44 protein-coding genes, 3 pseudogenes and 1 riboswitch are annotated in these 44,207 nt (G+C 32.5%); of the genes and pseudogenes, 32 read left to right on the top strand and 15 right to left on the bottom strand.

Going from position 1 to position 44,207, the window contains the following annotated elements; all coding sequences use genetic code 11:
• Window positions 1-238, bottom strand: a pseudogene (locus tag BB045_RS01160) (ISL3 family transposase); the annotation flags it as partial.
• A gap of 226 nt (window positions 239-464) precedes the next feature.
• Here BB045_RS01160 and BB045_RS01155 point away from each other — a divergent pair.
• Window positions 465-1,181, top strand: a complete 717-nt coding sequence (locus BB045_RS01155; protein WP_011276485.1) for a YebC/PmpR family DNA-binding transcriptional regulator — start codon at window positions 465-467, stop codon at window positions 1,179-1,181.
• Complete coding sequence (locus tag BB045_RS01150; protein ID WP_075140408.1) at window positions 1,181-1,669, top strand: cupin domain-containing protein; 489 nt, start codon at window positions 1,181-1,183, stop codon at window positions 1,667-1,669. Before BB045_RS01155 ends, BB045_RS01150 begins: the two co-directional genes overlap by 1 nt.
• Before the next feature lie 422 nt (window positions 1,670-2,091).
• On the opposite strand, the gene BB045_RS01145 is transcribed toward BB045_RS01150, so the two are convergent.
• The gene (locus BB045_RS01145) at window positions 2,092-3,195 is read right to left on the bottom strand and encodes a 5-methyltetrahydropteroyltriglutamate--homocysteine S-methyltransferase (RefSeq protein WP_075140407.1); all 1,104 of its coding nucleotides are present in this window, start codon (window positions 3,193-3,195) and stop codon (window positions 2,092-2,094) included.
• 221 nt (window positions 3,196-3,416) lie between these two features.
• Here BB045_RS01145 and BB045_RS01140 point away from each other — a divergent pair, with 221 nt between their 5' ends.
• The 4 genes from BB045_RS01140 to BB045_RS01125 all read left to right on the top strand — a co-directional run bounded on the left by BB045_RS01140 (window position 3,417) and on the right by BB045_RS01125 (window position 6,778).
• A complete protein-coding gene (locus BB045_RS01140) occupies window positions 3,417-4,028 on the top strand; it encodes a ribonuclease FAU-1 family protein (RefSeq protein ID WP_075140406.1) in 612 nt (203 codons plus the stop codon).
• A gap of 143 nt (window positions 4,029-4,171) precedes the next feature.
• Entirely contained in the window at window positions 4,172-5,026 is an 855-nt protein-coding gene (locus BB045_RS01135; protein WP_011276481.1) for a LysR family transcriptional regulator, read from the top strand.
• A 43-nt stretch (window positions 5,027-5,069) separates the two neighbouring features.
• Window positions 5,070-6,290 (top strand): MFS transporter, encoded by a 1,221-nt coding sequence (locus BB045_RS01130; RefSeq protein WP_070581453.1) that lies wholly within the window; start codon window positions 5,070-5,072, stop codon window positions 6,288-6,290.
• Window positions 6,290-6,778, top strand: a complete 489-nt coding sequence (locus BB045_RS01125) for a DUF456 domain-containing protein (RefSeq protein WP_070581452.1) — start codon at window positions 6,290-6,292, stop codon at window positions 6,776-6,778. The genes BB045_RS01130 and BB045_RS01125 overlap by 1 nt, the downstream gene beginning before the upstream one ends.
• A 152-nt stretch (window positions 6,779-6,930) precedes the next feature.
• On the opposite strand, the gene BB045_RS01120 is transcribed toward BB045_RS01125, so the two are convergent.
• The gene (locus tag BB045_RS01120) at window positions 6,931-7,620 is read right to left on the bottom strand and encodes a DUF1129 family protein (protein ID WP_011276478.1); all 690 of its coding nucleotides are present in this window, start codon (window positions 7,618-7,620) and stop codon (window positions 6,931-6,933) included.
• Window positions 7,621-7,745: 125 nt separating this feature from the next.
• On the opposite strand from BB045_RS01120, the gene BB045_RS01115 reads away from it, so the two are divergent.
• From BB045_RS01115 to BB045_RS01100, 4 genes are all read left to right on the top strand, one after another.
• The gene (locus BB045_RS01115; protein ID WP_070581451.1) at window positions 7,746-8,195 is read left to right on the top strand and encodes a GNAT family N-acetyltransferase; all 450 of its coding nucleotides are present in this window, start codon (window positions 7,746-7,748) and stop codon (window positions 8,193-8,195) included.
• A 65-nt stretch (window positions 8,196-8,260) separates the two neighbouring features.
• Window positions 8,261-8,749 carry an SA0632 family lipoprotein gene (locus tag BB045_RS01110; protein WP_070581450.1) on the top strand — a complete coding sequence of 163 codons (489 nt, stop codon included), beginning with the start codon at window positions 8,261-8,263 and terminating at the stop codon, window positions 8,747-8,749.
• A gap of 180 nt (window positions 8,750-8,929) precedes the next feature.
• Complete coding sequence (locus BB045_RS01105; protein ID WP_070581449.1) at window positions 8,930-9,226, top strand: hypothetical protein; 297 nt, start codon at window positions 8,930-8,932, stop codon at window positions 9,224-9,226.
• 100 nt (window positions 9,227-9,326) lie between these two features.
• Window positions 9,327-9,872 (top strand): GNAT family N-acetyltransferase, encoded by a 546-nt coding sequence (locus tag BB045_RS01100; RefSeq protein ID WP_070581448.1) that lies wholly within the window; start codon window positions 9,327-9,329, stop codon window positions 9,870-9,872.
• 90 nt (window positions 9,873-9,962) lie between these two features.
• Here the strand turns inward: BB045_RS01100 and BB045_RS01095 are convergent, their stop codons facing one another.
• From BB045_RS01095 to BB045_RS01080, 4 genes and pseudogenes are all read right to left on the bottom strand, one after another.
• Window positions 9,963-10,529: an LOG family protein gene (locus BB045_RS01095; RefSeq protein WP_037549149.1), complete on the bottom strand. Its 567-nt coding sequence runs from the start codon at window positions 10,527-10,529 to the stop codon at window positions 9,963-9,965.
• 11 nt (window positions 10,530-10,540) lie between these two features.
• Window positions 10,541-10,987: a YaiI/YqxD family protein gene (locus tag BB045_RS01090; RefSeq protein ID WP_075140405.1), complete on the bottom strand. Its 447-nt coding sequence runs from the start codon at window positions 10,985-10,987 to the stop codon at window positions 10,541-10,543.
• A 6-nt stretch (window positions 10,988-10,993) separates the two neighbouring features.
• Window positions 10,994-11,667: pseudogene (locus BB045_RS01085) on the bottom strand (hypothetical protein).
• 213 nt (window positions 11,668-11,880) lie between these two features.
• Window positions 11,881-12,756 (bottom strand): undecaprenyl-diphosphate phosphatase, encoded by an 876-nt coding sequence (locus tag BB045_RS01080; protein WP_070581446.1) that lies wholly within the window; start codon window positions 12,754-12,756, stop codon window positions 11,881-11,883.
• Between the two features lie 304 nt (window positions 12,757-13,060).
• On the opposite strand from BB045_RS01080, the gene BB045_RS01075 reads away from it, so the two are divergent.
• Window positions 13,061-14,692, top strand: a complete 1,632-nt coding sequence (locus tag BB045_RS01075) for an ABC transporter ATP-binding protein/permease (RefSeq protein ID WP_070581445.1) — start codon at window positions 13,061-13,063, stop codon at window positions 14,690-14,692.
• Window positions 14,689-16,350: an amino acid ABC transporter ATP-binding/permease protein gene (locus BB045_RS01070; RefSeq protein ID WP_070678469.1), complete on the top strand. Its 1,662-nt coding sequence runs from the start codon at window positions 14,689-14,691 to the stop codon at window positions 16,348-16,350. The genes BB045_RS01075 and BB045_RS01070 overlap by 4 nt, the downstream gene beginning before the upstream one ends.
• 148 nt (window positions 16,351-16,498) lie before the next feature.
• On the opposite strand, the gene mgrA is transcribed toward BB045_RS01070, so the two are convergent.
• Window positions 16,499-16,936, bottom strand: a complete 438-nt coding sequence (mgrA, locus tag BB045_RS01065; RefSeq protein ID WP_053024932.1) for a global transcriptional regulator MgrA — start codon at window positions 16,934-16,936, stop codon at window positions 16,499-16,501.
• 223 nt (window positions 16,937-17,159) lie between these two features.
• On the opposite strand from mgrA, the gene BB045_RS01060 reads away from it, so the two are divergent.
• The 4 genes from BB045_RS01060 to BB045_RS01045 all read left to right on the top strand — a co-directional run bounded on the left by BB045_RS01060 (window position 17,160) and on the right by BB045_RS01045 (window position 21,672).
• Window positions 17,160-18,089 carry a CobW family GTP-binding protein gene (locus BB045_RS01060; protein ID WP_070441887.1) on the top strand — a complete coding sequence of 310 codons (930 nt, stop codon included), beginning with the start codon at window positions 17,160-17,162 and terminating at the stop codon, window positions 18,087-18,089.
• A 73-nt stretch (window positions 18,090-18,162) separates the two neighbouring features.
• A complete protein-coding gene (locus tag BB045_RS01055; protein WP_037536459.1) occupies window positions 18,163-18,459 on the top strand; it encodes a hypothetical protein in 297 nt (98 codons plus the stop codon).
• 175 nt (window positions 18,460-18,634) lie between these two features.
• Window positions 18,635-20,200 carry an SLC13 family permease gene (locus BB045_RS01050; protein WP_070581442.1) on the top strand — a complete coding sequence of 522 codons (1,566 nt, stop codon included), beginning with the start codon at window positions 18,635-18,637 and terminating at the stop codon, window positions 20,198-20,200.
• 98 nt (window positions 20,201-20,298) lie between these two features.
• Window positions 20,299-21,672 carry a cryptochrome/photolyase family protein gene (locus BB045_RS01045; RefSeq protein ID WP_070581441.1) on the top strand — a complete coding sequence of 458 codons (1,374 nt, stop codon included), beginning with the start codon at window positions 20,299-20,301 and terminating at the stop codon, window positions 21,670-21,672.
• A 302-nt stretch (window positions 21,673-21,974) separates the two neighbouring features.
• Here the strand turns inward: BB045_RS01045 and BB045_RS01035 are convergent, their stop codons facing one another.
• The 3 genes from BB045_RS01035 to BB045_RS01025 form a co-directional block, all read right to left on the bottom strand.
• Window positions 21,975-22,253 carry a hypothetical protein gene (locus tag BB045_RS01035; RefSeq protein WP_011276462.1) on the bottom strand — a complete coding sequence of 93 codons (279 nt, stop codon included), beginning with the start codon at window positions 22,251-22,253 and terminating at the stop codon, window positions 21,975-21,977.
• Window positions 22,250-22,867 (bottom strand): DUF1361 domain-containing protein, encoded by a 618-nt coding sequence (locus tag BB045_RS01030; RefSeq protein ID WP_070441877.1) that lies wholly within the window; start codon window positions 22,865-22,867, stop codon window positions 22,250-22,252. Before BB045_RS01030 ends, BB045_RS01035 begins: the two co-directional genes overlap by 4 nt.
• A 232-nt stretch (window positions 22,868-23,099) precedes the next feature.
• Window positions 23,100-23,519, bottom strand: a complete 420-nt coding sequence (locus tag BB045_RS01025; protein WP_070581439.1) for a PPC domain-containing DNA-binding protein — start codon at window positions 23,517-23,519, stop codon at window positions 23,100-23,102.
• Window positions 23,520-23,759: 240 nt separating this feature from the next.
• On the opposite strand from BB045_RS01025, the gene norA reads away from it, so the two are divergent.
• The 9 genes and pseudogenes from norA to BB045_RS00980 all read left to right on the top strand — a co-directional run bounded on the left by norA (window position 23,760) and on the right by BB045_RS00980 (window position 34,228).
• Window positions 23,760-24,932: a multidrug efflux MFS transporter NorA gene (gene norA / locus BB045_RS01020; RefSeq protein WP_070441874.1), complete on the top strand. Its 1,173-nt coding sequence runs from the start codon at window positions 23,760-23,762 to the stop codon at window positions 24,930-24,932.
• Window positions 24,933-25,192: 260 nt separating this feature from the next.
• Entirely contained in the window at window positions 25,193-25,678 is a 486-nt protein-coding gene (locus tag BB045_RS01015; RefSeq protein WP_070581438.1) for a hypothetical protein, read from the top strand.
• Between the two features lie 96 nt (window positions 25,679-25,774).
• On the top strand, window positions 25,775-26,254 hold the full coding sequence (gene ybaK / locus BB045_RS01010) for a Cys-tRNA(Pro) deacylase (RefSeq protein WP_037548444.1): 480 nt from the start codon (window positions 25,775-25,777) through the stop codon (window positions 26,252-26,254).
• Between the two features lie 153 nt (window positions 26,255-26,407).
• The gene (locus BB045_RS01005) at window positions 26,408-27,163 is read left to right on the top strand and encodes a DeoR/GlpR family DNA-binding transcription regulator (RefSeq protein ID WP_070441868.1); all 756 of its coding nucleotides are present in this window, start codon (window positions 26,408-26,410) and stop codon (window positions 27,161-27,163) included.
• A gap of 2 nt (window positions 27,164-27,165) precedes the next feature.
• Complete coding sequence (pfkB, locus tag BB045_RS01000; RefSeq protein WP_070441865.1) at window positions 27,166-28,086, top strand: 1-phosphofructokinase; 921 nt, start codon at window positions 27,166-27,168, stop codon at window positions 28,084-28,086.
• Between the two features lie 5 nt (window positions 28,087-28,091).
• A pseudogene (locus tag BB045_RS00995) lies at window positions 28,092-30,064 on the top strand (PTS fructose transporter subunit IIABC).
• Between the two features lie 555 nt (window positions 30,065-30,619).
• The gene (locus tag BB045_RS00990; protein ID WP_070441859.1) at window positions 30,620-31,996 is read left to right on the top strand and encodes a hemolysin family protein; all 1,377 of its coding nucleotides are present in this window, start codon (window positions 30,620-30,622) and stop codon (window positions 31,994-31,996) included.
• Window positions 31,997-32,235: 239 nt separating this feature from the next.
• Window positions 32,236-33,075, top strand: a complete 840-nt coding sequence (locus BB045_RS00985) for an aldo/keto reductase (protein ID WP_075140404.1) — start codon at window positions 32,236-32,238, stop codon at window positions 33,073-33,075.
• Between the two features lie 163 nt (window positions 33,076-33,238).
• Window positions 33,239-34,228 (top strand): glycosyltransferase family 2 protein, encoded by a 990-nt coding sequence (locus tag BB045_RS00980; protein WP_070441853.1) that lies wholly within the window; start codon window positions 33,239-33,241, stop codon window positions 34,226-34,228.
• A gap of 50 nt (window positions 34,229-34,278) precedes the next feature.
• Here the strand turns inward: BB045_RS00980 and BB045_RS00975 are convergent, their stop codons facing one another.
• The 4 genes from BB045_RS00975 to queC all read right to left on the bottom strand — a co-directional run bounded on the left by BB045_RS00975 (window position 34,279) and on the right by queC (window position 36,803).
• A complete protein-coding gene (locus tag BB045_RS00975) occupies window positions 34,279-34,890 on the bottom strand; it encodes a DUF2273 domain-containing protein (RefSeq protein ID WP_070581435.1) in 612 nt (203 codons plus the stop codon).
• A gap of 104 nt (window positions 34,891-34,994) precedes the next feature.
• Window positions 34,995-35,711, bottom strand: a complete 717-nt coding sequence (queE, locus tag BB045_RS00970; RefSeq protein WP_070441847.1) for a 7-carboxy-7-deazaguanine synthase QueE — start codon at window positions 35,709-35,711, stop codon at window positions 34,995-34,997.
• Complete coding sequence (gene queD, locus BB045_RS00965) at window positions 35,711-36,130, bottom strand: 6-carboxytetrahydropterin synthase QueD (protein ID WP_070678475.1); 420 nt, start codon at window positions 36,128-36,130, stop codon at window positions 35,711-35,713. The genes queE and queD overlap by 1 nt, the downstream gene beginning before the upstream one ends.
• 1 nt (window position 36,131) lies before the next feature.
• Window positions 36,132-36,803, bottom strand: coding sequence for a 7-cyano-7-deazaguanine synthase QueC (gene queC / locus BB045_RS00960; RefSeq protein WP_070581432.1), 672 nt, complete (start codon window positions 36,801-36,803; stop codon window positions 36,132-36,134).
• A 159-nt stretch (window positions 36,804-36,962) separates the two neighbouring features.
• A riboswitch (PreQ1 riboswitch) is annotated at window positions 36,963-37,009 on the bottom strand.
• A 155-nt stretch (window positions 37,010-37,164) separates the two neighbouring features.
• On the opposite strand from queC, the gene BB045_RS00955 reads away from it, so the two are divergent.
• The 7 genes from BB045_RS00955 to ltaS all read left to right on the top strand — a co-directional run bounded on the left by BB045_RS00955 (window position 37,165) and on the right by ltaS (window position 43,968).
• Window positions 37,165-37,758: an anthranilate synthase component II gene (locus tag BB045_RS00955; protein WP_070581431.1), complete on the top strand. Its 594-nt coding sequence runs from the start codon at window positions 37,165-37,167 to the stop codon at window positions 37,756-37,758.
• The gene (locus BB045_RS00950; RefSeq protein WP_070581430.1) at window positions 37,742-38,887 is read left to right on the top strand and encodes a chorismate-binding protein; all 1,146 of its coding nucleotides are present in this window, start codon (window positions 37,742-37,744) and stop codon (window positions 38,885-38,887) included. Before BB045_RS00955 ends, BB045_RS00950 begins: the two co-directional genes overlap by 17 nt.
• Window positions 38,888-39,496, top strand: a complete 609-nt coding sequence (locus tag BB045_RS00945; RefSeq protein WP_070839897.1) for an aminotransferase class IV — start codon at window positions 38,888-38,890, stop codon at window positions 39,494-39,496. It abuts the gene before it with no gap.
• Between the two features lie 57 nt (window positions 39,497-39,553).
• Window positions 39,554-39,760: a hypothetical protein gene (locus BB045_RS00940; RefSeq protein WP_037548483.1), complete on the top strand. Its 207-nt coding sequence runs from the start codon at window positions 39,554-39,556 to the stop codon at window positions 39,758-39,760.
• Window positions 39,761-39,784: 24 nt separating this feature from the next.
• On the top strand, window positions 39,785-40,501 hold the full coding sequence (locus BB045_RS00935; RefSeq protein WP_070581428.1) for a 5-oxoprolinase subunit B family protein: 717 nt from the start codon (window positions 39,785-39,787) through the stop codon (window positions 40,499-40,501).
• On the top strand, window positions 40,489-41,493 hold the full coding sequence (locus tag BB045_RS00930; protein ID WP_075140403.1) for a 5-oxoprolinase subunit C family protein: 1,005 nt from the start codon (window positions 40,489-40,491) through the stop codon (window positions 41,491-41,493). The genes BB045_RS00935 and BB045_RS00930 overlap by 13 nt, the downstream gene beginning before the upstream one ends.
• Window positions 41,494-42,030: 537 nt before the next feature.
• On the top strand, window positions 42,031-43,968 hold the full coding sequence (gene ltaS, locus BB045_RS00925; protein WP_037548486.1) for a polyglycerol-phosphate lipoteichoic acid synthase LtaS: 1,938 nt from the start codon (window positions 42,031-42,033) through the stop codon (window positions 43,966-43,968).
• The last annotated feature ends 239 nt before the right edge of the window (window positions 43,969-44,207 follow it).

Genomic DNA, 44,207 nt, shown 5'->3' with positions numbered 1-44,207 from the left:
CATAAGCGGGCATTTCCATAATTTTAAGTAAAGTAATCGTTGAGGTTTTCTTACCATTTTTTACTATAGAGAAATTTTCATTTTTAGTTGAACAATTTTCACAATGTGTAGGTTGATAAGTGAGCTCAGCATAGTAAAATAAGCTCATTCGTCCTTTGTGCTTTTTCTCAATCACTTCATCTGAAAAATTTAGATTTTTATCTTTAATTCTTAATGTATTTAATATAGACTTACACATAGGCGCATTACCTTTCTTTTTTATTTTGTGTGGTAACTAATAATTATAGAGGTAATTGCGCCATTTTTGTATTCAAACATAAAAATTGGACTGATGGTTTTTAGTCATCAGTCCAATTTATTATAGAGCCATTTTTACTTCGTACAATGCGTTTATTTCCTTTTTAGACAATGCTTTATTAATGCTATATAATAAGGATTATTGAGTATGAAAGTGAGATGACATTATGGGACGTAAATGGAATAATATTAAAGAGAAAAAGGCCCAAAAAGATAAAAATACAAGTAGAATATATGCGAAATTTGGTAAAGAAATATATGTAGCAGCCAAATCTGGTGAACCAGATCCTGAATCTAACCAAGCATTAAGATTAGTACTTGAAAGAGCGAAGACGTATTCAGTACCTAATCATATTATTGATAGAGCAATTGACAAAGCTAAAGGTGCAGGTGATGAAAATTATGATCACCTACGTTACGAAGGCTTTGGACCAAGTGGTTCAATGCTTATCGTAGATGCATTAACTAATAATGTAAATCGTACGGCTTCAGATGTGAGAGCTGCTTTCGGTAAAAATGGCGGAAATATGGGTGTATCAGGTTCTGTAGCTTACATGTTTGATCACACGGCTACTTTCGGCATTGAAGGTAAATCAGCTGATGACATTTTAGAGGCATTAATGGAACAAGATGTTGATGTTAGAGATGTAATTGAAGATGGAGATCTTACAATCGTTTATGCTGAACCAGACCAATTTGCTCATGTACAAGATGCATTACGTCAAACAGGTGTAGAAGAATTTAAAGTTGCTGAGTTTGAAATGTTACCTCAAACTGATATTGAATTATCAGAGGATGACCAAGCAACATTTGAGAAATTAATTGATGCACTCGAAGACCTTGAAGATGTTCAAAATGTTTTCCATAATGTGGATTTAAAATAATGAAGAAAAATGCAGATTATTGGATTAAACAACTTGATCTAACACCTCATCCAGAAGGTGGCTATTATAAAGAAACAATTCGAGAAACAATAAATGAGGCACAACGTGCACCATTCAGTAGTATATACTTCTTGTTAAATACTGGTGATATTTCTCATTTTCATCGTATCGATGCGGATGAAGTATGGTATTATCAGGCAGGTGAATCTTTGACCATTCATATGATTACACCTCAGGGGAACTATCAATCAGTACAATTAGGTGCTTCAATTGAAAATGGCGATGTATTGCAGTATTTAGTGCCTAAAGGTACTATTTTTGCATCGAGTTTAATAGACAGAGAAGGCTATAGTTTGGTTGGATGTATGTGCCAACCAGCATTTGATTTTAATCATTTTGAATTATTCACACAAGATGAGTTGTACAGTATGTATCCTCAACACGAGGCAATTATTAAACAATATGCCTTATTAAACATAGACCAATAGACTTAAAGGAGTGGGACAGAAATAATATTTCCCAAAATTTATTTCGTTGTATTACCAACTTGCTTAACTTGTAGAATTTCTTAATGAAATTCTTGTTGCTGGGGCCCCGAACCCCAACTTGCGTAGCTTGTAGAATTTCTTTAAGAAATTCTCTTTGTTGGGGCCCCGAACCCCAACTTGCGTAGCTTGTAGAATTTCTTTAAGAAATTCTCTTTGTTGGGGCCCCGAACCCCAACTTGCTTAACTTGTAGAATTTCTTAAAGAAATTCTCTTTGTTGGGGCCCGCCCACCAGGCAAGGTTGACTAGAATTAAAAAAAGCTTGTTACAAGCGCATTTTTAAATCAGTAAACTTCTGCCAATATATATTTATAGCCTGAGTCATTGAATTATGCTCAGGCTCTTTGTAGAATTCAATAAGGTGCTAATTAGCGCTGCCTAATAACTCATTAGATAGCTCTACAACATATTTTAATTTAGTCCATTGTTCTTCTTCTGTGAGCTGATTACCTTCTTCAGTTGAAGCGAATCCACATTGAGGGCTCAAACATATTTGATCTAGAGAGATGTATTGTTGTGCCTCTTTAATACGTTGTTTAATTAATTCTTTATCTTCAAGTTCGGGTGTCTTAGAAGTAATTAAACCTAGTACGGCATAAGCATCCTTATCAAAATAGCGTAAAGGCTCAAAGTCGCCAGAACGCTCATCATCATATTCTAAGAAAAATCCATGCAGGTGCTCTTTAAATAAATACGGAGCAATCGCTTCGTAACCACCTGAAATTGCCCATGCTGATTGATAGTTACCACGACAAATGTGTGTAGTTAAAATTAAATCCTTTGGAAGACCTTCGACAGCATCATTTACTACCTTATATGCTAATTTACGAGCTTGAACTTTTTCTTCATCTGTACGTTGACGTCCTCGAACTTTATGTGTACCGTCAGTCAGACCAGCCCAATATACATCGTCTATTTGTATGTACCTTGCACCTAAATCATAAAAATGTTGCAATGATTGGCGATAAGCTTCAGAAATATCATGAGCAAAGTCTTCAATATTTGGATAAATATCTTCATTCAATATGTTAGGGTGGAATAATTGGTTTGGACTCGGAATTGATACTTTTGCGGTAGCACGTCCATTAACTCTGTCATATAAGAATTTGAAATGGTCAAAATGGGGGTGATTAGGATTATATCTAACTTTATCAACTACTCTTACATTATGGGCACGCGTTTCTAGCCCTTCAAATTCTAGCCCGTGATCAGGAGTGTAACCTTCGACACCATCTAGATTTTCTAAGAAATCAAAGTGCCACCAACTTCTTCGAAATTCACCATCAGTAATACTATGTAAACCTATTTCTAATTGCTTCTCTATAATACGGTCGATTTCCTCATCTTCTATTTGTTTTAGCTCTGCACCACTGATTTCATTTTGATTATATTTAGCGCGAGCGTCCTTTAATCTTTGAGGTCGTAACAAACTTCCAACATGGTCTGCTTTAAAAGGTCTGTAAGTCAATAGCAGTTCCTCCTTTATCAATTTATTTAGAATTTTCAGATAATATAAATATAAACTATCAAATACGAGTATTTTTGTCAATTTTCCCTAAAAATTAATTAGTTGTAGTAAAATAAAATTGAAAATTTTTATATGTTTATGTGCGTAATTCAATTAAAAACGACCAAAGATGACATCAATTAGTTAGTTTAATATAATAATGACAAGGAGTTGGTGGCTTTATGAAAATTAAATATATAGATAAACGTCACTGGCGTCGCCTATTAGAACGTGATTACATAGAAGTTAAGGTAAATAATAATAGATTTAAGGGTATTATTGGCTTGGTCACGATGAAGAGGGTTCGTGAACCTTTAGAGGTGACGGTAGTAGGCCAGAATATAATTGTTGCTGATGACAATTATCAATGGTTGCAGATTTTGCCGGAAAAGAAACGATATAGTATTACTGCAATGTTTGATGATAAAGGAAATCCATTGGAGTATTACTTCGATATCAATATTAAGAATATTACTCAAAAGGGCAATGCTAGAACACTCGATTTATTCTTGGATGTGCTTGTGTTACCATCAACTGGAGAATATGAGCTCGTTGATGAAAATGATTTGAAATTAGCATTAAAAAATGAACAAATCACTAAAAAGCAATATCATGAAGCTTATATGATTGCGCATCAATTGATGATTGAAATCAATGAAAATTTTGATGATGTTAATAATCGAATTTTGTATTGCTATAACAAGATGGTTGGTAAGTTGAAAAAACCAAATTATAATAAGACGTATAAAAAACATATTCAACATCATAAGCCACATGTAAACAAAGGGAAATGATGGAACTCTAAGCCTTTAATATTAGGAGCGAAGCGGAACGATAAGTAAATGTGAAGCATTGTTTATATAGTTTTCGTTTCGGTCTTAAACTTTTTTTGTTGCTCATAGCCATGTTCATGAATAAACATTAGTAGGGGGAAGCTATGAAAATAGAAGACTATCGATTATTAATTACATTAGATGAAACCAAGACGTTACGTAAAGCAGCAGAAATATTATATATTTCTCAACCAGCTGTAACACAACGACTTAAAGCAATAGAGCATTCATTTGGTGTAGACATATTTATCCGTACAAAGAAACAATTAATCACTACCACTGAGGGTGCTATGATTATTGAGCACGCTCGTGACATGTTAAAACGAGAGCGTGTATTTTTTGATAAAATGCAAGCCCATATTGGAGAAGTGAATGGTACCATTTCAATTGGCTGCTCATCATTGATTGGTCAAACGTTATTACCAGAAGTATTAAGTTTATATAATTCACAATTTCCAAATGTTGAGATACAAGTTCAAGTAGGTTCTACGGAACAAATTAAAGCAAATCATAGAGACTATCATGTGATGATAACTCGAGGAAATAAAGTAATGAACTTGACTAATACACACCTCTTTGACGATGATCATTATTTTATCTACCCAAAAGAAAGAAAGAGCGAGGTTTCTAAATTACCTTTCATAGAGTTTCAAGCTGATCCTATCTATATTAATCAAATTAAAGAATGGTATAATGAGAATCTTGGACAAGACTATCACGCAACAATAACAGTGGATCAAGTTGCTACATGCAAAGAAATGTTAGTAAGTGGTGTAGGGGTTACGATTCTTCCGGAAATCATGATGAAAAATATAGATAAAAATATGTTCGAATTTGAAAAGGTAAACATCGACAATCAACCACTTATTCGCTCAACATTTATGAGTTATGACAGTAGCATGTTACAACTCCCTCAAGTTGAGTCATTTGTTACTTTGATGCTTAACTTTATTCGCTAATCATTAGGATAACGTGTAATTAAATAAGAATAGAGGTAGAAAAATGTTTGCAGCATTGTTGCATATAAAAAACTACAAATTATTCGTTGTGAATATGATGCTATTAGGTATGGGGATTGCCATCACAGTACCTTACTTCGTCTTATTCGCGACTAAAGAGCTAGGGATGACAACTAACCAATTCGGTATTCTACTTGCCCTAGCAGCAGTAAGTCAATTTACAGTCAATGCTATTGTCGCTCGCTTTTCAGATACGCATAGCATTAATAGAAAAGTACTCATCATTAGTGCACTAATGATGGGGGCTATTAGTTTCTCGATTTATTTTTATATTCATAATATTTGGTTGTTTATTATTGTATACGCTATTTTTCAAGGGTTATTCGCTCCAGCAATGCCACAATTATATGCATCTGCACGTGAATCCATTAACGTTTCATCTTCAAGAAATAATGCCAAATTTGCCAATACTGTTTTACGCTCTATGTTTTCTTTTGGTTTCTTATTTGGTCCGTTAATCGGAGCGTATTTAATTCAATTTATGGGATATGCTGGACTTTTTGGTGGCACCGTCTTTATTTTATTATTCACACTTGTTTTACAAATCTTCTTCTATAAAGATTTAAATTTATCAGCAAAAGAGCAAGTTGGTGGTACAGCCAATATTGAGAAGACTGCGCCTAATATGCTTAAAGATAAAACACTATTTATTCCATTTATAGCATTTATTTTATTACATATAGGTCAATGGATGTACACAATGAATATGCCGCTATTTGTCACAGATTATCTTAAGGAGCAAGAAGGATATGTAGGAACGCTAGCAAGTTTATGTGCCGGCTTAGAAGTTCCCTTTATGGTTATATTAGGTATGTTATCTGCTAAGTTAGCTACTCGAACGTTGTTAATCATAGGTGGAGTTAGTGGTGGTGCCTTCTATTTTAGTATTGGTGTTTTTGAAAATATCTATGCTATGATGATTGGACAAATCTTCTTAGCACTATTTTTAGCTATCTTACTCGGATTAGGTATTAGCTATTTCCAAGATATTTTACCTGATTTCCCAGGTTATGCTTCAACATTATTTGCGAATGCAATGGTAATTGGACAGTTGTTAGGAAATTTATTAGGTGGTGCAATGAGCCATTGGGTTGGATTGGAGAATGTTTTCTTCGTTTCAGCAACATCTATTTTCATAGGAATGATATTGATATTCTTTACGAAAGATCAAAAATATACGGAAGAGGATGTGAAAGTTAAGTAATGGAAGTTGTTTTATGGATATTAATACTATTATCATTTGTTTTAGCATTTGTAGGTTTAATTAAACCTATTATTCCATCTGTACTTGTGCTATGGGTAGGATTCTTAATTTATCAATTTGGATTCTCTCAATATGGGTTATCATGGATATTTTATGTAGCTATGATTTTGTTCACTGTATTTATTTTAGTATCTGACTTTTTAATGAATAAATACTTTGTAAATCGCTTTGGCGGTTCTAAACTGGGTGAGTATGCTGCGTTAATAGGTGTGATTGTTGGGTGCTTCGTCCTTCCACCATTCGGTATTATCATCGTACCTTTTATAGCAGTGCTCATTGTAGAATTAGTGCAAGATTTTGATTTTGGAAAAGCATTTAAAGCAAGCATTGGATCTGTAGTAGCATTTTTAGCGAGTTCAGTTGCACAAGCGTTAATTATGTTCATTATGGTCATTTGGTTCTTTATAGATGTGTTTTTAGTAGGATAATTAAAAAAAGGTTAAGTCATTCATATCAAAGTGGCTTTGAGTTTTCAATTCGTCTTTTGAGAACATCATTGCGCACGTACGATATAGATGCTTAACCTTTTTAATTTTTATAAAATGCTACTTTACAAGTCTTAGTTCATCGTGACAACGTATTATAAGATAGTATTTGAATCTTTGTTAACAAAATGATGTTGTATATAAAAAGCAATCGGCGTAATGATGGCTGAAATTATAATAAATGACCAATTACTAATAAGAATGTAAGGACCAAAAGCTAAAAATGATTGCGGAATAAAAAAGACATAAAATAGAGCGACTAACAGTAAAGCGATAATAGTGTAATTAAATAACCACACCCAATGTGAATTATTGAAACTTTGAAGTTGAACCGTCTTAAATATGACTAATATAAACATAAAAATAATAAATAAACCTGCTATGACACTAATCGGAAATGTATACAAGTAAACTTCATTATTATCTCCACCAATAAAAAAGCCAATAAAGCCTTTAAAGAAACAAAAAATACCAATTAAAAAAATAAAATTCCTGAAAATATACTTAAATATATTTTGAAACGTTTCATTAGGCAATGATTTAATTTCTTTTTTAGCATGTGCTTTTGGATTATGTTCGAAAAACTCTAATGCTAAAGTACCTTCATTCTCAGCTTCTAATAATCTTTTTAATATACGACTTAGCATTACCTCACTGTCATGCGGATTGACGCGTAAATCAGCGCGGATGTATGTCATATAATTTTCAAAGATTTCTCTATCTGTATTATTTAGGCGCAATGATTTTACATTATTTTCACGTGCTAATTTCGCAGTGGATTTCATTGACTAAGCTCCTTAACGTCTAAACTTATTTTATTTTTAAAAATAATAGATTATTATATGTTAAATATGGATAATCATACCATAGATAAATATAGAATATAATGTATAACATAAAGGAAGTCATTATGCGAAAACTAACTGTTAAAGATATGGAATGGATTGAATTCATCGCAAAGATACAAGAATATTATATTGAAAAGCGAGAAATACATTACAATGCGACACATCTATCAATTGGATTACGTCAAGATATGATTATTCAACGATTAAAGCACAGTAATGATATAATTTTAATTGAATTGAGCGAAGACATACGGCGCTTAATTTCGTTTATTTGGGGGCATTTTGAGGCAGTTCAAGAAAAAGTAATCACTGAGATGATATACACTGACCCTCATTTTCAAGGACTGGGTCATGCTAAGCGTCTAAAGATTGCTTTAGAAAATTGGGCGATTGAAATGGGTGCTAAATCAATTGAAGGTATGGTTGATGCTACAAATGATGCAATGATTGAGTTCAATAAAGCGAATGGTTATGCGATAAGTCATGTAAAAATGCGTAAAGACCTAAGGTAAACAAATGAATAGGTTCTTAATTCATGTTAAAATAATATTACTCATTCGTAATAAAGGAGAAAAGCATGAAAAAATGGTTGATACTTCTACTTTCTGCGACACTTATGTTGTCTGCTTGCGGTAAAAGTGATGAAAGAGCATCATTGGAGAAAGATGTTAAAGAACTTCAAAAAGAAAATGATGATTTGAAAAATCAAAAGAAAGACTTAGAAAAGCAAAAAGAGAAACTTAACGACCAACGTGAAAAGCTTCAAAAAGAAGTGGATGATTCAGTTGCGACAGAATCAGCTAAAGATGATTCGGAAAGTGATGAAAGTGATAGTAGTGACTCAAATCAATCATCAGATAGTGATACATACAAACAGTCTAAGAGCCAAAGTACCACTGAAAATAGCACGTCAAGTAACGAAACGAATACTTCTAAGACAAATGGTGGTAGTGATTCACAGCAATCTAATCCATCTAGTAATACTCAAGAGGGTCAATCAAATAGCGGTGAAAATGCTACAAGTGAACAAAGTAGCTCAGACGATACATCATCAAGTAGCCGTTAATAAAATTACTTAAATAATGAAGGCAATTTAGCCGGCCTCATACGTCAAGTTTGACATGTACGGATGTAGGGTAAACTAAATTTAAATCATTTACAATTCACATTTTAATCATTGTATAAATTAAGCTTAACTACATAATAAAACGTTTAAACATAAACTATAATATTGGAGAGATGACACATGCATGAACAAGATTTTCACATTTTAGAAGGTCGCGAAATCACATTACCTGAATTAGGACGTGAAATAGAAAATATTACTGGACGTACAATTGTTGATTCTACTGGTGAAATCAAACGTGTGGTTGCACACTTACCAAACTTTGAATCTGATACCGACACATTTGTAGCTACATTTAAACTTAACCATCGTAATGACTTTGTAGATGCAACTTTTGTTGCACCTAAAGATCAACGCGATTGTTTAAAAGAGATTCCAGTACACATTGAACTCGTTAGTTATATATCTAGAGGTTAATTAGTTACTCAATCAAATTTAAAGACGGATAAAGTGTGCTATGGTCTATATCCATATCGCACTTTTTACTCATGTATTTCTTTAAAATGGGGTGTTGAAAATGGCTACATATATAGAAACAGAAAGACTTAAATTACGAGACTGGAAGCAAGAAGATTTATTGCCATTTCAAAAGATGAATGCTAATCCTCAAGTGCGACGCTATTTTCCAAGTTTATTAAGTTATCGACGTTCTGAATTAGATATGAAAAAAATGGATGACATTATTAAAGAAAACGGTATAGGCTTATTTGCAGTTGAACTTAAAGAGACTGGCGAATGGCTTGGTTTTATTGGGGTTAATTATATACCTCAAGATAGCCAATACCCATTTGAGGAATTACCACTATATGAAATTGGATGGCGTCTTATTCCAGAAGTATGGGGTAACGGACTTGCCACTGAAGGTGCAACAGCTGTGTTAGCATTTGCCAAAGAAAAGGGGATTGAAGCTATTTATAGCTTTACTGCAGAAAATAATTTGCTTTCTAGAAAAGTAATGGAAAAAATTGGCATGACATTATATGACCATTTTGAATTACCAGAGTTAAGCAAATATCATATGTTAAAAAGACAAGTACGTTATTATAAACAATTATCAATATAAGATTAAAAGCGACATGAGATTGGATGGTTATATTATGTGATAAATAATCACTTTTATAAATATAATAGTCCAAAACATGTCGCTTTATAATTAATCGTATGTACGTATACCTAAGGGTTTAAAATTAAGTAACCCATTAATTAAATCTTCTTTAGAATTATATAAAGGTGCTAATTGTTTATATTTTTCATCAATAAATCCTTCTTCAATCATACTATTTATAAGTTGTTGAAGTGGATTGAAGAATCCATTTAAATTATAAACGGCAATTGGTTTTTCATGAATGCCAATTTGCGCCCAACTATAAGTCTCGAAAAATTCCTCAAGAGATCCAGCGCCACCAGGGGCCATTACAAAAGCATCTGCAAGTTCCGCCATTTTTTGTTTGCGTTCATGCATTGAATCTACAAGAATAAGTTCGCTCACTTTTTGACTAGTGATTTCTTTTTCATCTAACATCTTAGGCATTACACCAATAGCATGTCCACCGTGATCTAATACACCATCTTGAATTGCACCCATAATACCTACAGAACCTGCACCAAAAACTAATTCATAACCTTGCTCAGCCATATATTTACCAAGTTCGTATGCTTCTTTAACATAAATGGGGTCTTTACCTTTACTAGCACCGCAATATACTGCAATTCGCTTCATTATTCTTCCTCCTACAGTTGTTTGATAACTGATTTAAATGCACGCTCAAATTGTTTTTTATCTTCTTTTGAAAAAGGGGGAGGCCCTTTATGACGACCGCCTTGCTTTCTTATCTGTGCATTATTATAACGTTGTTGTAATAACATATCTATGTTACTTGAACGATACAAATGCCCTTTATGATCCATTACAATCTTAACTTTAGATAGTAATAAACTGGCAAGTCCATAATCTTGAGTTATTACAATGTCTTCTGGTGTAGCTAGCTTTACAATTTTATAGTCAACAGCATCAGGTCCATCATCAATATAAATTGTTTCAACGTGATCTGGGAGCACTTTATTTGAGTAATGGCTAAAGCTGCGTAAAATGGTAACAAAAATGCCTGTCCCATTAGTTAATTCAATTACTGAATCAACTACTGGACAAGCATCTCCATCAATGATTACACGTGTCATAAAGCGTTACGCCTTATTGTTATCTTCATTTTTATTTTGTGTAACAACACTTTCAGCTTCATGATCTTTGAACTTTTTCATTTCTTTGATGCGTGCTTTTTCTTCTTGCTTTTGTAATTTCTCTTCTTCTTTATGACGTTTATCAATATTTTTTTGGAGCTTTTTATCTAGCTTATTAACGTCTTTTTTATTATCTTTCTCAAGTTTTTCGCCTTTTTTCTCTGTCTCATCATCAAGTTTACCAGGAGTTAAACCAACTTTTTTTGATATTTTTGAGTTTTCTTCATGTTTTTAATGCGTTGTTTTTCGTTCTTTTCACGCTCTTTTTCTTCTTCTTTATGACGTTGTTCGATATTTTTTTGAAGTTTTTTATTCATTTTGTCAGCTTCTTTATAGTTTTTCTTAGCTAATTTTTCGCCTTTCTTCTGAATGTATTCAGGGTCATTTTCTTTTGCGATTTTCTTTAATTCACGTTTGTTGTCGAATTCTTGTTTTTTATCTCCTAAATACTCTTTTGCACCTGTTGCTTTATTCGCAATCGCTTGTCCTGCATTTGTCGTTGCATGAGTTGCTTTTTGTACCTCAGGATGAGATTTAATACGCTTACGTTCTACTACTAGTGGCACAATAATGATTGGTAAAACATTAATCGCCGTTTTAATGATTTTCTTTTTGTCCATACTCGTTGCCTCCATTAGATTTACTATTTATCTTCATTACCCTATGATACATCATACTAAACGAAGGAACTAGCTAGAACCCTTATATTAACTTGAGTAAAACTAGGTAGGTTAAGAGAGTGTCTTAGTCAGCTAATTGACTAAAAAAATCGCCAAAGATTAAATCTTTGACGATGTTATGTGACGTAAAGCCACTATTAGATTGATTTATAATTAACCTGAAATGCCTTGACCAATTCCAAAGCCGAAGTAAAGAATGGCTATAATTATTACCAATACGATTCGATAAATTGCAAATGGTACTAACTTAACTTTATTAATTAAGTGTAAGAATGTTTTGATTGCAATCAAGCCAACAATAAAGGCAGCCAAGAATCCAATTAAGTAAAATGGAATATGTGCAAGTTCAATATGTTGATAGTTTTTAACTAAAGATAGTGCACTTGCAGCTAGCATAATAGGTACAGCCATAATGAAGGTAAAGTCAGAAGCAGACTTATGATCTAACTTCATCAAGACACCTGTTGAAATCGTAGAGCCAGATCTACTGAAACCAGGCCACATTGCTACCGCTTGAGAGATACCAATTACGAATGCTTGAACATAATTGATTTGGTCAACTGACTTAGGATTTTGAACTTTTTTACTATATTTGTCTGCAATAATCATATAAATTGCACCTAAGAATAAACCAATCATTACAGTAGGAACACTAAATAAATGCGCTTCAATAAAATCGTCGAATAACACACCTAATATACCAGCTGGAATCATACCAACTAATACGTGTAGTAAATTTAATCGACGTGGTTTAGAACGGAATTCTTCATTTATTGAAGTGTTTCTATATTTGCCAATATGTAACATTTCGAAATAACGCTCACGGAATACCCATGCCGCAGCAAAAACAGAACCTAATTGAATTACGACTTTAAATGTAAAAGCTGAATGAGGACCTAGAAATTCAGTCGATTTTAACCACATATCATCCACTAGAATCATATGACCTGTAGATGAAACTGGAGCAAATTCAGTTAAACCTTCGACAATACCTAAGATAAGGCCCTTGATAAACTCGATAATAATCATAAGTAACCTCTTTCTTTTATTAAAAATTTAAAATATTGTTGTCTTTCAATATATTGTTGTCAAAATTCACTTTTCTATAATATCATAACGCATCAAATCAACGCTAATAATAATGAGATAACTAATAATTGATTTTATATACAATATATCGCAGTACCTTTATTAATTTACTGATATAACGTAACTTATCGCAACGGACTTAAGGATGAGATGTTATGTTCATTATATTGTCACTGTTTTTCAAAAGATATTAAATGATAAACATTTAAGAACCTTTTATAATAATAAATTAGGTGAAGATAAAGTGAAAAAACTAATGAATTTAGTCTTTAATTATAAAGTATTTCCATTATTTATGGGAATTGTGAGTATGTTCTTAGCAATAACAGTAGTGGTTCAGAATATAAGTATTGCGAGTTTTTTAAATCGAGTGCTTTACAATCATTTGAGTTCTGTAAATTCATTATTGATTATCATATTAATCGTTTTAATTCTTAGAGCAACATTGAATATGATTAACTTAAGATTAGGTGATACGTTAGCTGGCAAAGTTAAACATCAATTGCGTCGAGAAGTTGTTTTGAAAGAATCAACTATTGCTACAGGAACGCAAATTAATATTTTAACAGAGACAATAGACGGACTATCCCCGTTTTTTAAAAATTATTTGCCACAGGTCTTTAAATCTATGATGATCCCTTTAATGATTATCATAGCAATGTGTTTTATTCATTTAAATACTGCATTAATAATGATAGTTACAGCACCGTTTATTCCACTTTTTTATATCATTTTTGGACTTAAAACACGTGATGAATCAAAAGATCAAATGACGTATTTAAATCAGTTTAGCCAACGTTTTCTTAATGTGTCTAAGGGACTGATTACACTTAAACTTTTTAGACAGACAGCCCACACGAAAAAACAAGTATACGAAGATAGTACACAATTTCGAGATTTAACGATGCGCATATTAAAGAGTGCATTTTTATCAAGTTTGATGCTCGAATTCATAAGTATGCTTGGTATTGGATTGGTTGCATTAGAAGCAGCATTAAGTCTTGTTGTTTTTCATAATATTGATTTTAAAACAGCAGCTATTGCAATTATATTAGCTCCTGAATTTTATAATGCTATAAAAGATTTAGGACAAGCTTTCCACACAGGTAAACAAAGTGAGGGTGCTAGTGATGTAGTTTTTGAATTTTTAGATTCTGAAAATACACCGCTTACTAATCGAGAAATAGTAAAAGAGCAACAAGAATCACTTATTAAGATGCGCAACGTCAATTACCAATATCCTAATAGTCCTTCTTATGCCATTCGTGATATATCGCTCAAGATAGATAAGGGTGAAAATATAGCTATTGTAGGACCAAGTGGTGCAGGTAAAACGACTTTATCAAAATTACTTACTCAAATAGTACGTCCGACGAGTGGGCATGTGTCCTTTAACAAATGTGTTAATCAAATTGGAATGCTCAGTCAAAATCCTTTTATTTTTTCAGCATCAATTAAAGACAACATAGCAATGTTTAAAAAAGTTGATGACGACCAAATTCTTCATGTGTTAGAGATGGTTGGGCTAAAAGAAAAGGTTATGTCTCTAAAAAATGATATTCATAGCAGAATAGGTGAAGGTGGAGAAATGCTATCAGGCGGACAAATGCGTCGTATTGAGTTATCAAGGGTATTATTGATGAATCCTGATATTGTTGTTTTTGATGAACCTACGACTGGCCTGGATATAGAGACTGAAACTGTTATCCAACAAGTTATCGCACAACATTTTGAAGGGGTAACGATGATTATGATTGCGCATCGCGATTCAACGATTCGTCAAGCAACGCGACGATTATTTATAAAAGATGGTTACTTAGTTGAAGATGATCAAACGATTTCTGTAAGACTTGAAAAGGGTGGTGACTTAGTGTGAAATCACAAATTCGATTTCGACCTGACAAATATTTAATATTAGCAATATTGACGGGTGTTATTGGGAGTGTCGTTGCATTAGCAATGTTCTTCTTAAGTGGGTACATGGTAACTCAAAGTGCTTTAGGCGCACCTTTATATGCATTAATGGTGTTAGTTGTATCAGTTAAGTTATTCGGGTTTATACGTGCGATTGCAAGATACGAGGAGCGTTTACTATCACATAAAACGACATTTACAATGTTACGAGATGTTCGGGTTCAATTTTTAGAAACATTAATCCCTAGAGTACCTAATTTATATCGCCAATATTCATCTGCTGATTTATTGACTAAAATGATAAGCAAAGTCGAAGCTTTACAAAACATCTATTTAAGAGTCTATTATCCACCGGTTGTCATTGGTTTCACAGCAATTATTGCAGCAGTAACATTGGTATATTTTAGTGTTATGCATGCTATAGTTATCATTATAAGTATGTTGTGTTCACTTTGGCTTGTACCGTGGTTGAGTGCCAAACGTGCAGGTAAATTGAAGCAACAAGTTGAACAACAGCAACAAACTACGATTACCCAATTTTATGATTATAAAGAAGGCTATGCTGAGTTAAATCGTTTTAACAATGCAGAAGCCTATCGTGAAGATTTAATGAACGCATTAGAATCGTATGACAAAATGCAATCGAAAGAAACGAGATTTTTAACTTTATATGATTATATGCTAAATATAATCGCAATGATCGCGATATTTGCTACCTTAGCATTGGGATTTATTCAAGTTAAAGAAGGACAATTAAATGTTGTGTATTTAACGAGTATTGTTTTGATGATGTTAACTTTATTCGAACAAACAGTGCCTATGAGTAACTTTGCATATTACAAAGCAGATACAGATGAAGCGTTAAATAGTTTAAATGATGTTCTATCATATCCAGTAGATCAATCTAAGCAATCATTGGTAACAAAACAGAGTAACGTCTACAATATTAGGAATGTATCGTTTAGTTATGAACATCAAGAATTACCAACGTTATCCAATATTAATTTAACTGTTGGGAAAGGGGAAAAAGTAGCGATTGTTGGACCATCTGGTTCAGGTAAAAGTACATTATTACAAATTATGAGTGGTTTGTACGATATCGATGAAGGACAAGTTTCTCTCCATGGTCAGAACATATCACAACTAGATGAAGACATTCGCTTTGAAAAGCTTAATGTTCTTTTACAATCACAACAATTATTTGATGGTACATTACGTTACAATATGTTCTCTAGTAAAAGTGATGATGTCATTCAACGTGTCTTAACGAGCCTCAATTTAGGCTATCTAGATTTAGAAAAAACAATCACTTTAGATGGAAATACATTATCAGGTGGTGAGATGCAACGTATTGCATTAGGTCGACTTTTTCTAAAAGGTTCCCCAATATGGTTATTAGATGAACCAACGACTGCATTAGATGAGGATAATACTAAACAAGTGATGCAATTGATTGATGAACAAGTTGAAACATTGGTTATTGCAACGCATGATTTAAAATTACTGCCATATTTCGACAAGATAGTTGTTCTTATTGATGGACAGATTAAAGAGCAAGGGAGTTATGATGAACTAAGTCATGGCAACCATTATTTAAGTCGTTTATTAAAAATGAATTAGACAATGTTTAAATATACGCATACGTTGCCTTAAAACGAAAAACCTGAGGTATCTGTTATAGATAACTCAGGTTTTTCGTTATTGATAAATATATAGTAATTTGATTCGAAACGAATAACTTTAATTGGCTTAGTATTAGCATGTCATTTTACTTTGACTCGGTAAAAGCATTGATGACTTTTCCCAATAGACGATTGAGTTCATGTACTTCATCATTACTTAAAGAAGAAGCATTCGCGACTTTTTGAGATGCATCGCTTAATTCAGGTTTGATTTTTTCGCTTTTCTCAGTAAGATGAATAAATACTTCACGTTGATCAACTTCAGATCGTTCGCGTTTGATGAGGTCAACTTGTTCCATTCTTTTTAATAAAGGTGATACAGTACCAGTATCTAAAGCTAGTTCTGTAACTACCTTTTTAACATTTACAGGAGATTCATCCCATAAAATACTTAGCACTAAAAATTGTGGGTACGTAAGATTGTACTTTTTAAAGACTTTATTTGAATAGTAGCGATTAACTTGTCTTTGTGCATTGTACAAACTAAAGCAGAGTTGCTCTTTCAAATTATGTTGTTCAGACATTAAAGTTCTCCTCCAGACATTCTATCCGTCTCTCTATGTTTCGGATTAAATTTCGTCTATGTTGTATAAAATATAACTTGCAACACACTTCGTCTCAATGCCATGCTAAAATTAAAGTATGTTTAAATTCTAGAAGATATTTCTATTTTAATCAAGTGTAATCTAAAATAAATACATATATTATCATATTCAAATTAATTTTAAAAAGAAAAGAGATTTTAAAATGATAAATAATAAAAATGAAAAAATATCAATTACAATCGTAAATGGCTTTTTAGGAAGTGGTAAAACTACATTTCTAAAACATTATATAGAGCAATTATTAAAAAAAGATGAGAAAATAACAATTATAATGAATGAATTTGGATCTTTTGACGTTGATAGTTTATTACTTGGAAATGATGTTTCTATTCATTCATTAATTAATGGCTGCGTATGCTGTGATTTAAATAACGATTTAGTTAACCAATTAAAACAGTTGATTGATCAAACAGATACGAGTCATATTCTTATAGAAGCAACTGGTTTAGCGCATCCCCTTGAGATTTATTCGGCTTGCCAAGACCCTACAATAATAAAAAATATTCACGAACCAACAATTATTGGTATTGTAGATGCACAAAGATTCACTAAAAAAGAAGTCTATAGTCCTTCAACAACTCAGTTATTAGAAGAACAATTACGTTATAGTGATACGATAATACTAAATAAAATTGATTTAATAGGTGAAGAAGCACTTAACGACGTTAAAGAAAATTTAAATAAACTCAATCCACAAGCGCCTATAATTATTACTACTTATAGTCAATTTAACGATGAACAAATCAATGGTAAAGTGATTCAACATAATGAAATTCAGCATAAACATACACATCATCATGGGATTCAGTCGATGCAGTATACATTTACAGCAGCAATAGACCGTCAGTTATTTTATCAATTTATTATGCGTTTGCCAGATAGTGTACTTCGCTTAAAAGGATTTGTGAAGTTTAGAGATCTACCAGAAGTAACATATGAATTTCAATATGCAATGGGCTTACCTGATTATGGCATTATCGATAAAGACGTACCGATGACTATCGTTATCATTGGAGAGTCATTAGATACAGATAGATTACGTAATCAACTTGATATGATTCAATTCACATAATATCGTTTTGTCACAGTTATGACATAGGCGTTTACTTTTTTATGTTTTATAATAAAAATAGGAGGGTTTGACCATGAATAACGAGGATAAACGTACGAAGCAAATTCGTTTTGAATTTAGATGTATTACGATTCCTTATACAGTTTTTGCTATTATCGTACTATTGTTTAATATATTTTATACTAACATTAAAGTGACAATGGCTTTATTCGGACTCTTTTTTGCATACAATTTAGGTATTTTATTCATAGCTTTTATTAATCGCTTCAAACGAACACTTATTTTATCTTTAATTTTGACTGTTTTGAGTGCGGCTACATTCTTTACGCTATTATATGTGTTTGGCTTAAATCGTGAAATTTTTGGTTAAATAATTTTGTTAAGAATGACATAGACTTTGTGATAGTCAGTAAGACGTTATCACAAAGTTTTTTTATGCTTAAAATAATATGAAAAGTGAATGTTTTGTGTATTTTGTCACATTCCATCATCATTGAAGCGCTTTCTTGATATACTGAATTTGACGAATTAAGGGAGTGGTAACTATGGAAAAAGTGCAGGCTACACAGGAGAATAACAACCTTTTAAAAAATAAAAAGGAAAAAAAGAGTAAAAGTGGTTATAAGCCATTTTGGATTATTATAAGCTTTGCCATTTTATTAATTATCTTGTTATTACCAACACCAGCAGGGTTACCAATAATGGCAAAAGGAGCACTTGCCATCTTAGCGTTTGCCGTTATTATGTGGGTAACCGAAGCTGTGACGTATCCAGTATCAGCAACAATGATTTTAGGTTTAATCATTTTAATTTGTGGATTTAGTCCAGTCCAACAACTGTCAGAGAAACTAGGTAATCCAAAAGAGGGAGATAAAATATTATCTGGCACAGATTGGTTAGGCACGGGAAATGCATTAACGCATGCCTTTAGTGGATTTTCGACATCTGCGGTTGCATTAGTAGCAGCGGCATTATTTTTGGCAGCAGCGATGCAAGAGACGCAATTACATAAACGTTTGGCTTTACTAGTGCTATCAATTGTAGGTAATAAAACACGTAATATTGTTATCGGTGCAATCTTAGTTTCAATTTTACTAGCTTTCTTTGTTCCTTCAGCAACTGCAAGAGCGGGTGCAGTTGTACCAATCTTATTAGGTATGATTGCCGCATTCAAAGTATCAAAGGAAAGTAAACTTGCATCACTTTTAATTATTACAGCAGTCCAGGCTGTTTCGATTTGGAACATTGGTATAAAAACAGCGGCTGCTCAAAATATTGTAGCTACTAATTTTATTAATCAGAACTTAGGACACGATGTGTCATGGGGAGAATGGTTCTTATATGCTGCACCATGGTCTATCCTTATGTCAATCGCGTTATTCTTTATCATGATGAAAGTGATGCCGCCTGAACATAAAGAAATTGAAGGCGGTAAAGAATTGATCAAAGAAGAATTAGATAAATTAGGACCAGTCTCTTTTAGAGAATGGCGTCTGATAATGATATCTGTGTTATTACTTTTCTTCTGGTCTACTGAAAAGATTCTACATCCTATAGACTCTGCGTCCATTACTTTAATTGCTTTGGCAATTATGTTAACACCTAAAGTTGGTGTTATTACATGGAAAGGTGTAGAAAAAACAATACCTTGGGGAACAATTATAGTATTTGGAGTAGGGATTTCACTAGGGAATGTACTATTAAAAACAGGCGCTGCACAGTGGCTGAGTGACCAAACCTTCGGGCTTATGGGGTTACAACATATGCCACTCATAGCTACTATTGCTCTTATAACACTATTTAATATCTTGATCCATCTTGGGTTTGCGAGTGCAACAAGTTTATCTTCGGCGCTTATACCAGTATTTATATCACTTACAGCTACATTACATTTAGGTGATCAATCGATTGGATTTGTTCTAATTCAACAATTTGTAATTAGCTTTGGTTTCTTATTACCCGTTAGCGCACCACAAAACATGCTTGCTTATGGTACGGGTACATTCACAGTTAAAGACTTCCTAAAGACAGGTGTACCACTAACGGTTATTGCCTATATCTTAGTGATTATATTTAGTTTGACGTATTGGAAATGGTTAGGATTGGTTTAAAGACTTTGGTTTTCCATTAGGTCGAAACATAAAGTTTCTGATTTTAATTATTGGAAAAAGGGTAAAGTTAATGAACCTTTAATAACAGGAGTGAAATGATGACTATAGGTGTAATACTAAATCGCGTTTTCCGAATTAATAATAATCCATTATTTGAATATATTCATCAAAATAAAGAGGATATTGAGAAATGCTACCTCATTATTCCACAGGAAATATTCGAAGAAGATGACACAGACATGAAAGCAAATTATTATTTTGGTGTAATGCAATCATTTCTAAATGACTTAAGACAGTATGATATTGAACCCTTCTTGTTAGACTATAGTGATTTAGGAGATTTTTGTGAGGATAAATCTATCAATGAAGTTATTGTTGCTGGCGATATTATGAGTTATCATCAAGAAAGTTATGATATTCGTCATTTAAAAAAGGCTTTTAACAAGCACAATATTACAGTTACCACAGTGCGTGCCAATCACTATTTCAAACCAAGCGCTACGATGAACAAACAAGGGGAACCATACAAAGTGTTTACCAGCTTTTATAAGGCACATCGTTCCAAACTAAGAAAGCATGACTCTTATGCCTATAAATTAAAGGACTTGTCCGATTTATTCGTGAAATCTCAGCAAAAGTTAAACCAAGATTATTCGAAGTTTGGCCTTTCAGAATCAAAAGCAATTAAAAAATGGAATGATTACATAGATCAAGACATACAAAATTATGAAACCAATCGTGAATATTTGCCTGAAGTCTTAACGAGTCAGTTAAGTATCATTTTAGCTTATGGCATAATAGACATTAAACAAATTGTTACTCAATTGTTAGAGCGTTATGAAGAGGACGAACATAATATTGAACAGCTTATACGAGAATTGATGTTCAGAGAGTTCTATTATGTGTTAATGACACAATATCCAAACACAGCTCATGAGGCATTTAATGAAAAATATCGTGACATTAAATGGGAGTATAATAAGGATGAATTTAAAAGTTGGTGTGAAGGGCATACTGGTTTTCCAATAGTTGACGCAGCAATGACTGAATTAAATCAAACTGGATTTATGCATAATCGTATGAGAATGGTTGTTTCACAGTTTTTAACGAAAGATTTGTTCATTGATTGGACTTGGGGTGAAGATTATTTTAGAAGAAAATTAATCGATTTTGATTCCGCATCAAATGTACATGGTTGGCAATGGTCTGCATCTACAGGAACAGATGCTGTTCCTTACTTTAGAATGTTTAATCCAAGTCGTCAGAGTGAACGATTTGATAAAGATGCTTTATACATTAAAACGTTTATACCACAGTTAAATGATGTTACTCCTAAATTATTACATGAACCTATTAAACATGAAGCGGAGTTAGAACAAGAAGGTATTAAACTAGGTCAGGATTATCCAAAACCACTAGTCGATCATAAAGAAGCAAGAGATCATGTTATGTCAGTATTTAAACAAATATAAAAAATAATTGGAGTGAGATAGCAATCAAATTAAATGTTGTCTCACTCCAATTTACTTTTGTTAGAAGGGAGTGGGGCAGAAATAATATTTTCCAAAATTTATTACACCCCAGCTTGCTTAGCTTGTAGATTTTCTTGTTGAAAATCTCTTTGCTGGGGCCCCGCACCCCAACTTTCTTAGCTCGTGGAATTTCTTTAAGAAATTCTCTTTGTTGGGGCCCCGCACTCAACTATGTTTCATTACCTATATTAGAACTACTTACGTAAGTGTGTGAACACTTACTTTCACCAAGGTTTTGAGTGTTATTTTAAGGCAAATAGGCATATATATACGGCTACGTATTCTAAGAAAGTAACTAAATACATATATTTTAATCGTAGTTTGACATTTAATGGCACTTCCCATTTAGGATAACGGCGTTCATAATAAAAAATTTGAACGAGATACAAACCAATACCAAGTGGTAATAACATAAGGATAATACTATGTGTCATACTAAAACCATTTTTATGAAAGAAATGTCCAATAATGAGTTGTAAAGCAATAATAATGATTAGAAGAATCATAATGTGCCAAATCATTTTGCCACTCTCACTCCTTTCACGAATATAATGATTACGGTTTGTAGTAATACCATAAGTAAAATAAATGTTATGGATTGTGTATTTAAAGATGCAATCACCTGATGAATAATAGTGAAAGGTTCAGTAATCAAATGAACAGTATGGAATCTCAAAAATCGACCCATATAAATACCCAAACCATTTAAGAACATAAGCACTACAATTAGAGTACGATTTAGCCATAAGTTTGAAGTGAAATGCATCAAATTTATAAATATAAGAATCATACAATACATTGCTAAAAAGACGCCTAATAATAGGTAAGTAAAATACAGCCATTCCATAATATTTAATTGAACATAAAAATCAAATGTAAATTGATTTAAATGAATTAAATCCGTTAGCATATAAAACGTATTAGGCACTAGCAATACAAAAATTAAACCAAATATTAAAAATAGTGGCCATTCATATTTTTTTCTTGGCTTAAATAATCTTAATAGTAAGCATAACTCAAATGGTATATAAGCTAAAAAGAGGTTTAAACTCATAAAATTAAAAACACGTGTTTCAAATAGTGAGAATGTGAAAAGTATTATGAAATATATTCTGGCAATATAACGCGAAGTCATGTTAAACACTACTTTCTTTAAAAAAATAAGAGTTTATTTTAGTTAGTCAATGATTAATAATAAAGGTTACCTAAATGGTAATCAAATATTTAAGCATTATGTTTATCTAGTCAAAAGAAATTTAAAGATATAAAACGCTATTTTAATGTAATAAATGAGGAATACATATAATAACCCATAGATGCATATCTAAATATGTCATCTATGGGCTAATTTAATTTATATAATTGCATTAAGGTCTTAATAAGTTCAATCCAGTTTCTTCATCATGTGTACGATTAACATCTAAGTTAGTCATTTGAATTACTATTTCAGCCGTAGCTGATACAACAGCTTTCGTTAAATGACCACTCAATGTTTGGAAATCATGTGTTCCGAATGTTCCATGTAAATGCGCAAATGGTTTATCATCAATATGTGAAATATTGCCAATTAAACTTGTTAGTTCTAAAGCTTCATTAACTTCACGTGCTTCATATTTTTGAGTGTCTAAATTGTAAAAATTCAACGTTACGTTGTCACATGCGCCTATACCACTAACTGAACCGAATTTCATTTCTTGCTCCACAGCAAATTGTGTTAGGACTTCTACAATATCTTCGCCTTTGTCTAGCACTAAAAGAAACGTTTGACCATCTTTATTATATTTCATCATCGTCACCTCAATTTGATAAGTTACCTACATTATACTAGCCAGTAAGTTTTATTGCTTAGAATTTAAATCTTACTATTGTAATATAGAAGTTAAATAGTATACAATGTCCTAATATTATGTAATTTTCAACTATGTTATTAGACGTAGCTCATTTATATTTAATCAGAAGCGTGATTAAAATTGATCTTCAATGAAATGATAAAATTTACCAAACAAAAAATGAAATGAGGTGTCATCATGAAAAAACAATTATTTACATTGTACTTCAATATTTTCTTAATCTTTGTAGGTATCGGATTGGTAATACCTGTACTCCCCGTTTACTTAAAAGATTTAGGTCTAAAAGGTAGCGACTTAGGCATATTGGTAGCAGTGTTTGCCTTATCTCAAATGATTATTTCACCATTCGGTGGTACGATGGCTGATAAACTTGGAAAAAAATTAATTATTTGCATTGGTCTAGTTCTATTTGCCATATCGGAGTTTCTATTCGCTATCGGTCATCATTTTCCTGTATTAATCGCTTCTCGTATATTAGGTGGTTTTAGTGCAGGAATGGTAATGCCTGGTGTAACTGGTATGATTGCAGATATTTCACCAGCTAAAGACAAAGCCAAGAACTTTGGGTACATGTCAGCTATTATCAATTCAGGCTTTATTCTAGGTCCAGGGATTGGCGGATTTTTAGCGGAATTCTCTCATCGAGCTCCATTTTACTTTGCGGGAACTTTAGGTGTATTAGCATTTATCATGTCTTTATTATTAATTCATAACCCACGCAAAGAAACAACTGAAGGATTCCATTCAATCGAACCGGAAGTATTTACAAAAATTAACTGGAAAGTATTTATTACGCCAATTATTTTGACATTAGTACTGGCATTTGGTCTATCAGCATTTGAAACATTATTCTCACTTTATACATCTGAGAAAGCCAACTATACACCACGTGATATTTCAATCGCAATTGTTGGTGGTGGCGTAGCAGGAGCGGTATTCCAAGTCTTTTTCTTCGACAAATTTATGAAATACATGACTGAATTAACCTTTATTATCTGGTCATTACTCTATTCAGCGATTGTACTTGGTTTATTAATCTTGTCGCATAGTTATTGGACGATCATGTTTATTAGTTTTATCGTGTTCATTGGATTCGATTTGATTCGTCCAGCACTTACGAACTACTTCTCTAACATTGCAGGTAATCGTCAAGGTTTTGCGGGTGGATTAAACTCCACATTTACTAGTATGGGGAACTTTGTAGGTCCATTAGTAGCAGGCGCTTTATTTGATGTTAACGTGGAATTTCCTTTATATATGGCAATCATAGTTATGTTGTTCGGTATCGTGATTATTTTTGTTGAAAAAGCACTGCAAGCAACGAGACGTCGAAAACACACAACGAAGTAAAGACCATAGAATAGATAAGTAAGAGATAATATGAATATTAAATAGAATAGGCAATGACATCATTCGTTTTTAATTGAAAAATTGACGATGTCATTGCTTGTTTTTACATTTATGTTGTTAAATTGTAACAATATAGCGTCGATTATTAATAGAAGTATTACAAAGATTACAGTTATTTTAAATTGCAGTCTACATAATTATTTTTACTCTATATATATGTTAAGATAAATAAAAATTTAGAGAGAAATGTGGGTAAGGAGATGAATTTAAAAAACATACTTTTAGGTATGGTGGCTGTAATTTTATCGTTATGTCTAGCTTTCTTATTATTTATAGCTACAAACCAAAATGCCTTAGTTAAAGTGCATCAGACAATTTCTACATTTTCAAAGATGAGTAGTGTCTCTGCAACTGAAAAAATGTTAGATATTACTACAAGCCACACAGCTAAAGCATCAGAGAAAAATGCCGATGAACGCAAAATGAAAACACACTATAATAAAATAGATTCCACTTCCCATGACAATGCAAATAGTAATAAGCATGAATATTCTTCTGAAGAATGTAGAATAATTGCTCAAAATTATACGAATCATCAATATGGTAAAGTGGTCAATTTAGAACGTAGTGGTGAAACGAATCAAGATATTACGTATCAATTGAATCCAAACCATCAATCACAAAGTAGTAATATTGCAGTAAATAAAACGGGTAAAATAGAAGCCTTATCTAATAACGCACAATGAGCGCGCCTTTTCTTATAATAGAGAAGAGCGCTCTTTTTATTTTTCATAGAAAGCGTAGTAAGATTATAGTTAAAGATGAATTTGAGGTGAACGTGTATGAAACATAAGAAAACAAATGCGATGCGTATGTTAGACAGAGCCAAAATAGATTATGAAGTCAAAACATTTGAATTGGAAGATGGGCATATGGATGGTGAACGCGTTGCAGAATTAGTCGGTGAAAATGTCCATGATGTTTTTAAAACACTTGTATTAGAAAATGCTGAACATGATCATTTCGTATTTGTAGTTCCAGTCAGTGAGTCATTAGATATGAAAGCAGCGGCAAGTGTCGTTAATGAAAAGAAATTACAGCTAATGCCATTAGATAATTTGAAACAAGTAACAGGTTATATACGAGGTGGTTGTTCTCCAGTAGGTATGAAACATTTATTTCCAACTACGATTGATCAATCTGCTTCTTTACGCGAAAAAATTATCGTGAGTGGTGGACAACGAGGAATTCAAATTGTGTTACAACTTGAGGATCTTGTTTCAATGACAAATGCACAAGTAGAAGACATTACTCAAAAATAGCAATATAGTGACAGATATTACAAATGGGATGACAAATTGTGTAATATCTGTTAATTTTTAAACCGAAATGAATGTTTTTGATTGATTTTGACAATTTGTGATTGAAAAATGTAAGCGTACACATTGCAATGTGAGTTGAAGCGGGGTGGTTAAATGATTTCTGAAAAAAGACATGACTTAATACTTCAGGAATTAAAGAAAAAAGATTTTCTCACACTCCAAGAATTAATAGAGCGAACAGGTTGCAGCGCTTCAACTGTTAGAAGAGATTTATCGAAATTGCAACAACAAGGTCGACTTCAAAGAGTTCATGGAGGAGCAACATTAAATAGTAATAGAAATAATGAACCAATTCTGTCGGATAAATTGTCGCAAAATTTAAAAGAAAAAAGAGTGATTGGTCAATTTGCTGCAAAACTCATCGAAGATAATGACTGCATTTTTATGGATGCTGGTTCATCAACGATTGAAATGATTCCATTCATTAAAGCACAAAATATTGTAGTGGTTACAAATGGATTAACACATGTTGAAAAATTACTTAACCAAGGCATCAAAACTTTGATGATAGGTGGACAGGTTAAAGAAACAACATTTGCCACAGTAGGTGCTAGTGCACTTGATACCTTGAGTCGTTATTGTTTTGATAAGGCTTTTTTAGGAATGAATGGTTTAGATTTAAAATATGGTCTTACGACACCAGATGAAAAAGAGGCACTAATAAAAGAGAAGGCCATGGAACAAGCAAATCAATCATATGTTTTACTTGATCATTCAAAAATAGATGAAGTTTATTTTGCACATGTGCCAATTAGTCAAAACCATGTTGAAATGGTGGTTTCAAAGCAAACAATAGAACTTTCACATTTTGAACAATATAAAGAGAAGTACGTGTTTATAGGAGGTTAATCATGATTTATACAGTAACATTCAATCCATCTATTGACTACATTATGTTTACTAATGGATTTGAAATAAAAGGGTTAAATAGAGCGACATCTACTTATAAATTTGCAGGTGGAAAAGGTATCAATGTATCTCGTGTTTTAAAAACACTAGGTGTATCATCTACAGCATTAGGATTTGCTGGAGGTTTTCCTGGAGAATTTATAGCTCAGACATTAGAAGAAAGTCAAATTAAAACGGACTTTATTAAAGTTGATGATGATACACGTATTAATGTAAAACTTAAATCTGGTGACGAAACTGAAATTAATGCACCTGGACCGTCTATTACTGATGACCAATTCCTAGCATTATTAAATCAAATTAAACAGACAACAAAGGAAGATACAGTCATTGTTGCTGGTAGTGTACCTAAGAGTATTCCAAGTGATGCGTATGCTCAAATTGCAGAAATAACTCAAAGCACAGGTGCAAAATTGGTGGTTGATGCTGAAAAAGATTTAGTTAACACAGTGCTAAAATATCAACCATTATTTATTAAACCTAATAAAGATGAATTAGAAGAAATGTTTGATATGACTGTTGAGAGCGACCAAGATGTTGTTAAGTATGGTCGTGAAATATTAAAAGAAGGTGCACAATCAGTCATTATATCTTTAGGTGGAGATGGTGCAATTTATATAGATAAAGCACGTAGTATAAAAGCTCAAAATCCTAAAGGACAAGTTGTTAATACGGTTGGTTCAGGAGATAGCACTGTTGCTGGTATGGTGGCAGGTCTTGAATCCGGATTATCACTTGAAGATGCATTTCAACAAGCTGTTGCTTCTGGGACAGCAACAGCATTTACTGAAGATTTAGCGACAATAGAAGATATAGAAAAAATTAAATCACAGGTTACTATTACAGTACTTGATGGGGAGTAAAATTAATGAGAATAACAGAATTACTAACAAAAGATACAATTGCTATGGATTTATCAGCGTCTGATAAAAATGGTGTCATTGATAAATTAGTGAATCAATTAGATAAAGCTGGCAAGTTAAGTGATATTGCTCAATTTAAAGAAGCAATCCATAATCGTGAATCACAAAGTACAACAGGTATTGGAGAAGGAATTGCTATTCCTCATGCAAAAGTAGCAGCAGTAAAATCTCCAGCCATTGCTTTTGGTAAATCTAAGGAAGGTGTGGATTACCAAAGTTTAGACGGTCAACCAGCACATTTATTCTTTATGATTGCTGCTCCAGAAGGTGGCGCACAAACACACTTAGATGCACTAGCTAAATTATCTGGTATTTTAATGGATGATAAAGTGAGAGAAAGCTTACTACATGCTAACTCTCCTGAAGAAGTGCTTCAAATTATTGATAATGCGGATGATGAAGCAACTAAAGAAGGGAAAAAGAAGTACAAGAACAAGAGGCAGCGACCGCTGGTGCGACAAGTGGTTCTGCAAATACGACAGATACTAATGAGCCTTATGTATTAGCTGTTACAGCATGTCCTACAGGTATCGCACATACTTATATGGCTCGCGATGCATTGAAAAAACAAGCCGATAAAATGGGCGTTAAAATGAAAGTTGAAACAAATGGTTCAGGCGGTATTAAAAACCATTTAACTCAACAAGACATCGAACGTGCGACAGGTGTTATCGTAGCTGCAGATGTTCATGTTGAAACAGATCGTTTCGACGGTAAAAACGTAGTTGAAGTACCAGTTGCTGATGGTATCAAACGACCAGAAGAACTTATTAACACAGCACTTGATACAAGTCGTAAACCATTTGTAGCACGTGGTGGTAACTCTAAATCTACAGATAGTGAAAGTAATGAGAAACAAAGCTTTGGTAAAGCGTTCTATAAACACTTAATGAACGGTGTATCAAATATGCTACCTTTAGTAATTGCTGGTGGTATCTTGATGGCTATTGTATTCTTATTCGGGGCTAACTCATTTGACCCTAAAAGCTCTGAGCACAACGCTTTTGCAGAACAATTATGGAATATAGGTAATAAGAGTGCCTTTGCCTTAATCATTCCAATCTTATCAGGTTTCATCGCTCGTAGTATTGCAGATAAACCAGGTTTCGCAGCTGGTTTAGTTGGCGGTATGTTAGCAATTTCTGGTGGTTCTGGATTTATCGGTGGTATTATTGCAGGTTTCTTAGCAGGTTACTTAACACAAGGTATTAAATATATTACACGTGGCTTACCACAAGCAGTTGAAGGTTTAAAACCAACGTTAATTTATCCATTATTAAGTGTAACTATCACTGGTTTATTAATGATTTATGCATTTAACCCGCCAGCAGCATGGTTAAATAACTTATTATTAAATGGATTAAATAGCTTATCAGGTTCAAATATTGTATTACTTGGTTTAGTTATCGGTGCAATGATGGCTATCGATATGGGTGGACCATTTAACAAAGCAGCATATGTATTCGCCACAGCAGCATTGACAGAAGGAAATGCCGCACCAATTACAGCAGCAATGGTAGGCGGTATGATTCCACCATTAGCAATCGCAACAGCAATGATATTCTTTAAACGTAAATTCACTAAAGAACAACGTGGTTCTATCGTGCCAAACTATGTGATGGGCTTATCATTCATCACTGAGGGTGCAATTCCATTTGCTGCAGCTGACCCATTACGTGTGATCCCATCAATGATGGTAGGTTCAGGTGTAGGTGGTGCAATTGCATTAGCATTAGGTTCAAGAATCAATGCACCACACGGTGGTATCATTGTTATTGCAGCGACTGACTTTAGTCATATCTTACAAACATTAATTGCTTTAATTGTAGGTACTCTTGTTTCAGCAATTATGTATGGTTTATTGAAACCAAAAGTAACTAAAAACGAAATTGAAGCTTCAAAAGCTATGGATGAATAGAAATAAAAATCTCTTGCCCTAATAATTGGGCAAGAGATTTTTTAATACTTTAATTTATTCTTCATAACTAGACGAGGAGTCTATATTATCAAGATTAAGACAAGATAATGAATTCATTATGAATTATGTCTTACTTCATTTTTGTCTTAGTCATAAATTACAGTGATAATAAAACATTATCATTTCAAATTGATATAGAGTCATTAAAATATGTAAAAATGGGTAGACATATGAGAGTATGTCATAGGAAGAAAAGCGTTTTAGTGATAAAGAATTTATGCTTTGTGACTTCCAAGCGCTTTAGTGTAGTCCTCTCTTGACTATTACGCAATATTAGTTTTAAATGATAAGTTGTAACTTTTTAATCAAAAGCGTTACAATCAACTATTGGTAATTAATATATGATAAAATAAAAGTAATACATTTTTTCGGGGGTGTCGCAATGGGAAGGTCTTAACATGTGTTTATATCGTCAAAGTACATTACGAATTAAATTCGTGTTACCCATATGGGACACATTTATTTGGAGGTGAATCCCTAGGAATAGGGAATTAATTGGATACAGTGACCTTAATAAATTTAGTAATATTTTTTCTATTAATAGCATTAACAACAGTATTCGTAGGTTCAGAATTTGCATTAGTTAAAGTACGTTCAACGCGTATTGAACAATTAGCTGAAGAAGGTAATCGTAGCGCTAAAATTGTCAAAAAGATGATTGCGAATCTTGACTATTATTTATCAGCCTGTCAATTAGGTATTACAGTTACTTCATTAGGATTAGGTTGGTTAGGGGAACCAACATTTGAAAAATTGTTGCACCCTCTATTTAACTTATTACAGTTACCTGATGCATTAACTACAACAATCTCATTTGTAATTTCATTCATCGTAGTGACTTACTTACATGTAGTATTAGGTGAATTAGCACCGAAATCTATAGCAATTCAACATACAGAAAAATTAGCCCTAACTTACGCTAGACCATTGTACTATTTCGGTAATATAATGAAACCTTTGATTTGGTTAATGAATGGTTCAGCACGTGTGATAATTAGAATGTTGGGTGTTGATCCAGACGCTCAAACTGATGCTATGTCAGAAGAGGAAATTAAGATCATTATTAACAACAGTTATAATGGTGGAGAAATCAACCAAACAGAATTAAACTATATGCAAAATATCTTTTCATTTGATGAGAGACATGCAAAAGATATCATGGTACCACGTACTCAGATGGTGACTTTAAATGAACCATTTAATGTTGACGAATTATTAGAGACGATTAAAGAACATCAATTTACACGTTACCCCATTACTGAGGATGGAGACAAAGACCATATTAAAGGTTTCATTAACGTTAAAGAATTCTTAACAGAGTATGCTTCTGGGAAACCTATCAAAATCAATAATTATATCCATGAATTACCAATGATTTCAGAGACAACTCCCATTAGTGATGCGTTAGTTAGAATGCAACGTGAACACGTACATATCAGTTTAATTATTGATGAGTACGGTGGCACAGCTGGTATTTTAACAATGGAAGATATTCTTGAAGAAATTGTCGGTGAAATACGTGATGAGTTTGATGATGATGAAGTAAATGACATCGTTAAACTTGGTGAAGATACGTATCAGATTAATGGACGTGTCCTTCTTGATGACCTCAATGAAAAATTCAACATTGAATTTGAAGATTCAGAAGACATTGATACAATAGGTGGTTGGCTCCAAGCCCACAACACTAATTTACAAGTTGAAGATCATATCGATACGCAATATGATCGTTGGATTGTGTCTGAAATGGACAATCATCAACTAGTTTGGGTTGTACTTAAATATGAGTTCATCGATAATAGACTAACATTCGGTAAAGTCGAAGATGAAAGTGAAGATAAAAAAGATAATAGCGATGAAAGTCGTGAATAATTTAAAGAGTATTGGATGAATTAATATTATACAAAGCTATATCGCAAATTTGCATAAGCTGACTGAGCTGAGAAGGCGCTCTAAATGAAGTGTTTCTCAGTTCTTTTCAATTTTGAGGGCTGGGACAACGAATTCTAAAGAATTCAGTCCCAGTCCTTTTAATTGTTCAATACACTCGATTAGAGTTATCCTAATTATTAATAGATTAAAAATTATCAAGAACGTTAGGAGAATATATTATGGTAAATGACACACAAATTTTAAACAATGGTTATCCGATGCCGAGACTTGGCTTAGGTGTCTATAAGGTTACAGATGAAGAAATGGAAACAGCGATTCAAGCTGCATTAGATGATGGTTATCGTGCATTTGATACAGCATATTTTTATAACAATGAAAAAGCACTCGGTAAAGCACTAAAAAATAGTGGAGTGCCTCGTGAAGACTTGTTTATTACAACTAAACTATGGAACGACCATCAAGGTTATGATAGTACACTTGAATATTTTAATCGCTCATTAAATAATTTAGGTTTAGAATATATCGATTTATATTTAATTCACTGGCCTTGCGAAAAAAATGAACTTTATATTGAAACATATAAGGCATTAGAAAAATTATATGAAGAAGGTAAAATAAAAGCAATTGGAGTATGTAACTTCAAAGTGCATCACTTAGAAAAATTAATGCGTGAAACTAATATTGTACCTCAAGTTAATCAAATTGAAGTACATCCTTACTTTAATCAACAAGAAGTCCAAGATTTCTGTGATAAGCATGATATAGTAGTTACTGCATGGATGCCATTAATGAGAAACAGAGGATTGTTAGACGATCCTACTATAACAAAACTAGCAAAAGCGTATGATAAAACACCAGCGCAAATCGTATTACGTTGGCACGTGGCACATAATCGTGTTGTCATTCCAAAATCTAAAACACCATCACGTATAAGAGAAAATCATGATATATTTGATTTCAACCTAGAACTAACAGAAATAGCTGAAATAGATAGTTTAAATCGCGATGCGCGTCAAGGTAAAGATCCTGATGAAGTGAGTATAGGTGATTTAAAATAAATTGGTTTCTATTAAATGGAATCAGACATTGAAAATTATAGAATGATTGTATATTTTTTATTTAATTTTTATTAATTATTTGTTAATTACATAGTTTTTAGTAGAATAGTTATTTATTTTATTGATAAAATAGTACTAAGAATGATGAAAAGGATGTAATTTAATGAAAATCAGAGTCATTGTGCCTTGTTTTAACGAAGGTGAAGTCGTAACAAAAACTTACGACAAATTGACTGAAATTTTGATGAAAGATAGCTTGGACAAAGGGTATGATTATGACCTTTTATTTGTCGACGATGGTAGTAAAGATAACACAATCGACCATGTTCAACATTTAGCAAGCTTAGATCTGCATGTTAAATATATTTCTTTCAGCCGAAATTTTGGTAAAGAATCAGCAATGATAGCTGGTTTTCAACATAGTGTGAAATGTGACGCTGTGGTGATGGTAGATGGAGATTTACAGCATCCACCAGAATTCATTCCACAAATGATAGAAGGATTCCAAGAAGGGTATGACCAAGTTATTGCTAAGCGAGATCGAACAGGAGAGAACATAGCCCGTAAGTCAATGACTAAGTTATATTATAAATTGATAAATAGCTTTGTCGAAGACATTGAATTCATAGATGGTGTCGGTGACTTTAGATTATTGAGTCAGCGTGCAGTTAAAGCAATGGCTTCTCTTAAAGAATATAATCGCTTTTCAAAAGGTTTATTTGAATGGATTGGTTATAATACTAAAATCTTTACATATCAAAATGTAGAACGAGAAGCGGGTCATTCTAAATGGACATTCACTAAATTATTAAATTATGGTATTGATGGGCTAATTTCATTTAATAATAAACCTTTACGTGCGATGATTTATCTAGGAATGACGATATTCAGTTTAAGTATCGTTTATATCTTGTATCTGCTGATAGGTATAATGGTCAATGGCATTAATAATCCTGGTTATTTTACAACGATAGCTGCGGTATTACTTATTGGCGGAATTCAATTGATTTCTATTGGTGTAGTAGGTGAATATATTGGACGAATTTACTATGAAGTTAAGCAACGACCTAAATATATTGTGCAAGCATCAAATTTAAAAGAACCAACGCACGATCTCAAAGTAGTAGAGCAAGAGAAAGAAAAAGTACATTAATAAAAATCAAAATAAACGCTTGAAGTTTTAAATGATGAAACTTCAAGCGTTTAATTATTTTCTATATGATGTTTTAAATTAGTATTTTTAAGTTGCCATGCTAGATAGATACCTAAAAGAATATAAATGATTAAGAAGATATACCAGAATGGTGTCAAAATAGTTAATAATACAATCGAAATTATAATAAGCATATAGCCTATAGTAATTGGAAATTTAAGCTTTTTTATAAATTTAAAAATTCCAAGTTCTCCTCTAGAGAAAGTACCTAAAAATATCGCACTAGCACCTATTAAGAATATTGTTGGCGCTAAGTATGGAACAGACATGTAAATGGATTGATCACTTGATCCATAGGTAATAAATAATGAGCAACTTATTATGATAGAAAATATCAAGGCAATCGATTTATACTCATAAATAATAAGTGTATAGTGTTGATGATTCAAGTAATATTGAAGTCCCAACCAACATATAAAAAAAGCGATTGAGCATAATGTTATAAAATTAAATTTGTCGATGACGATAGCATTAATTAAAGCGTTAATCGTTATTGCTATTAATACGGAGCTAAATTTAAGTTGCTTGAATTGGTGCTTATATAAGTCAAAGCCGAGTACACCAAGCACTACGGCGATATTAATCAATACATATATAATCATGCTGTACTCCTATCTCACATAGTTCATTAGAACATTATACCAATTAAAACAAACTTAATCATTTCAAAACACTTAAAAAATATTTTTCATTTATAAAGTAATTATTAAACACCTTTTTTGTTACTCCACAGTAACGTATGCAACTGTGGTAAAACATAAACTTGGTTCATATCATTACTAGCCATCACTCTATCAACTAATGCTTCATATCGACTCAAAAGTTTCTCTGTATGGTTGTCAACATCATCATCTAGGTAGGGGTTACCTACTTGTAAGTAAAAAGGAATGTTTGGGTATCGATGATGTATCATTTTGGCGAATTCGTAATCATCATCATCAAAAATAACAACCTTTAAATTAAGTGTTGATTCAATGCATTGTTCGATTACACTATCTAATATGTCAATGTTAGTTTTCATATTGGAGCTTGGTGGTTTAGGACTTATAGTTAAATCGTTAATTTGTCTCATCCATGGTTGGAATTTACTTCCTTGAGTTTCTAAAGCAGTGTATATCTGTTTTTCTTCAAATAAATCCACTAAATCTTGTATACCTTTAATTAGTGCTGGGTTACCTCCAGATATCGTAACGTGATCAAAACGGTCACCGCCGATTTTTTTCAGTTGATTATATATTTCTTCAGCTGTCATTAACTGAATGTCTTCTTTAGCACTTCCATCCCAAGTGAAAGCAGAGTCACACCAACTACAACGATAATCACAGCCTGCAGTTCTAACAAACATCGTTTTGCGACCTATAACACGTCCTTCACCTTGAATCGTAGGTCCAAAAATTTCTAGTACTGGAATTTTAGCAGCCATTATTTATACTCCTTTGGGCGATATACGACATAACTAGTCGGCGTTTCACGTAGATAAACTTGAACACATTGAGGTTGATTATCACAGTTTTGTAGATGAGTTTGGACCATTTTATATATTGTTTGAGCTACAACTTCAGTTGAAGGACTCTTATCTTTAAATTGAGTTAAATCATTTAATAAGTAGTGATCGAATTGGTCGTGGATTAGTTTTTTTAAATCACTAAAATTGATTAAAAAACCATTATGATCGAGTTTATCCCCTGCAATTGTTAAATTAACAAAGTAAGTATGTCCATGTGTTCGCATACATTTACCGGCATCTTCACTTGGAATGTAATGCGCGGCTGAAAAATTAAAATCTTTATTAAGTTCAAAACTATAGGGGTGGGTAACTGATGGATAAAGTTGTTGAATCATTTTAATTCGCTCCTTTTATTTCTAAATAATGTTGTAGACCACGTTGTCTTAATTGACATGCTGGACATTCTCCACAACCATCACCAATAACACCGTTATAGCATGTAAGTGTATTGTGTCGAATATAATCTAGAACACCTAATTCGTCACTAAGTTCCCATGTCTGTGCTTTGTCTAACCACATTAAAGGGGTATGAATAACAAAGTCTTTATCCATAGATAAACTAAGCGTTACATTCATTGATTTAATAAAGCTATCACGACAGTCTGGATAACCTGAAAAGTCCGTTTCACAAACCCCGGTAATAATATGTTTGGCATTGCGTTGATAAGATAATGCACCAGCAAATGATAAGAATAATAAATTACGTGCTGGTACAAACGTGTTTGGAATACCGTCTTCACCAGTTTCAATGTCCATATCATGTTGTGTTAAGGCGTTTGGAGTTAATTGTGATAATAGTGACATATCTAAAATATGATGTTTTAAATTTTGCTCTTTTGCGATGCGTGTAGCAACTTCAATTTCTGCATCATGTCGTTGACCGTAATTAAATGTTACCAATTCAACATCTTTAAAATGTTTTTTAGCGTAAAATAAACACGTTGTGCTATCTTGCCCTCCGCTAAATACTACAATGGCTTTGTCCTTGTTTAAATTTTGCTTTGTCATGAATATTCTCCTTTTTTGAAAAGATTAGATCATACTTTATGCCGTCTCTAACCTAGCCATGAGAACATAAAAAAGTCTATCTCTATAAAAAAGATAGACTTAGAAACATTGCAACTAGTTATATAAAAGTAATGTTACCTTCAAACTAAATATTTCGATTATTGTCTAGTTTTTTATAGAGGGTTTCAGCTAGGAACCTCTTTTGAGTTTTTAGTACGCTAGTTAGCGTAATATATTCACTTCTTAAAATCAAGCTATATTTTAAAGCAATATAAATAGTAAACCCTTACATTTCCAAATAATTATTAATTATAATAAGGTTATAGATGAAGTTATTTAACATAGAGTTGGAGCGACATAAATGATTATAGTTATAGATAATAAAGATTCATTTACATATAATTTAATAGATTATTTTAAGACAGAAACTGATAAAGAGATAGTTGTATACGAGGTAGATGACGTTTCCGTTGATTTATTAAGGTCATCTAACGTAGAGGCAATTGTCATCTCGCCAGGTCCAGGTAAACCTAGTGACTATCCAATTTTAACTGAAATTATGAATCAATTTGAGGGTGAAATTCCTATATTAGGTGTCTGTTTAGGTTTCCAATTTATTTATGAATATTATGGAGGTACAATTATTCATGGATTAAAGCCGGTTCACGGTCATACCACAACATTAACTCATAGAGGAACTGGACTATTTAAAGGACTACCTCAATCGTTTGAAGTAATGAGATATCATTCACTCATTGCAGATAGAAATCATATTCCTACCGTTTTAAATATGACAGCTTATAACGAAGAGGGGATTATAATGGCTTTTGAACATAATAAATATCCTATTTATGGCGTTCAGTATCATCCTGAATCTATTTTAAGTGAATATGGTCATGAACAGATACGACTATTTTTAGAAAAAGTGGGGATAGACTATGAAAATCGCATTTAATTATCGATACTATACGACACCTGACCATTTTGAAACAGTAGCATTGAATTTTGACACGTATGCCTCTAAAAAGGTGGCTTACACTTTGAATGACATCGGTGCAGTAGTTCGCTTTGCTCAAGATGAACAATCAAACGGACGTTACGTAGCACTTTATCTTACATATGAAGCGGCAAAATTTTTTAATCAAGAAATGGCTACGCATGAATTGGATAATAATCAAGTCATAGCTCTTGCATATAGTTTCAATCCTAATATGGCTAAACATCTGTCTAACAATCTTTCACAAAGCTACATACCTAAACATAAGTTTCGCTTTTTGGAGAGTGATGCAGAAATGCAAGATAAGATCAAACAAGTTCAAGACGCAATCACTGATGGAGAAACGTATCAAGTGAACTATACAACACGTTTAGTTAGTGATATCCATTACCCAATCTCCGATTTATATTATTATTTAACCCAGACAAATAATGGTGGTTATACTGCATTATTAGATGTAGAAGAGATTAAAGTTGCCTCAATTTCTCCTGAATTATTCTTTCAAAAAGGGGCATTTAATAACCAAGAAAATGTAGTCGTAAGTAAACCGATGAAGGGGACAATGCCACGTAGTATTAATAAAGATGAAGATTTGATGAATTATGACATATTGAAGAACTCTCTTAAAGATCGTGCTGAAAATGTAATGATTGTTGATTTATTGCGTAATGATATTTCTAGAATTTCTAAGCCAGGAACTATACACGTTAATAAGCCATTCTTTATAGAAAGTTATAAGACTGTTTATCAAATGACGAGTATGGTCTCGGGTCAATTAGAAGCTGAAACGAGTTTGACTGATATTTTAAAAGCGCTGTTTCCATGTGGTTCCATTACGGGCGCACCGAAACTTAATACGATGTCATACATTAAAGCGCTTGAGCCTAATCCTAGAAATATTTATTGTGGCACAATTGGATTATTATCTCCGGATGATAAAATGATATTTAATATTCCAATTCGAACGCTTGAGTATCGAAATGAGAAAGTTCATTACGGTGTGGGTGCAGGTATTACAATTGATTCTATACCTGAAAAAGAAGTACAAGAGTTTCGAGATAAAACAAAGATATTGGAGATGTTATAAATGAACTTGTTTGAAACGATGCGTCTGGAAAATGGTGAAATTCCAAGACTTCAATATCATACTAATCGAATACAACAATCATGTGGACGTTTGGGTTATGCCTTTTCAAAGGAGAACTGGTTACATCTTGTAAAAGAGGTTATAAAAAATCATCAACAGGGCACGTTCCGGCTTAAAATAGAAATAGATAAAACTGGCGATATGAATTATGTAATTAAACCTTTATCTCAAAAGTCGCTGTTTACGGCTAAATTTCAGCAAGTTCAAACGCATTATAACGAACGATATATCATTAACAAAACTACAGAACGCCAGCATTTAGCACACAATCATGAGACAGATTTAATATTATTATATGATGAAAAAGGTAAAATTCTGGAATTTGATATTGGTAATATCATGATAGAGGAAGATGGTACATACTATACGCCGAGTTATGACAACGACTTTTTATTGGGGTGCATGCGTCAATCTCTTATAGATGAAGGAAAACTTTCAATCAAAAATTATACTAAAACAGAACTCAGCGAGAAATTAAATAATCAGCAGGTACGTATCTATTTACTAAATAGTTTACGAGAGGTTGCCGATGTGTCTATTTATCTATAAAATAATATTGGAAGTATATGCGTATTTATTGATAAAAACGAACTAACGGAGTGAATTATGGCAATATTATGGGTTGTAATTATTGTGATTTTAAATGTGATAAGTAAATATTTAGCAGATCGATATTTAAATAATAATGCACTCATTAAGGCACGTATTGTGGCAACCGTTACCGTTTTAATTCAATGTGTATTCATTTATTTTTTAATTAATTCAATCATTCCTTATGTGGTTGATTTTCTAAATATATTTTATCATCACTAAATATAATTATTTTGAGGTGGAGTTATGAAGATTTATAGTCAGGGAGATCAAGCAATTGTAATTGCGGTTGAAAAAGAAGTATCTAAAAATGTAACAACTGAGTTAATCGCAGTACGTAATCATTTATTAAAGAAAGATTTACCATTTATAACTGAAATTGTTCCTACTGAATCAGATATGATGATTTGCTATGATGCTCGAGATATGATTAAACATCATAATATTACTTCACCTTTTCAATATATGAAGGCATTAGTAACATCTATACAGGAAGAAATAAAACAATTAGAAATGAACAAAGATGAGAGCACGACCTATGAAATTCCTATTATTTATGGTGATGAATTTGGTCCCGATTTACAGGACTTGCTAGAGTATTACAAAATAACAAAAGATGAATTTATTCAATTACATTCTGATAATGCTTACTTTGTCTCTATGATGGGCTATGCTCCTGGTTTTCCATATTTAACTGGAATGAATGAAGCATTGTATGTTAATCATACAAGTAATAAGAAGAAACTTGTTACTGCAGGTTCAGTTATTATTGAAGGGAAAAAATGTGGGATTGTTACAACTGATACATATAATGATTGGTTAGTGATAGGGTACACGCCTATGACGTTATTTACCCCTGAACAAGAAGATTTTACACTGCTAAAATTAGGAGATAATGTCACTTTCAAACCAGAAAAACGCAAAGATATTGAATTAGGAGAATTTAAACCATGTCAATCATAATAGAAAAAGCCGGATTGTTTAGTAGCTTTCAAGATTTCGGGCGTCATGGATATGAATATGCAGGTGTTATTCCGTGTGGAGCTTTAGACACGCTAGGTCATGAAATAGCAAATCGTCTTGTCGCTAATGACAAGAATGAAGCAACACTTGAAATGACACATATTATGGCGAAAATTCGATTCACCAAACCTACTTTAATTGCATTAACAGGTCAAAATTTTGAAGCTTATACACAAAACCTGCGAGTAAAACCTTATAAACTATACCTTTTAGGTAAAGATGATGTGTTATCTTTTAAAGAAACAAATAAAACGTCACGTGTATATCTTGCTATAGGTGGAGGATTTAAATTAGACAATTGGCTAGGTTCGAATTCTACAGATTTAAATGTTCACATTGGTGGCTATCACGGGCGTAAACTTGAAAATGGCGATGAAGTTGAAATGAAAAGAGAATATACTGAACGTCATCATAAGTTGTTTGAAAATCTAAAAGAAAAGCGTACTACTGATTGGGGGATTGATGGTTATGCATTGTCGTTCAACTATATCTCTGACGTGTTTCATGTTATCGCTAATAAAGGTACTGAAGACTTTGATAAGGAAACGCAATCCCATTTTATTAAAGGCGAATATAAAGTAACTAATAAATCAAATCGTGTTGGTATGTTATTAGATGGTGAGAAGATAAAAGCATATTACGATGATATGCCTGCACATCAATCTGTTAAAAGAGGAACGATTCAAGTTAAAAGAGATGGTACACCGATTATCTTATTAAACGATCATTATACAATAGGAAGTTACCCCCAAATTGGAACGATTGCGAGTTATCATTTGACTAAACTTGCACAGAAACCACAAGGGTCACGTTTGAAATTCCAATTTATTGATATTGAAACCGCTGAAAAAAATGTTGTAAAATTTAGCAATTGGATGAATCAACTGTTTCACGGCATTGAATTCAGAATGCAATTAGAAATGATGAAATAACTGTTAATAATTAATTAAATGTACGACTTATTTAAACGTTTTTTTAATAGATTGAGTAAGTCTATAGTCTGATTAAAAATATCATATAAGAAACTATAATAAATAAATCAGTGCGTCATCATTATACTTATATATATTTGTGACAAACTATTGAGATGTCGATATATAAAGATGTTTTTTCTTGATAAATGAGTAAAAATACTATATATTTATATATTGAACTACGGGCAATATTACAATAATATTACAAAGTTCATAATTTGTTAATATTTTATTAATAATTAAATAGAATAGCATTCAACAATGTATACATAAGGCATTACTAACGGATAGTTCGTCAATGGGACAAATATGTAAGAGTGAATTATCGTTTGTATTTAATGTATGTGTATGACATATTCTTAATAAATTAAAATAGCGAAATTTAAAAATTAGTAAGTAATTGCATAACGGTCATATTTGAGAAAGTGTTTAAGTCTTCGGTTAAGTCTTTAACATTTCTTCAAAGTTGAATAACTATAAACGGAGGAAACATACATGAGTTTACACAAAAAGAAAATAAGTCTTTTTGCGTTTTTCTTACTGACTGTTTTTACAGTGACATTGAAGACGTATTTTTCATATTATGTTGATTTTTCTTTGGGTGTTAAAGGACTAGTTCAAAACTTAATACTATTGATGAATCCATATAGTTTAATCGCGCTTATTTTAAGTGTGTTCTTATTCTTTAAAGGAAAAAAAGCATATTGGTTCATCTTTATTGGAGGATTTTTACTATCATTCTTGCTATATGCAAATGTAGTTTATTTTAGATTCTTCTCAGACTTTTTAACATTTAGTACACTTAATCAAGCGGGGAATGTTGAGTCTATGGGTGGTGCTGTTGGGGCATCATTTAAATGGTATGACTTTGTTTACTTTATAGATACTATTATTTATCTATTTATCCTTATTTTCAAAGGAAGTTGGTTAGATAAGCGTGTCTTCAGTAAAAAGTTTGTACCGGTTGTAATGGCTGCTTCAGTAGCATTATTCTTCTTGAACTTAGCTTTTGCTGAAACAGATCGTCCTGAGTTATTAACACGTACGTTTGACCATAAATATTTAGTGAAGTATTTAGGTCCATATAACTTTACAGTTTATGATGGCGTTAAAACGATCCAGAATAACCAACAAAAAGCATTGGCTTCTGAAGATGACCTAACTAAAGTATTGAATTACACGAAACAAAAAAATACAACACCAAATTCAGAGTATTTTGGTGCTGCTAAGAAGAAAAATATTATTAAAATACATCTAGAAAGTTTCCAAACCTTTTTAATCAATAAAAAGGTTAATGGTAAAGAAGTAACACCGTTCTTAAATAAATTATCGACAGGTAACGAAGATTTTAGATATTATCCAAACTTCTTCCATCAAACTGGTCAAGGTAAAACATCAGACGCTGAGTTCACAATGGATAACAGCCTTTATGGTTTACCACAAGGTTCTGCATATTCATTAAAAGGTGATAATACTTACCAATCATTACCTGCTATATTAGATCAAAAGCAAGGTTATACTTCTGATGTTATGCACGGTGACTACAAAACATTCTGGAACCGTGACCAAGTTTATAAACATTTTGGTATTGATAAGTTCTACGATGCAACATATTATGATATGTCTGACGATAATATTGTTAACTTAGGTTTAAAAGATAAACCGTTCTTTAAAGAGTCAGCAGAATATCAATCTAAAATGAAAGGACCATTCTATTCACACTTAATTACATTGACAAACCACTACCCATTCACATTGAGTGAGGAAGATGCAGATATTGATAAACCTAATACAGGTGATTCAACTGTTGATGGTTACATTCAAACAGCGCATTATTTAGACCAAGCACTTGAAGAGTACGTAACAGATCTTAAGAAGAAAGGTTTATACGACGATTCAGTTATTATGATTTATGGTGACCATTATGGTATTTCAGAGAACCATAATAATGCGATGGAAAAATTATTAGGTGAAAAGATTACGCCAGCGAAATTTATGGACTTAAACCGTACAGGTTTCTGGCTAAAAATTCCTGGTAAAGAAGGTACAGTAGATAAGACATATGCTGGTCAAATGGATGTTATGCCTACTATATTACATTTAGTAGGAATTGACTCTAAAAACTTCTTAATGTTTGGTACTGACATGTTATCTAAAGATCATAATGATGTAATTCCATTCCGTAATGGTGATTTCATTACGAAAGATTACAAATATGTAAACGGTAAAGCATATTCTAATAAAACCAATGAATTATTAGAAACGGAACCTAAAGATTTAGATAAGAATAAGAAACAGGTTGAGAAAGATTTAGAAATGAGTGACAATGTCTTAAATGGTGACTTGCTCAGATTCTATAAAAATCCTGATTTCAAAAAAATTGACCCGTCTAAATATGAATACAAAACTGGTCCTAAAGGGAACCAAAAATAATCAAGTAGAGTCTATAATATAAATTTTTTAGACTAATGAAAAAGGCTCTATAATAAATTGGACTGATGACTAAAAATCATCAGTCCAATTTTTATGTTTGAATACAAAAATGGCGCAATTACCTCTATAATTATTAGCTACCAAACAAAATAAAAAAGAAAGGTAATGCGCCTATGTGTAAGTCTATATTAAATACATTAAGAATTAAAGATAAAAATCTAAATTTTTCAGATGAAGTG

The sequence above is a fragment of the Staphylococcus sp. MB377 genome (assembly GCF_001922505.1).
In the GTDB taxonomy this organism is placed as follows: Bacteria; Bacillota; Bacilli; order Staphylococcales; family Staphylococcaceae; genus Staphylococcus; species Staphylococcus haemolyticus.
This window is presented reverse-complemented; position numbering and strand designations above follow the sequence as displayed.

What these genes read in the sequence shown, in the direction of transcription:
- BB045_RS01050 (WP_070581442.1), top strand. Translation starts at nt 18,635, where the DNA reads ATGGAAAAAGTGCAGGCTACACAGGAGAATAACAACCTTTTAAAAAAT.
- BB045_RS01110 (WP_070581450.1), top strand. Translation starts at nt 8,261, where the DNA reads ATGAAAAAATGGTTGATACTTCTACTTTCTGCGACACTTATGTTGTCT.
- BB045_RS01120 (WP_011276478.1), bottom strand. Translation starts at nt 7,620, where the DNA reads ATGAAATCCACTGCGAAATTAGCACGTGAAAATAATGTAAAATCATTG.
- BB045_RS01090 (WP_075140405.1), bottom strand. Translation starts at nt 10,987, where the DNA reads ATGACACGTGTAATCATTGATGGAGATGCTTGTCCAGTAGTTGATTCA.
- norA (WP_070441874.1), top strand. Translation starts at nt 23,760, where the DNA reads ATGAAAAAACAATTATTTACATTGTACTTCAATATTTTCTTAATCTTT.
- BB045_RS00980 (WP_070441853.1), top strand. Translation starts at nt 33,239, where the DNA reads ATGAAAATCAGAGTCATTGTGCCTTGTTTTAACGAAGGTGAAGTCGTA.
- BB045_RS01035 (WP_011276462.1), bottom strand. Translation starts at nt 22,253, where the DNA reads ATGATTTGGCACATTATGATTCTTCTAATCATTATTATTGCTTTACAA.
- queE (WP_070441847.1), bottom strand. Translation starts at nt 35,711, where the DNA reads ATGGCTGCTAAAATTCCAGTACTAGAAATTTTTGGACCTACGATTCAA.
- BB045_RS01095 (WP_037549149.1), bottom strand. Translation starts at nt 10,529, where the DNA reads ATGAAGCGAATTGCAGTATATTGCGGTGCTAGTAAAGGTAAAGACCCC.
- BB045_RS01150 (WP_075140408.1), top strand. Translation starts at nt 1,181, where the DNA reads ATGAAGAAAAATGCAGATTATTGGATTAAACAACTTGATCTAACACCT.
- BB045_RS00935 (WP_070581428.1), top strand. Translation starts at nt 39,785, where the DNA reads ATGAAGATTTATAGTCAGGGAGATCAAGCAATTGTAATTGCGGTTGAA.
- BB045_RS00950 (WP_070581430.1), top strand. Translation starts at nt 37,742, where the DNA reads ATGAAAATCGCATTTAATTATCGATACTATACGACACCTGACCATTTT.
- BB045_RS01045 (WP_070581441.1), top strand. Translation starts at nt 20,299, where the DNA reads ATGACTATAGGTGTAATACTAAATCGCGTTTTCCGAATTAATAATAAT.
- BB045_RS01140 (WP_075140406.1), top strand. Translation starts at nt 3,417, where the DNA reads ATGAAAATTAAATATATAGATAAACGTCACTGGCGTCGCCTATTAGAA.
- BB045_RS01030 (WP_070441877.1), bottom strand. Translation starts at nt 22,867, where the DNA reads ATGACTTCGCGTTATATTGCCAGAATATATTTCATAATACTTTTCACA.
- ltaS (WP_037548486.1), top strand. Translation starts at nt 42,031, where the DNA reads ATGAGTTTACACAAAAAGAAAATAAGTCTTTTTGCGTTTTTCTTACTG.
- BB045_RS01115 (WP_070581451.1), top strand. Translation starts at nt 7,746, where the DNA reads ATGCGAAAACTAACTGTTAAAGATATGGAATGGATTGAATTCATCGCA.
- pfkB (WP_070441865.1), top strand. Translation starts at nt 27,166, where the DNA reads ATGATTTATACAGTAACATTCAATCCATCTATTGACTACATTATGTTT.
- BB045_RS00985 (WP_075140404.1), top strand. Translation starts at nt 32,236, where the DNA reads ATGGTAAATGACACACAAATTTTAAACAATGGTTATCCGATGCCGAGA.
- ybaK (WP_037548444.1), top strand. Translation starts at nt 25,775, where the DNA reads ATGAAACATAAGAAAACAAATGCGATGCGTATGTTAGACAGAGCCAAA.
- BB045_RS00945 (WP_070839897.1), top strand. Translation starts at nt 38,888, where the DNA reads ATGAACTTGTTTGAAACGATGCGTCTGGAAAATGGTGAAATTCCAAGA.
- BB045_RS01100 (WP_070581448.1), top strand. Translation starts at nt 9,327, where the DNA reads ATGGCTACATATATAGAAACAGAAAGACTTAAATTACGAGACTGGAAG.
- queD (WP_070678475.1), bottom strand. Translation starts at nt 36,130, where the DNA reads ATGATTCAACAACTTTATCCATCAGTTACCCACCCCTATAGTTTTGAA.
- mgrA (WP_053024932.1), bottom strand. Translation starts at nt 16,936, where the DNA reads ATGTCTGAACAACATAATTTGAAAGAGCAACTCTGCTTTAGTTTGTAC.
- BB045_RS01155 (WP_011276485.1), top strand. Translation starts at nt 465, where the DNA reads ATGGGACGTAAATGGAATAATATTAAAGAGAAAAAGGCCCAAAAAGAT.
- BB045_RS00955 (WP_070581431.1), top strand. Translation starts at nt 37,165, where the DNA reads ATGATTATAGTTATAGATAATAAAGATTCATTTACATATAATTTAATA.
- BB045_RS01130 (WP_070581453.1), top strand. Translation starts at nt 5,070, where the DNA reads ATGTTTGCAGCATTGTTGCATATAAAAAACTACAAATTATTCGTTGTG.
- BB045_RS00930 (WP_075140403.1), top strand. Translation starts at nt 40,489, where the DNA reads ATGTCAATCATAATAGAAAAAGCCGGATTGTTTAGTAGCTTTCAAGAT.
- queC (WP_070581432.1), bottom strand. Translation starts at nt 36,803, where the DNA reads ATGACAAAGCAAAATTTAAACAAGGACAAAGCCATTGTAGTATTTAGC.
- BB045_RS01135 (WP_011276481.1), top strand. Translation starts at nt 4,172, where the DNA reads ATGAAAATAGAAGACTATCGATTATTAATTACATTAGATGAAACCAAG.
- BB045_RS01055 (WP_037536459.1), top strand. Translation starts at nt 18,163, where the DNA reads ATGAATAACGAGGATAAACGTACGAAGCAAATTCGTTTTGAATTTAGA.
- BB045_RS01105 (WP_070581449.1), top strand. Translation starts at nt 8,930, where the DNA reads ATGCATGAACAAGATTTTCACATTTTAGAAGGTCGCGAAATCACATTA.
- BB045_RS00975 (WP_070581435.1), bottom strand. Translation starts at nt 34,890, where the DNA reads ATGATTATATATGTATTGATTAATATCGCCGTAGTGCTTGGTGTACTC.
- BB045_RS01005 (WP_070441868.1), top strand. Translation starts at nt 26,408, where the DNA reads ATGATTTCTGAAAAAAGACATGACTTAATACTTCAGGAATTAAAGAAA.
- BB045_RS00940 (WP_037548483.1), top strand. Translation starts at nt 39,554, where the DNA reads ATGGCAATATTATGGGTTGTAATTATTGTGATTTTAAATGTGATAAGT.
- BB045_RS01025 (WP_070581439.1), bottom strand. Translation starts at nt 23,519, where the DNA reads ATGAAATATAATAAAGATGGTCAAACGTTTCTTTTAGTGCTAGACAAA.
- BB045_RS01080 (WP_070581446.1), bottom strand. Translation starts at nt 12,756, where the DNA reads ATGATTATTATCGAGTTTATCAAGGGCCTTATCTTAGGTATTGTCGAA.
- BB045_RS01015 (WP_070581438.1), top strand. Translation starts at nt 25,193, where the DNA reads ATGAATTTAAAAAACATACTTTTAGGTATGGTGGCTGTAATTTTATCG.
- BB045_RS01060 (WP_070441887.1), top strand. Translation starts at nt 17,160, where the DNA reads ATGATAAATAATAAAAATGAAAAAATATCAATTACAATCGTAAATGGC.
- BB045_RS01125 (WP_070581452.1), top strand. Translation starts at nt 6,290, where the DNA reads ATGGAAGTTGTTTTATGGATATTAATACTATTATCATTTGTTTTAGCA.